The sequence below is a fragment of the Mesorhizobium sp. M7A.F.Ca.US.008.03.1.1 genome (assembly GCF_003997495.1).
Lineage (GTDB): Bacteria > Pseudomonadota > Alphaproteobacteria > Rhizobiales > Rhizobiaceae > Mesorhizobium.
Genome location: NZ_RZRU01000027.1, coordinates 20452 through 76334 on the forward strand (window position 1 = coordinate 20452; position 55883 = coordinate 76334).

The window sequence follows — 55883 nt, forward strand, 5'->3', positions numbered from 1 at the left end:
GAAATCCGCAAGCGCAAGGACAATTTCTAGAGCCCGTGATATCGTCGACGCCATGACCAGCTCCGCCGAAATCATCGCGACGCTCGGGCTGACGCCGCATCCGGAAGGCGGCTGGTATGCCGAGACCTTTCGCGATGGCACCGGCGGCGCGCGCGGCCATTCGACCGCCATCTATTTCCTGCTTGAGGAGCATCAGGTTTCGGCCTGGCACCGGGTCAAGGACGCCGCCGAGGTCTGGCATTTCCATGCCGGCGCCCCGCTGGCGCTGTCGATGTGGGAGGAAGGCAGCGCCGTTGTGGAACAGGTGCTCGGCATCGATCTCGCAGCCGGTGAGCGGCCGCAGATCGTCGTGCCGGCAGGATGGTGGCAATCGGCGCGCAGCCTGGGCGAATGGACGCTGGTCGGCTGCACCGTCGCGCCGGGCTTCGAGTTTGCCGCTTTTGAGCTGGCGGCACCCGGCTGGCAGCCTGGACAGTCCTAACTCAATAAGAAGCTTGATTTAGCAGGAAGCCTAGCGTGATCGCGAGTTGGGCGGCGTAGTAGAGCGCCCAGACGGCGAAGCGCATCCAGGCACGATGCGGCGAGATGGCGGCCACCAGGAATTTTTCCATGGCGAGCAGCCCGTCCGATGCCATGAACAGGATGGCGCCGCAGATCACCCACATATTGCTTGTCGTCAGCGCCGAGATGCCCATTGCCAGGATCGCAGCGACATAGACGGTGATCGGGATACGCAGGCCGGGACCGACGCGCCGCCACAGCGCCGCCAGCATGACGATCGCAAACACCGCCAGGGCGAGCGCGATCGCTCCGCGCCACGACTCGGCGCCAAGCACTCCCAATCCGCCACCGCTGCGCAGGAACAGCGCGACATAGACGATGTGAGCGACAAGAAAACTGGCCAGCCCGCCGAGAAAGGCCCTTTCGCCGTCGCGCGACAGGAAGGCGTCGCCAACGGCGCTGAGTGCGAGTGCTGCGACCAGCAGCTGCGGGCCGCCCTGCAGCCCGGCCAGCACGGCAAGCATCGCCACGGCAAGCGTCTTTGCCGCCGAGCGGGCGAGCGTCGGCGGCATGCCAAGCGTGAAGGCGTAGATCACCGCCGCCGCCAGCGAAAAAATCAGTGTCGCATTGGCATTGGCGTCGATGCCGCCCGCAAACGGCATCGTCATGCCCTGGCGCCGTCTTCGGATGCCCGGGCTCCGTCTTCGGATGCCCTGGCTCCGCCTTCGGATGCCCCGGCCTTGCTTTCGGATGACCCGGCTCGGCTCTCGGTCGCGGCAGGTTTGCGCAGGAACAAGGATTTTGCGGCGAGCACCGCGCCGCCGGTGATGAGCACGCAGGCGGCGAGGATGCGCAGCGACGGCTCGGCGACGCCGGCCGCGATCAGCACCAGCGTCGACAACAGCGGCGCCGCATAGCTTGCAGCACCCAGCACCTGGATGTTGCCGCGCTTGACGCCGATGTCCCAGGCGTAGAAGGCAGCCCCCACCGGCATCAGGCCAAGGCCGAGCACGGCCAGCCACTGGCCGGCGCCGTCTGGCAGCACCGTTTGTTCCAGCGCCAGATGGCAGGCGAGCGACAGCACCGCGGTCGCCGCGCAAAACCAGGTGACGATGCTGGTCGGCACCGACGGGAAGCGCCGCGACAACAGAGAATAGGACGACCACAGCAAAGCGCAGACGGCAGCCATCGCATAGCCGAAGGCATAGCGGGCGTCGAAGGCGAGGCCACCGCCCTTGGTGATGATCAGCACGGTGCCGGCAAGGCCGAGCAGCGCACCGACGACATGGTTCCACGCCAGTTTTTCGCCCGGCATCAGCGCCGAACCAAGCACGATCAGCAGCGGCCACAGATACGCGATCAGGCTCGCCTCCACCGCAGGCGCATTGCGCAGCGCGGTGAAATAGAAAAAATGGTAGCCGAACAGCCCGGCAATGCCGATCAGCCACACCTGCGGCGGTATCTTCTGGCTCTTGTCGGGTGCCGGCATGAACAGCCGCGCGACGAGCCCGACACCGGTGCCGATCGAGAAGGTGATCGCCGACAAGAGGAACGGCGGCACCTGGCCCGACGCATCGGTGAGCAGTGCGAGCAGCGCCCACATGGCGACCGCCGAAAAGCCGATCAGTGTTGCGCGCCCCATTCTGTCTCCAGTGGCGCGCCAATTCTGCGCCTGGCTATTGTACGGCTTCGAAACGCCCGGCGCTGATGGTCAAGGTGCCGATCTGCGTGCCCACCGTGGCATGGATCGGCGCATATACGCCGGTTTGACCGAGCGGTGCAAACGTCACCATCATGCGGCTTTTGTTTTTGAGATAGTTGAGCGCCTTGCGGCCCTTGCGATAGCCCGCCACCGGCTCGAAGCCCATCTGGCAGGTGACGGTGTCGCCCTTGTAGCCCGGCACCGAGATCGTGCCTTTCGACGCGTAGGTCAGCGTCAGGTCGGCACGCATCTCGCCGTCATAGAACTTCACCGTGCGGCCGCAGACCTGGTCGAGACTGTCGGCATGAATGACGGTGGCGGCCATAGGATCGAGCACCGATGCCAGGTCGCCAGCACCGAGCGGCACCCAGCTCTTCGGGTCGCGTTTGCCCGGTGCCGGCACGACCTGCGTCGAGGTGACCCTGCCATTGGCAAAGCGGATATCGACCACCGATGCCTTCTTGCCGGAGGTGTAATCGGCGCGGAATGCCTGCGGCACCATCTTCTTGCCCGCAATCGTGCCTTTGGATGAGATCGTGCCGCGCGTGTCGTCGAACAGCTTGGCGAGACCGGCTGCGGTGACACTGCCTTGGATCGCATAGGCGCCGTTCTCATAGCGGCTGGAAAACGTTGATCTCGCTATCGAAAGACCGAGGAACGACACCGTGTATTCGCCCTTGAACGACTGCGGCGAGGCAGCAGACGCAGCGGACGGCAAGGCTATGGCAAGCATGGCGGCAAGGGCATGTGACGAACGAAGCATGGCGGGATCGGGGCCTTGATTTTCGGCCGGAGGCGGGCAACTCCGGTCTGGCATGTCCCTATGAGACCGCTTATAGGATGAATTCCGGCCTTAATATGGAATGCCGGGCGCGTCCGTGGGCAAGCCGGAGCTTGACGCCTCGGCGAAATGCAACTATGGAACGCCAACTTTTTCCATAAGGCCGCCTGACCAGAACCGCGCGCCACCCGGCGTGGGCTTGAGTGTTTGGCAGACCCCGAGAACTGAAGGTTAGAACAATGTCCCGCACCTGCGAACTCACTGCCAAGGCAGTCATGTCCGGCAACAATGTGAGCCACGCCAACAACAAGACCAAGCGTCGCTTCCTGCCGAACCTCGTCAATGTGACGCTGATTTCGGAAGCGCTGAACCAGAACGTGCGCCTGCGCATCTCGGCCAACGCGCTGCGTTCGGTCGAACATCGCGGCGGCCTCGACGCCTTCCTGGCCAAGGCCGACGTCAAGGAATTGTCGCAGCGCGCTCGTCTCCTGAAGAAGCAGATCGCCAAGAAGACCGCCGAACAGGCTGCCGCTTAATTCGTTCAAAGGCGGGGGACGACCGCCCTGGCCAACCTCTTGTTGGCCTCTGGCCAACATCTTGTTGGCTCGAGCATCGGATCGAAGCCGCAAGGTTTCGGCAATCCGATGCCCACATATGAAGGCGAGCATCGCCCGCATGGGCATGATGCTTGGCTGGTTCCATTACCCAGGATAAAAAAATGCCTTTCTTCTCGCGGTATTTGCCATTCGTGGCCGCCATGGCGCTTGTCGTCGTGGCATCGAACATTCTCGTGCAATTCCCGATGCAGGGCCAGATCAGCGGCCTCTCGCTGGCCGACCTTCTGACCTGGGGTGCTTTCACCTATCCCTTCTCGTTCCTGGTCACCGACCTTGCCAACCGCCGCTACGGACCCACAGTGGCGCGCCGGATCGTCTTTGTCGGCTTCATGACGGCGGTGATCTGCTCGATCCTTGTCCCGCCCTTCCTGTTCCGCCACGGCCTGATCGAATTCGAGACCGCCGCCGACCGGCTGGTGCGCATCGCGGCCGCGTCCGGAGCGGCGTTCCTCAGCGCGCAACTGCTCGATGTCACCGTGTTCAACCGGCTGCGCCGGCAGAGCTGGTGGCGCGCGCCGATCATCGGCACGCTGGTCGGGTCGGTGTTCGACACCGCTGTGTTCTTCACCGTCGCTTTCTCGGCTGCCTTTGCCTTCGCCGGGCCAAACGATGGCTTTGCGTTGGAAAACGCACCCTTGATGGGCGTCTTCCATGTCGAGGCGATGCGCTGGATTTCCTGGGCGCTTGGTGATCTCTCGGTGAAACTGATCATCGCCGTCGTCGCACTCATCCCCTACCGGCTGCTCGCCGCCCGCTGGAGCCAGCCTGCGGTTGCGGCTTAAGCCATGATCTCGAAAAGTGGGACTCGGTTTTCGGAAAAGATCATGGTCGGACAAAGATCATGATCCCGTGGGTCCAACTCGATTCGGCGAAGACCCCGAACGGCGGACAAGAACTTCGCCTCAAGCGGCGCGGCACCGAATTCTCGATCATGCTGGGCACCAACGAGCTGATGAACAGCCGCCTCAGCGGTTCCGAGGAAGCGCTGGCAAAACTGTCCTGCGAGCGGATTGCCGGCCATAGGCAGCCAACAATCCTGATCGGTGGGCTCGGCATGGGTTTTACCTTGCGCGCCGCGCTGACAGAACTGGCCAATGATGCCGGAATCGTCGTCGCCGAACTGGTGCCGGCCGTCGTCGCCTGGGCGCGCGGTCCAATGGCCGAAATCTTTCGCGGCTGTCTCGACGATCCTCGCGTCACGGTCCAGGAGATCGATGTCGGGCAACTGATCCGGTCGCGGCCCGAAGCCTGGGACGCCATCCTGCTCGATGTCGACAACGGCCCGGAAGGCATCGTGCACAAATCCAACGACGCACTCTACAGCGTGCAGGGCCTCGCAGCGGCACGCAGCGCCCTCAAGCCGGGCGGCGTGCTGGCGGTCTGGTCGCAAGGCCCCGACAGCGGCTTCACGCGGCGGCTGAAGCAGGCAGGCTTCGCGGTCGAGGAGGTCAACACGCGCGCCAACGGCAAGCGCGGCGCGCGCCATGTCATCTGGATCGCCGCCAGGACGTAAAGCCGGCGGGCTCAATCCTGGTGGAGAACAAATTCCAGATAGAGGTTGCGCTGCAGGATCGAGTGGTTGTCGTCGGAGATCAGCGACACCATCAGCGCGCCGTCATCGCGGGTCCAGACGTCGAGCCCTTCCATATTGTCGATCTGGTAGCCCATGTCGGCCTCCAGCAGCACCGGCCCGTCGGCGACCGCGCCCTTCTCGACGCTTTCGCCATAGATGCGCCGCAGCCGCATCTTGACGCCGCGGGCCATCGAGAAACTGCGCTCCAGAAGCAATAGGTCGCCATCCGGCAGGAAGGCGCCATCTGTGATGTCGAAATCGCCATTGCGCTTAACAGTAAAGACGCCCTTGTGCGGCCCTTCGATGATGGCGGCATAGATGTTGCCGGCCTTGTCCAGGCTCTTCTCGGAGACCACGACAAGCCCGCCCTCATGCTGGCCGTTGGCATCGGCATGGGTGACCGTCTCGAAGCCGCGATTCTGGCGCAATTCCTGGGCCGGAACCACGAAATCCAGCTGCTTGAAGGGCGCCTTCATGTCGGTCGGGTCGATCTTGAACTGAGCGACATGGTGATCGCGCTCGAAACCGACGGTGGCGATGCCGTCCTTGACCGCGAGGCCTTCCGCATCGACCTCCCATTTCCTGTCGATCGGCCGGCCGGCCTCGTCGACCATCTGCTGCATGCGGAAATTCTGGATGCCGGACGGCCGCTTGTCGGCGTCGCGCACCACCGTGCCGAAGAACCAGAAGCCGGTGTCGGCAACGCCGATGAAGTCACTCCCGGCCTTCAGGAAGCGGAAGGCCGACAGCGCACCGAAATCGCGAGTCGGCGAGGTCATCTCCAGCCCACCGACGAATTCAAGCGGGCCGAACTGCTTGTCGGCATGGCCAATGTGAAATTCAGTGATCGGGCGGGCCGAGATTTCGACCGGTTCGACCGAGCTTGAGCCGGGCGAACCGGCTGCCGCCGAAGCCACGCCGGAAAGCAGGGCGACGGCGGCGAAAAGCGTCTGCTGAAAGCCGCCGCGCCTGGAGATCATCCGGCGCGCCGCATACCACCGCCGCGTCGCGTATCCTTCGCGCTTTCCTCGGCGAACAGCGAAGCCAGCTGCTCGGTCATGGCGCCGGCCAGTTCCTCGGCATCGACAATGGTGACAGCACGGCGGTAATAGCGCGTGACGTCGTGGCCGATGCCGATGGCCAGCAGTTCCACCGGCGAACGCGTCTCGATCAGGTCGATGACGGCGCGCAGATGGCGCTCGAGATAATTGCCCGGATTGACCGACAGCGTCGAATCGTCGACCGGCGCACCGTCCGAGATCATCATCAGGATCTTGCGCTGTTCGGGTCGCGCGATCAGCCGGTTGTGCGCCCACAGCAGCGCCTCGCCGTCGATATTTTCCTTGAGCAGGCCTTCGCGCATCATAAGGCCGAGATTGCGCCGGGCGCGCCGCCACGGATGGTCGGCCGATTTGTAGATGATGTGGCGCAGATCGTTGAGCCGGCCAGGATTCGGCGGCTTGCCGTCCTTCAGCCATTTCTCGCGCGCCTGCCCGCCCTTCCAGGCCCGCGTGGTGAAACCGAGGATCTCGACCGAGACGCCGCAGCGTTCCAGCGTGCGCGCCAGTATGTCGGCGCAGGTGGCGGCGACCGTGATCGGCCGGCCGCGCATCGAACCGGAATTGTCGAGCACCAGCGTCACCACCGTGTCGCGAAATTTGGTGTCGCGCTCCTGCTTGAACGACAATGGCTGCATCGGATCGATGACGACGCGCACCAGCCGGGCCGGGTCGAGGTAACCCTCTTCCAGGTCGAAATCCCAGGAGCGGTTCTGCTGCGCCATCAGCCGGCGCTGCAGCCGGTTCGCCAGCCGCCCGACGACGCCGGACAGATTGGCAAGCTGCTTGTCGAGGAAGGCGCGCAGCCGGTCGAGCTCTTCCTCCTCGCACAGCTCCTCGGCGCCGACCGTCTCGTCGAAAGCGGTGGTGAAGACCTTGTAGTCGATCTCCTTCGGCAGATTGGTGAAGGGATTGTCATTGCGGCGCGCCTCGCCGGGTGTTTCGGCATCGGCGTCGTCATCGTCGGACAGGTCGTCCGCGGTGGCGTCGGAGGCTTCGGTCTCGGCCGACTGCTCATCATCGGCGGAAGCTTCGGCATCCTCGGACTGCGACTGCTCGGAGCCGGAATCCTCTTCGCCGCCCTCCTCGCTCTGCTCCTCGCCTTGCGGCTGGTTGTCGTCATTGTCCTCGGAGTCTTCGGTCTCCTGGTCATCGCCGAGTTCCTCGGCCATCTCCATCGAGGCGAGCATCTCGCGCACGACCCGGGCGAAGGCCTGCTGGTCGCCGAGCTTGGCCGACAATCCGTCGAGATCGGCCTTAGCCTTCTCCTCGACCCAGGGGCGCCAGAGTTCGACCAGCCGCTCGCCGCTCTTCGGGACCGGGCGGCCGGTCAGCTTCTCGCGCACCATCAGCGCGAGCGCTTCCTCGATCGGCGCGTCGGCCTTGTCCTTGACGTCGACGAGGTTGGCCTTGGTGTATTTGTCCTCCAGCATCGAGCCGATATTGTCGGCGACGCCCTGCATGGCGCGGCTGCCGATCGCCTCGACGCGAGCCTGCTCGACCGCGTCATAGATGGCGCGGGCCGCCTTACCTTCCGGCGCCAGCTTGGTGTGGATGCGCGCATCGTGGCAGGCGCGCTTCAGCGCCATGGAGTCGCCGAGGCCGCGGGTAATCGCGATGTCGGTCTTCGATGCCTTCTTCGGCAGTTCGGGCAGACGCGCGCGGCTGCCGGCGAGTGCCGGCCGGTCCTTGGCGAAACCGACTTCAAGCTCCTTGTCGCCGGCAATGGCGCGCATGCAGACGGTGACGGCGCGCTTGAAGCTGTCGGCTTCAGACCCCGTCTTCGACTTGTTGCGCGTGTTGTCGCCCGGACCCGCCATCGTCTATCTCTAATTTGCTGCTGGCTGTTGGCCAAGCTGAGTGCGCAGGATATCGACGATCTCTTTGACAGGAATCGTAAAATATCCCGCTTTTTTGCTGTCGTAAGCCTGTCTCCACCGACTGTATCCGCCGCCGAAGCCTTCCGGCACCGGACCAGCCCCTTCAAGCTCGATCACACTTTCCCTCAGGACGTTGGCCGCAACGGGAAGGTGCGCAACGGTTTGCAGTTCCTTGCCGGCATTCGGAATCGGCGCATTGGTGATCGAGATCGATATGATCGGCTGGTTTTCGCGATCGAAGTTATCGACCGCGCCAATAATTACCCGTGACGAGGCCGGCGACGCTCCGCGAAAAGTCCAGATTTGCCCGGTCTCAAATGATTCGGTTCCGGCCATGGCTGCCTGACAGATAGCAAAGCAGAATACTGAGGAACTCCACAGGAATGTCCGGCGGATTGCTCCCATGGGATCAACGTTATCCCAGCACGACGTTGGCGGCGCTCTCGGGCAGATCCTCGCCGAAGGCGCGCTGGTAGAATTCGGCCACCACGGAGCGCTCGAGCTCGTCGCACTTGTTGAGGAAGGTCAGCCGGAACGCCATGCCGATATTGCCGAATATCTCGGCATTCTCGGCCCAGGTGATCACCGTACGCGGGCTCATCACGGTCGACAGATCGCCATTGATGAAGGCCGAGCGCGTCATGTCGGCGACGCGCACCATCTTGTTGACGATGTCCTTGCCCTTGCCGTCGCGATAGTGCTTGGCCTTGGCCAGCACGATGGCGACTTCATTGTCGTGCGGCAGATAGTTCAGCGTGGTGACGATCGACCAGCGGTCCATCTGCGCCTGGTTGATCTGCTGGGTGCCGTGATAGAGGCCGGTGGTGTCGCCGAGGCCGACCGTGTTGGCGGTCGAGAACAACCGGAAGGCCGGATGCGGGCGGATGACCCGGCTCTGGTCGAGCAGCGTCAGTCGGCCCGACGATTCCAGCACGCGCTGGATGACGAACATCACGTCCGGGCGGCCGGCATCATACTCGTCGAAGCACAGCGCGACATTGTGCTGGTAGGCCCAGGGCAGGATGCCGTCGCGGAATTCGGTGATCTGCAAACCGTCCTTGACGACGATCGCGTCCTTGCCGACGAGGTCGATACGGCTGACATGGCTGTCGAGGTTGACACGCACGCAGGGCCAGTTGAGGCGGGCGGCGACCTGTTCGATATGGGTCGACTTGCCGGTGCCGTGATAGCCCGACACCATGACGCGGCGGTTGTAGGCAAAGCCCGCAAGGATCGCCATCGTCGTGTTCTTGTCGAACAGATAGTCCGGGTCGATGTCGGGCACATGCTCCGATGTCACCGAATAGGCCGGCACCACCATCTTGGATTCGAAGCCGAATTTCTCCTTCACCGACACCGTCGTGTCGGGCAGGTTGGCGATGTCGCGATCGACCTTGTTCATATCTCTCAACGTCTCCACGGGCGAAACGTCTGATTTCGCCGGCAATCGATTTTGTCCGGGGGCGGTCTTAGAGCCTTTTCCAACCTTATGAAAGTTGGAAAACGACACGAACCGTATGGTCGCTCAGCACAGGCCCGCCTGTTTGAGCACGCGATAGGCCTGCAGCACATCGCGGAACCGGTCTTCCGAACCTCTGTCGCCACCATTCGCATCCGGATGGTGCAGTTTCACCAGTTCCTTATAGCGCGCCTTGATCTCCTTGCCAGTCGCCTTTGTATCAAGGCCAAGCGTTTCCAGCGCCTTGGCCTCAAGCGGCTTGGCCTTGCGTTCGCGCGCTTCGCGCGGATCCTTCGGTCCCTTGAACAGGTCGAATGGGTCGCGCATGCGGTTGTAGTAGCCGGCGCGGCCGGAGCGCATTTGCGCCATATCCGGGGACGACCGCGTCGAAGGGCCGGTGGCGCCTATCTTCCAGGTCGGGCGGTGGCCGGTCATGGCTTCCTTCTGGAAGCGCGCGACCTCGGTATCCGGCACGCCGGAAAAATAATTGAAGCCCTTGTTGTACTCGCGCACATGGTCGAAGCAGAAGCGGAAATACTCACCCTCCTTCATGCGCCCGACCGGCGCGCGATGGGTGCCCGCCTCCTTGCAGCCGTCCCACTGGCAGATCGGCGAGTGCGACTTCAGCTCCGCGTCCTTGTCGGGGCGGACGCGAATCTTCTCGAAATATTTGGGGTACGGCTTCATCTTACCCATTTATGGGGCGTTCGCAGATGCGAAACAAGAATTGACATTTTCGCGATCATCGCCCTAACCGCTGAATCGCGGCATAAAGCAGGCGAATGGCGGATTTTGTTGCACGGCAGCGCTTTTGCGAAGACCGATTTGGTTTCAAGGCTGAGGCGCCAGCCATATGTGGTGAAGGAAAACGGCGATGTCCATACAGACGACCATGGAAGACAAGCTCAACAAGGCATTTTCGCCGGAGCGGCTGGTCATCATCAATGAAAGCCATCTCCATGCCGGCCACCACCATCACGGCTCCGACCATCACGGCACTTACGACGGCACCGGCGAGACGCATTTTCGCGTCCGCGTCGTCGCTTCCGCCTTTGCCGGCATGAGCCGCATCGACCGTCACCGCGCCGTCAATGAACTGCTTGCCGACGAATTGCAGGCCGGCGTGCACGCGCTGGCGATCGAACCGGCGGCTCCCGGCGAAAAGACGCGCTGGTAGCTCGGTTCCGCCTACCGTTTTCGCCGCGCTCAGAGCACCGCTTCGATGAGGAACGGGCCGCGCCGTGACAAGGCGCTGTCCAGCAGCGCGTCGAAGCGCTCGCACGTATCGGCGCGAGCCGCTTCCACGCCCATGCCTTTGGCCAGCGACACCCAGTCGAGCGAGGGATGGTCGATGTCGAGCATGCGCCTGGCGTTCTCGCCGATGGCGCCGACGCCGACATTCTTCATCTCGCCATGCAGGATCGCATAGGTTCGGTTGGAAAACACGATCGTCACCACATCGAGCTTTTCCCGCGCCTGCGTCCACAATCCCTGCACCGTGTACATGCCGCTGCCGTCGGCTTCGAGATTGATCACCTTGCGGTCCGGACAGGCGATTGCAGCCCCGGTCGCCATCGGGATGCCGCCGCCGATCGATCCGCCCGTGCCCATCATGTAGTCGTGCGGCGCGGCAAAGGCCGACAGCGCGAAGAAACGCCTGGCTGAGGTGATCGCTTCATCGCAAATGATCGCCTCGGCCGGCAGTTTGCGCGCCACCGAGAGCGCGATGGCATCTTCCGTCAGCTTGCCGTTCGGCGTTGCCTCGTCGGGAAAAGCGGCCGCGAGCACCTGTTGTTGCGACCTCTTGATGCCAAGTTCGTCGCGAAGCGCCTCCAGCGCCGCATGCAGATCGTCGCCATGGGCGGCCAGTGTCAGCACCTCGCAGCCTTCCCGAACGAGCCGTCCCGGTTTTCCCGGATAGGCGAAGAAGGCAACCGGCTCCTTCGCGCCGACCAGGATCAGAACGTCGACATCCCTGAGCACAGCCGTCGCCGCATCGACCGGATAGGGGATCCGGTTCGGCGCGACACGCCCACGCCCGCGTTGCATCCGTGCGATCAGAACCTCGCCGAACAGGCGGACGTCGCTGCCCGTCGAGATCTGCCCGGCGATGGCGAGCGCATCGGCTCGTGCGGCCTTTCCGCGAACGATCATGCCGGCTCGGCCCGGAGCAGCACGGATCGCCGCGGCGATCTTGCGCACGGCGTCCATATCGACGGCCGGCGCTGGCATCAGCTTCACCTTGCCGACCGAAACCGCGTCGACTTCGCCCCAGGCGGCATCCGCCGGCAGGATCAGCGTCGCGACGCCGGGTGGTGTCAGCGAGGCGCGAAAGGCTGCTTCAGCTGCCGGCACGACATCGGCCGGGCCCTTGACGCGCCCGACCCAGTTGGACATCGGCGCCGCAAGGCTCTCGATATCGCTGGTGAGTGGGGCATCAAGCGGCAGATGGTAAGAGGCGTGGTCACCGACGATGTTGATCATCGGGCTGAAGGCGCGCCGGGCATTGTGCATGTTGGCGAGTCCGTTGGCCAGGCCGGGACCGGTATGCAGCAGCGTCGCGGCCGGCCGATCGGTCATCCGCGCATAGCCATCGGCAGCACCAGTCACCACGCCTTCGAACAGCCCGAGCACGCAACGCATTTTCGGCTTGCGATCAAGTGCTGCAACGAAGTGCATTTCGGAGGTGCCGGGATTGGCGAAGCAGACCGTCACATCGTTGGCCAGAAGCACGTCACACAGGACATCGGCGCCGTTCATGCAATTCCCTCCCGCTCACGATCGAAGAGCACTTGCACCCGGGCGCCCGCACAGCAATATCCCGCCGCCACTTTTGATCTGATCCAGCGCCGTAAGGATCAGCCGACCGCCGATTTCAGGAATGCCAGCGCGGCAGCGGTCAGCGCGTCACCGTCCTCGCCGAAATCGCGATTGATCGACATATGCGTGTAGGCGCTGCCGTCGAACAGCGTGACCTGGGTGCCCGTCGCGCGCAGGCGCTCGGCAAAGGCCTTCGAACCCTCGCCACGGCCAGACGCCCGCGAATAGGCAATGAAGGTCGGCGGATGCTTGCGGCCATCGACATAGCTGGCCGGCGAAAGTGCCGTCCATTGCGAGGGGTCGGAAAACACGCGCGCATAGGCCCGCACCATGCCGCCATTTTCGGCAAGAGCTGCAAGGTCATAGGCCCTGGTGTCGTCGAGGATGAGCGCGGCGATGCCAGGCAACCCGCCGCGCATGCCGGTCAGGGCGATCAGATGGCAGCCGGCCGAATGGCCCATGCCGACAATGCGGTTGGGGTCGCCGCCATGCCGGGCGATGTTGGCCCTGATATAGGCGAAGGCCTTTTCGACGTCACCGGCCTGGGTGGCGACATCGGCCTCCGGCAACATGCGGTAGTCGATGGAGACGAAGCAGAAGCCGTTGGCGAGCAGAAAGGCCGGTTTGGCGTCGACCTGGCTGCGTTTGCCGAACTGCCAGGTGCCGCCATGAACGAAAAACACGACCGGCAAGCCGATTGCGCCATCGGGCGCGTAGATGTCGAGCTTGGCCGGCCCGTAGTCGAAGGTTTTTGGCGTGGGTCGGCGTGTTTCCCACGCGGCCGATGCTGCCAATGGCAGCATCGCCGCCATCGAGGCCATGATCAGGCTTCGTCGATCGATCATCACTGTCTCCTGGCGAGGCAAGACTCGCACGCGGCCGCCCCAGCCGTCCAGTCGGGGATTAGCTACACACCCGCTACCCGCAACGAATCCCGCTCCGCAACGAGCGCCTTGATCTCGCGGATGGCCTCAAATCCCCATGATCGCAGCCACCTCTTCACATGAAGGGAACAAACGGTACCCCCCGGCAGTTGAATGCGAGACGAGCCGAATGGAAGCCACACAGCGGCTCCGAGGGCAAAGCATCATGCGAGAGAACCAGTCTGACGTCTTCGATCTGTTTTCGGAAATTTACACCAACGCGGCGCAGGAAGAGATCAGCATCCAGCAGTATCTCCTTGCCTGCCGCGAGGACAAGTCGATGTATGCCTCGGCGCCTGAACGGATGGTCGAGGCGATTGGCGAGCCCAACCTGGTCGACACCAGCAAGGATGAGCGGCTCGGCCGCATTTTCTCCAATCGGACCCTGAAAGTGTACCCTTCCTTCGCCGATTTCTATGGCATGGAGGACACAATCGAGCGCATCGCCGGCTATTTTCGCTATGCGTCCCAGGGGCTCGAGGAGCGCAAGCAAATCCTCTATTTGCTCGGGCCGGTCGGCGGCGGCAAATCCTCCCTTGCCGAGCGGCTGAAGAAGTTGATGGAACAGCGCCCGATCTACACGCTGAAGGTCGGCAACCAGGTCAGCCCGGTTTTCGAATCGCCGCTTGGCCTTTTCCATCCCGATCGCATGGGCGACCTGCTGGAGGATAAATACGGTATTGCCCGACGCCGGTTGAACGGCCTCATTTCGCCATGGGCGGCCAAGCGCCTCGACGAACTTTCCGGCGACATTTCCAAGTTCAGCGTCGTCAAGCTGATGCCTTCGCGACTGCGCCAGATCGGCATCGCCAAGACCGAGCCCGGCGACGAGAACAATCAGGACGTCTCGGCCCTGGTCGGCAAAGTGGACATCCGGCAATTGGAAAACTTCAGTCAGTCCGATCCGGACGCCTATTCCTATAGTGGTGGACTGAACCGGACCACCCAGGGGCTGCTTGAATTCGTCGAAATGTTCAAGGCGCCTATCAAGGTCCTGCATCCGCTGCTCACCGCCACCCAGGAAGGCAGCTACAACGGCACCGAAAATTTCGGCGCCTTTCCCTACCAGGGAATCATCGTGGCCCATTCCAACGAGTCGGAATGGCTGCAGTTCAAGAACAACAAGAACAATGAGGCTTTTCTCGATCGCATCCTCGTGGTCAAGGTGCCGTATTGCCTGCGGATAACCGAAGAGCGGCAGATCTACGAGAAACTGCTGCGGGAGAGCGAATTGGCCGCCAGTCCCTGCGCTCCCGAGGTCCTCGACATCCTCAGCCGGTTTACCGTCTCGACCCGCTTGGCCGAGCACGACAATTCGCCGCTCTACACCAAGATGCGCGCCTATGATGGCGAGAACCTCAAGGAGGTCGACCCCAAGGCCAAGTCGGTTCAGGAATATCGGGACGCCGCCGGCGTCGACGAGGGCATGGCCGGCGTCAGCACGCGCTTTGCCTTCAAGATCCTGTCGCAGACCTTCAACTACGACACCGAAGAGGTGGCCGCCGACCCCGTGCACCTCATGTACATCCTGGAGGAGGCAATCAAACGCGAACAGTTTCCGAAGGAGACGGAAGCCGCCTATCTGGAGTTCATCAAGTCCGAGCTGGCAGCGCGGTATGCCGAATTCATCGGCCATGAAATCCAGAAAGCCTATCTGGAATCGTACAGCGAGTACGGCCAGAATCTTTTCGACCGCTACATCGCCTACGCCGACGCCTGGATCGAGGATCAGGACTACAAGGATCCTGACACAGGCCAGATCCTCAACCGCGAGGTTTTGGACAACGAGCTTTCACAGGTCGAAAAACCGGCCGGCATCGCCAATCCCAAGGACTTCCGCAATGAGGTGGTGAAATTCACGTTGCGCGCCCGTGCAAGAAACCATGGCCGCAACCCGGCGTGGACAAGTTACGAGAAGCTGCGGGAAGTCATCGAGAAACGCATGTTCGGCCAGGTCGAGGACCTCCTGCCGGTGATCAGCTTCGGCTCCAAGCAGGACAGCGTCACGGAAAAGCGGCACAATGAATTCGTGCAGCGGATGGTCGAGCGCGGCTACACCGATCGGCAGGTTCGTCGCCTCGTGGACTGGTACATGCGGGTGAACAGGGCGGGTTAGTGAACCCGGATGGTTCCATGCCGATCTTCATCGACCGCCGCCTGAACCCTAAAGACAAGAGTCTCGGCAATCGCCAGCGCTTCCTCCGACGCGCGCGCGAGGAATTGAAACGGAGCATACGCGATCAGATCCGCACCGGCAGGATCGCCGACGCGGATTCCGAGCACGCCGTGCGCATGCCCGAAAGAGGCACAAGCGAGCCGAGCTTCAACAACGCCCGCGACAGCGGCAGGCGCCAGCACATCTTGCCGGGCAACAGGCATTTCTCCGCTGGAGACCTGATCCCCAAGCCCGGCGGGGGCGGCGGGGGAGCATCGTCCCCGGGAGACAAGGCTTCGGAAGACGACTTCCGTTTCGTGCTGTCGCGCGAGGAAGTGCTCGATCTTTTCTTCGAGGATCTCGAGCTCCCGGACATGGTCAAGCTCAACCTCAAGGAGATCCTTGCCTTCAAGCCGCGCAGGGCCGGCTTCGCCGCCACCGGTTCGCCGACCAACATCGCCGTTGGTCGCACGATGCGCAACAGCCACGGCCGCCGCATTGCGCTGAGACGCCCCAAGCAGGTCGAGCTGGATGCCATCCTCGAGGAAATCGCCTCGCTCGAGGAGGCGCCATCCAGCACCGCGGCGCGCCAGCGTATTGCGGCATTGCGCGAAGAGCTTGATCGGCTGGAACGCCGCCGCCGCCGGATTGCCTATGTCGATCCGGTCGACATCCGCTTCAACCGCTTCGATCCCCGGCCGGTGCCGAACGCCAATGCCGTCATGTTCTGCCTGATGGACGTGTCCGGATCCATGGGCGAGCGCGAGAAGGATCTGGCCAAGCGCTTCTTCGTGCTGCTGCACCTGTTCTTGAAACGACGCTACGACCGCATCGAGATTGTCTTCATCCGCCACACGCACCTGGCTCAGGAGGTCGACGAGGAGACATTTTTCTACAACACCCAAAGCGGCGGCACTGTCGTTTCCACCGCGCTGGAGGAAATGCACCGTATTATCGCCAGCCGCTACCCGGCCCACGACTGGAACATCTATGCCGCCCAGGCCTCGGACGGCGACAATTTCGCCGGCGATTCCGAGCGATGCATTTCGCTGCTCAACGGCGAACTGATGCGGCTGTGCCAATATTTTGCCTATGTCGAGATCATCGACGAGCGTGAAGCCCATATTTTCGGCTCGACCGAAAACGGGACATCGCTGTGGCGTGCCTATAACGCCATCGACCAGAAATGGCCGAACTTCCAGATGAGCCGCATCGCCACGCCCGCCGATATCTACCCGGTCTTTCGCCAGCTCTTCGGCAGGCAGCCGGCCTCCCTCAAGAGAGCGTGAGGGCTCCCGATGGCCAGACAAGCGAGCAAATCCAGCCTGCTTTTCTCAGGGTCCGACTGGGACTTCAAAACATTGTCGCGGGCCTATGACGCGATCGAGGCACTTGCGGTCGAAGAGCTTCATCTGGACACCTATCCCGTTCAGATGGAGATCATCTCGTCGCAACAGATGCTCGACGCCTATTCGTCCATCGGCATGCCACTGATGTATCGTCACTGGTCTTTCGGCAAACATTTCCTCCACCAGGATTTGCTCTATCGCAAGGGCGGGCGAGGGCTTGCCTATGAACTGGTCATCAATTCCAATCCCTGCATCGTCTATCTGATGGAGGAAAACACCATGGCCCTGCAGGCCTTGGTGACGGCCCATGCAGCGCTGGGGCACAATCACTTCTTCAAGAACAATCAGTTGTTCAAACAGTGGACCGATGCGGGTGCGATCCTCAGCTACCTGGACTTCGCCAAGGGCTACATAGTCCGTTGCGAGGAGCGGCACGGCCTCGCCGCCGTAGAGGCTGTTCTCGATTCCGCCCACGCGCTGATGGATCAAGGCGTGTTTCGCTATCACCGACCGCCGAGGCTGTCGTCGGAACGGCAACGCGAAGGAATTCGCGAGCGTCTCGAATACGAGGAGCGCTCCTACAACGACTTATGGCGTACGCTGCCGCCTTCGCAGCAAGCGGCCAACGACAAGGACCAGGACCCGGAGCGGAAGAAATCGCTAAACCTGCCTGAGGAAAACCTGCTCTATTTCCTGGAAAAGAACAGCCCGGTCCTGGAGCCCTGGCAGCGTGAGATCATCAGGATCGTTCGCGTCATCGCGCAATATTTTTACCCGCAACGGCAAACACAGGTGATGAACGAAGGCTGTGCCACTTTCGTGCACTATACGCTGATGAACATGCTGTTCGACCGCGGCCAGATCAGCGAAGGCGCCATGCTCGAAATCCTGCGCAATCATTCCAACGTGGTCTTTCAGCCGGCCTTCGACGATCCGCGTTTTTCCGGCATCAACCCCTATGCTCTCGGCCTCGACATGATGCAGGATATCAAGCGCATCTCCACCAAACCCACGGCCGAGGACCGCGATTGGTTCCCCGACATCGCCGGCCAGGGCAACTGGCGCGAGGTCCTGCTTGACGCCTGGGCCGATCATCGCGACGAATCCTTCATCCGCCAGTACCTCAGTCCGGCCTTGATCCGGAAATGGCGGTTTTTTGTGCTCGGCGACGCTGCCGACCAACCGCATTGTCTGGTCGCGTCCATCCACGACGAGCGCGGCTACGCCAAGATACGCGCCACGCTCGCCAACAGTTATGATCTCGGTGCGAACCGGCCGGACATTCAGGTGGTGGATGTCGATCTGCTCGGCGACCGCCATTTGCGGCTGCAGCACAAGGTCAATGACGGCATCCTTCTCGAGGATGCCAGCCGCGACGCCACGCTTCGTCACATCCGCAGGCTTTGGGGTTATGAAGTCAGCCTGGCCGCCATGGATGCCGAGACCGGCGCGACGATCCACGAACGCTCGACGAGCCAGATCGCGGAATGACGGCACCCGGTCTCCCGGCGCGGATCAGGCGTCGCCGGCTGGCCTGATCCTCAGCCTTGCGATCCGGTTCTTGTCGCGTTTCATGACGATGAAGCGCTTGCCGTGGAACGTAAAAGCCTGCTTCTCCTCGGGGATCGATTGCGTCTCGTGGATGACGAGGCCGGCAATGGTGGTGGCCTCCTCATCCGGCAGGTTCCAGTCGAGAGCCCGGTTGAGGTCACGGATCGGCACCGTGCCGTCGACGACGACGGAGCCGTCGGCCTCCTGCTTGACGCCTTGTATGTCGACATCATGCTCGTCGGCGATCTCGCCGACGATCTCCTCGATAATGTCCTCCAGCGTCACCAGCCCTTCGACCTCGCCATACTCGTCGACGACGACGGCGAAATGCGCCTTGCGGCGCAGGAAGGCGTTGAGCTGTTCCTGCAAGGTCGTGGTGTCGGGCACGAACCAGGGTTTCGAAGCGATCTTCATCACGTCGATTCTGGAGAAATCATTGCCGACTTCGTTCAAGGCGCGCAGCAGATCCTTTGCATGCAGCACGCCGACGATGTTGTCGAGCGAGCCCTTCCACAGCGGCATGCGGGTGTGCGGGCTCTGCAAAATCTCGCGCACCACCGCTTCCGGTGCATTGTCGGCATTGACCGAGCGCATGTTGGTGCGGTGGACCATGATGTCGGAGACTTCGAGCTCGGCGAGATCGAACAGGCCGCCGACGCGGTCGCGATCCTCGCGCACCACCTGGCCGTCGCGGCGGAAATCGTCGACCGCGCCGCGCAATTCGTCCTGGCTGGAACGCTGCGGCTCGATGCGCGAAAGCTCGTATCCGAACATGGCAAGCAGGCGTGTGCGCACGGCAACGAGCAGCACGATGAGGATGGCAAGGACGGCGACGACGATCCAGCCGGGCTCGTTGGTCATCTCGGCCGCATCTTCTGCTGGTCCGGATGGTTTTCTGTCAGAAACGACAGCACTTCCGATGCCGGAACATCCTTGGCAATGAAAGCCTGGCCGATGCCGCGCGTCAGGATGAAGGTCAGCGCGCCGCGTGATACCTTCTTGTCCTGGGTGATGAAGGCCAGCAGCGCCTCGGCATCAGGCAATTCGCCTGGGATGTCGGCCATGCGCCAGGGCAGGCCAACAGCGCGCAGATGCGCCTCGACGCGCGCGGCATCGTCGGGGCTGGCCAGATTGAGCCGTGACGAAAACCGGTGCGCCAGCGCCATGCCGATGGCGACCCCTTCGCCATGGACGAGGCGGGCTCCGTCATACTGGGTGGCGGCTTCCAGCGCGTGGCCGAATGTGTGGCCGAGATTGAGCAGCGCGCGGTCGCCGGTCTCGAATTCGTCGCGCGCAACCACGTCGGCCTTGGCGCGGCAGGCTTCGGCGATGGCCTGCGCCCTCTCCGGCCCGCCGGCAAAAACCTGGACCCAATTCTTTTCCAGCCAGGCGAAAAATTCCGGCCGGTCGATGAGCCCGTATTTGGCGAGCTCGGCATAGCCGGCGCGGAATTCCCGGATCGGCAGCGTGTCGAGCACCCCGGTGTCGGCCAGCACCAGTTTCGGCTGATGGAAGACGCCGACAAGGTTCTTGCCGCGCGGGCTGTTGATGCCGGTCTTGCCGCCGACCGAGGAATCGACCTGCGCCAGCAGCGAGGTCGGGATCTGCACGAAATTCATGCCGCGCCGCACGATGCCGGCGGCAAAGCCGGCAAGGTCGCCAATAACGCCGCCGCCGAAGGCGATGACGATGTCACCGCGCTCCAGTTTCGCAGCCAGCACACCGTCTACCACCTCTTCGAGATGAGCAAAACTCTTGGTCTTCTCGCCGGGCGGCAACGTGATCACGGCGGTCTGGATGCCGCCCGTTTCGAGGCTGGCCTGAAGGGCAGCGAGATGCGCTGCCGCGACATTGGCGTCGGTGACGACCGCGGCGCGCGTGCCCGGCAGCCGGCGCGCAATCTCCGCACCCGCGCGGGCCAGCAACCCCGGGCCGATCAGAATGTCATAGGTCCGGTCGCCAAGGCCGACTTCGACGGCAACGGGTGCATCGATGCTCACGATTCCACCTCGCCCGTCGCAGCCGCCTGATCGATGCCGAAATGCCCGCACAGCGCGTCCACCACCTCGGTCGCGATGACTTCCTTGCGGTCGTCGCGGGTCGGCACTGTGACGTCCGATGTCGCGTAGACCGGATAGCGCTCGCCCATCAGCCGCTCCAGCACGGCGCGGGGGTCGGCGCTTTTCAGGAGCGGCCGGTTCTGTTTCTTGGAGACGCGGTCCATCAGAAGATCGAGCTCTGCCTTCAGCCACACCGACACGCCGTGCGCTGCAATCGCCTCGCGCGTCTGCGCGTTCATGAAGGCGCCGCCGCCGGTCGACAGCACCTGCGGGCCGTTTTCCAGCACGCGCAGGATGACGCGCTGCTCCAGCGCCCTGAATTCGGTCTCGCCGTAGCGCTCGAACAGTTCCGGAACGGTCATGCGCGAGACGCTTTCGATCTCCTGGTCGCTGTCGATGAAGGGCAGCGCCAGCATGGTTGCCACCTTGCGGCCGATCGCCGTCTTGCCGGCACCCATCAATCCGACGAAGACGACGGAACGGCTGCCCAGCCGGCCAAGCAACGCGGCGTGGGTCTCGTCTGGAGGATTTGCTGGCAGCGCGTTCATCGGATGTTTCGAAGGCCCTCTTTGCCGGCGTATCGACATGAAAAGCCCGTTTGCGTCAAGCGTGGCAAGTGCCTTGAACCCGATATGGACCGGCAGGGTCTGCATCAGAAGTTGCTAACAGGCCTCAGCTTCTTCCTTGAATTGGCCGGATTGGCGTCCCATAAGGGGACAGGGTTTGGAAACGCAGAACAAGAAGACGGGCGAAAATTGATGCCGACACTGTTTCGCTTTGTCGTGGTAACAGCGATTCTGGCTGGCATTGCCTATGGTACGATGTTCGCACTGGTGATGTTCGTCGAGCCAAAGAAGGGGGAAATGAGCGTGCGCATCCCTCCGGAAAAGCTCAATCCCAAGAAAAGCTGAATGACAAGAAAAGCTGAATGAACAGCGCCGCCCGCATCGAAGCCTTCCTGGAAATGATGAGCGCCGAGCGGGGCGCGGCCGAAAACACGCTTTCCTCCTACCGCCGCGACCTCGAGGACGCTTCTGAAGCGATCGATGGCGGGCTGGCCGGTGCCGCCGCCGCCGATATTCGAGCCTATCTCGACGACATTGCCGCCCGCGGCTTTGCAGCCACGTCGCAGGCGCGCAAACTGTCGGCGATCCGCCAGTTCTTCAAATTCCTCTACGCCGAAGGCCTGCGCGGCGATGACCCGACCGGCACGCTGGACAGCCCGAAAAAGGGCCGCCCGCTGCCCAAGACGATGAGCGAGGCCGACACCGGCCGGCTGATCGACCGTGCGGCGCTTGAGGCCGGCGATGTCTCTTCGGGCGATGGGGACAGTCTGGCATCCCTGCGCCTGCATGCGCTGGTCGAGGTGCTTTACGCCACCGGCCTGCGCGTTTCCGAGCTGGTCGGCCTGCCGGTGACGGTGGCGCAGCGCGACGACCGTTTCTTCATGGTGCGCGGCAAGGGCGACAAGGAGCGTATGGTGCCGCTCTCCGCCAAGGCGCGCACGGCGATGAAGAGCTGGCTTGCCGCCCGTGCCAGGGTGCCAGCCTTTGCCGACAGTCCGTTCCTGTTTCCGGCCGCCTCCGACAGCGGCTATCTCTCGCGCCAGGTCTTCGCGCGTGACCTGAAAGGGCTGGCGGCAAGGGCCGGCATCGCCTCGGCGAAGATCTCGCCGCACGTGCTGCGCCATGCTTTCGCCAGCCATCTCCTGCAGAACGGCGCCGATCTCCGGGCCGTACAGCAATTGCTTGGCCATGCCGACATATCGACGACACAGATTTACACCCATGTGCTGGAAGAGCGGCTGGTGCGGCTGGTCAACGATCATCATCCGCTTGCCGACTAGGCCTCATATCGCTATGTGAGGACGATATTTCACCGCCCGGAGCCTTGGATTCAAGGGTTCCGTCAGCCACTGCCTTCCGACGTATCGGTCCGCTCACGCATGTACAATTACCTCGATTTCGAAAAGCCGGTGCAGGACCTCGAGGGCAAGATCCTCGAGCTGAAGAAGCTTGCCGAGAATGGCGAGGCGGTCGATGTCGGCGACGAGATCAGCCGCCTCGAGAAGCGCTCCCGCGACGCGCTGCGCGACGCCTACAAGGCGCTGACGCCGTGGCAGAAGGTGCAGGTGGCTCGCCATCCCGACAGGCCGCATTGCGTCGACTACATCAAGGGCCTGTTCACCGATTTCACGCCGCTGGCCGGCGACCGCAATTTCGGTGAGGACCAGGCGATCGTCGGCGGTTTCGCCCGTTTCCGCGGCGAACCCATTGCCATCATCGGCCAGGAAAAAGGTTCCGACACAGCCAGCCGCCTGAAGCACAATTTCGGATCGGTTCGCCCGGAGGGCTACCGCAAGGCGGTACGGCTGATGGAACTGGCCGACCGCTTCAAGATCCCGCTGCTGACGCTGGTCGACACGGCCGGCGCCTATCCCGGTGTCAACGCTGAAGAGCGCGGCCAGGCGGAGGCTATCGCCCGTTCAACCTCGACCTGTCTCGGCCTGAAAGTACCGTCGATCTCGGTGGTCATCGGCGAAGGTGGTTCGGGCGGAGCCATCGCCATCGCCACCGCCAACCGCGTCTACATGCTCGAACACGCCATCTATTCGGTGATTTCGCCGGAAGGCGCCGCCTCTATCCTGTGGCGCGACACGACGCGATCGAAGGATGCGGCGACCAACATGAAGATCACCGCGCAGGATCTTCTGGAACTGAAGATCATCGACGCCATCATCCCCGAGCCGCTCGGCGGTGCGCATCGCGGCGCCGAAACCGTGATCGCCGCGACCGGAGACCTCATCGCCAGGACGATGAAGGACTTTGCCGGCGCCAACACCGATTTCCGCGAGCAGCGCCGCGAAAAATACCTGGCCATGGGCCGCAGTCTCTGACCACAGGCAGCCTTGGCCGCCATAATGTGGTGGGGCGGAGCATTTTTGCCACAAAAATGCCGCTGCATTCGGCTCAATGAGACTGCCGCAGGGGGATGCGTCGGCACTTGCGGTAAGGAATTTATTAGGGTTAACGGGCTTAGGGTCGTCGATGCGCAGTGTAGCAGCCGGGCAGGAAACGTCCGGACGCCAGAGAAAAGACGATATCCGCAGCCATGTTTGTCAAGCTTGCCCGCACCGGAATCCTGATAGCTGCCCTCGGCGTTGCCGGGTGCAACAATTCGTCGATGAAGGATTTTGCCCCGGAGGCGAACAAGCCGCTGCCCGACAAGATCCTCGCCGACATGAGGGCCAAGGGCATGGTCCGCACCTCGTCGGTGATGGCCCGCATCTTCAAGGAAGAAGGCAAGCTCGAGATCTGGAAGGCCAAGACCAACGGCCGCTATGACATGGTCGCGAGCTACGACATCTGCAAATGGTCCGGCAAGCTCGGGCCGAAATACACCGAAGGCGATCGCCAGGCTCCGGAAGGCTTCTACACGGTGCGCCCGGCGCAGATGAATCCGCGCTCGAACTATCATCTGTCCTTCAATATCGGCTATCCCAACGCCTATGACCGCGCCAATGGCCGCACCGGCTCCAATTTGATGGTGCACGGCGCCTGTTCGTCGTCGGGCTGCTATTCGATGACCGATGCGCAGATCGAGCAGATCTATGCGTTCGGCCGCGATGCTTTCCAGGGCGGCCAGACCGAATTCCAGATCCAGGCGTTTCCGTTCCGCATGACCGCCGCCAACATGGCGCGCTACCGCAACGACCCGAATTACGACTTCTGGAAGATGCTGAAGGTCGGCTACGACAATTTCGAGATCACCAAGGTGCCGCCGAAGGTCGATGTCTGCGAGAAGCGTTATGTCTTCAACCAGGTTGCCGCCGACGGTCAGACATTCGATCCGACAGGCGCCTGCCCGGCGACGACGCAGCCTGATTCGCTGAAGAGCGCCTACAATTCCTATATGAGCACCTACGACGCTGCGTTCAGCGGCGCGGTCAAGGCCAGCGTGCCGGCGCCCAAGCCGACCATCGCCGGTATCAAGGAAGCCAGCATCGTCTCCGACTGGTCCAAGCGCCGCGCGCGCGGCGAGCGCGTGCCGATCGACCCGCCGTCGCTCAACAACGATGGCTCGGTGACCGAGACGGCGCGCATGGGCCGTATCGATTCGCCCGCTGGCCGCAAGATGGCCGCTCTCGACGCCGAAAAAGCTGCCAAGCAGAAGGCCGAGCAGCAGAGGCTGGCTGCCATAGAGGCGGCCAAGCAAGCCAAGGAAGCCGCCAAGGCCCAGGCTCTGGCTGAAAAGGAGGCCGAGAAGGCCGCCAAGGAAGCCCCTGTCGCCACCGCGACCATCGCGGCCCCTTCGGAAGCGGCACCGATGGCTGAAACGCAAGCGGCGAGTGCCGACGAAAGCCGGGTGACGAAGCTGAAGAACAAGCTGCTCGGCATGTTCGGCGGTTGATATCGCCCGTGACTGATCGCGCCGCTATTTATGACCTCAAGGGGCTGAACTGCCCCTTGCCCGTGCTCAAGGCCAAGAAGCGCCTGGCCGGGATGCAACCGGGCAGCCGGCTCTGGTTGGAGACCACCGACCCGCTCGCCGTCATCGACATTCCGGCATTCTGTTCCGACAGCGGCCACCAGTTGATTGAAACGGCGGCGGTCTCCGGCGGCCATCGCTTCCTGGTCGAGCGCGGCGAGATCGTCTGAATTCCGCGGTTGTCGTTCGTTCTGCTTGGCGCTACCCCCTTGCCTGGCCGGTCTTGGCTCCTTCCTCTCCCTCCGGAGGGGGGAGAGGTGGCGCCGCGAAGCGGCGACGGAGTGGCGGAAGGCATTCGCCAAACGCGCAGCCGCCGCAAGGCAGGCGCAACCTGGCGAACAAGAAAACTCAGGCGGGCGGCGAAGGTCGACCCCCACTCCGTCGAGCTACGCTCGACACCTCTCCCCCGATCGACGGGGGAGAGGAAGGGGGGCAGCGCGTCGTCATTCCGAATCGAGACGCCTACCGCCCGGCAATCGCCAGCGGGTTGTTTTCCAGCGCCGCGCGGTCGGGCGTGTCGATCGCCGGCCGGTTGGTGAAGGCGGCGAACAGCCTGCGGATATAATCTTCCGGCATATCGAGCGTGATCAGCACCAGCCGGGTGCCGCGCTGGCCATCGGGCCAGGACGGCAATTGCACCGGCGGATGCAGGATTTTCTGCACGCCATGGATCACCAGCGGCCGCGACGGGTCCTCCCTGAGCTCGATGACGCCCTTCATGCGCAGCAGATGCTCGCCATGCGTCGAGCGCAGCAGGTCGAGGAACATCTCGATCGCCGAAAACGGCACCGGGCCGTCATGCACCAGCGAATAGGAACGCACCCGCGAATCGTGGCGATGACCGTGGTCATGGCCATGCGCATGATCATGCCCATCATGACGGTGGTGGTCATGATCGTGCGCCGCTTCCTCGCCCAGCCAGCGCCGCACATCGGCGGATTTGGTTTCCGGGTTGTAGAGGCCGCAGTCGAACAGCGCCGCCACGCCTGTCTCCGTGTCCCCGGCATCGAGCAGTTCGGCACCTGGATTGATCAGCCGCAGGCTCGCCCGCAGCATTTCCAGCTCATTGGAATCAGTGATCAGATCGGCTTTGCTGAACACGATGCGGTCGGCGACGGCAACCTGCTTCACCGCCTCGACATGGGCATCGAGCGTGGCATTGCCGTTGACGGCATCGACCAGTGTGATGACGCCGTCGAGCCGGAAGGCCTGGATCAGCGCCGGATGGGCCATGATCGACTGCAGCACCGGCGCAGGGTCGGCAAGGCCGGTGGTCTCGACGATGACGCGGGCAAGCCGGGCGATGCGGCCGGTCTGCAGCCGGTCGACCAGGTCGGCCAGCGTATCGACCAGTTCACCGCGCACCGTGCAGCACAGGCAGCCGTCCGAAAGCTGGATGATGCCGTCGGAAGACTGCTCGACCAGCAGATGGTCGATCGCCACCTCGCCGAACTCGTTGATGATCACCGCCGTGTCGACCAGTGCCGGATCCTTGAGCAGCCGGTTGAGCAGCGTCGTCTTGCCGGCGCCGAGGAAACCGGTCAGCACCGAGACGGGGATCGGGAAGCCGCTGCCCATCGGCTAGTTCGCAACCTTGGCCGGCTGGTCGCCCTGTGCGGCGGAGCCGGCAATCTTCGGGCCGGTGCCGGCCGGTGCCGGCCTGTCGGGCCGCCAGCTCGGGATCGGCACATCGGCATATTCCTGGCGGCCCTGGTCGAGGATGGCCTTCGGCGCCGGACCGGTGGCGCCGCCGAGGCCGACGGCAACCAGCGTCGGCACATGGTCGAGCTTTTCCTGGTAAGGTGATTTCGGCACGTTCTTGGCGGCAACCGGCGGCGCTTCTGACTGCTCCTGCGGCGTCTTCTTCTTCCTGCAGACCTCGTCCTGCATGTCGTTGGGCGAGACCGTGTCGCCATAAGGCGCCAGCGTGGTGACGGTGGCCGAGCCGGCGGCAGGCGTGTCGAACCCCTGATCGAGCAGTTTTGCCGCCGTCTCGGCGCGGGTGACGGCCGACTTCTCGCCAAGCACAACCGCGACCAGCGTGCGCCCATTGCGCGTCGCCGAACCGATCATGTTGAAGCCCGAGGGGCAGACAAAGCCGGTCTTCATGCCATCGGCGCCGGGATAACGGCCGATCAAGAGATTGTAGTTCGGGATCGCCTTCTTGCCGACGGCAAGACCCTCGATCGAGAACCACGGTACATATTGCGGAAATTCGCGGCGGATCGCCATCACCAGCACGGCGAGGTCGCGCGCCGTCGTGTACTGATCCGGCGAATAGAGCCCGTTCGGATTGACGAAATGCGTGCCGTTCATGCCGAGACGGGTCGCCTCGGCGTTCATCCGGTCGGCAAAGGCCGCCTGCGAACCGCCGACATTTTCGCCCACGGCCATGGCGATGTCGTTGGCCGATTTGACCAGCATCATCTTCAGCGCATTGTCGAGCCGCATCACCGAGCCCGGCTTGAAACCCATCTTGCTTGGCGGCTCGGCGGCGGAGTGTTTGGTCACCTTGATCGGCGAATCAAGCTGCACCTCGCCGGCGGCGATCGCCCGAAAGGTGACATAAGCGGTCATCAGCTTGCTCAGCGATGCCGGATACCAGCGCTTGAACGCATCCTGATGTTGCAGGATCTTGCCGCTGTTCAAGTCGAACACGACCACCGGATTGGCCAGCGCCGGCCCGGCCACGACCGATAGCGCGATTGTGCCAACCGAGAATAGTTTGAGGAAATGCCTGTACCGCATGATCAAATCCGAAATCGCCTCTTGCCGTAGTCGCCCCTGGCTCCGTAAGATTTCGTTACGCGATCGCCAGCATATGGTCCGACCCTCAAAAACCGGACCCATTGTTGCGGTGCTATTTACTCTATGTGACGCCAAGATGGCAAAGTGCCTGGCGATCACAATTGCAAGGCAGCGGCCAACACCCGCCGTCCCAACAGCGAGATGGAACCATCATGCCAATCCTGAACCGTGCCGCCGAAATGCAGGACGAAGTTGCCGGCTGGCGCCAGCATCTGCACCAGACGCCAGAACTGAACTTCGACGTCTTCAAGACCGCCGCCTTCGTCACCGAGAAGCTGAAGGCTTTCGGCTGTGACGATGTGGTCACCGGCCTCGGCAAGACCGGCGTCGTTGGCATCATCCGCGGCCGCCAGGGCGAAGGCCCGACCATCGGCCTGCGCGCCGACATGGACGCGCTGCCGCTCAACGAGATATCAGGCAAGCCCTACGCCTCGACCATCCCCGGCAAGATGCACGCCTGTGGCCATGACGGCCACACGGCGATGCTGCTGGGCGCGGCGAAATACCTAGCCGAGACGCGCAACTTCACCGGCTCGGTGGCGGTGATCTTCCAGCCGGCCGAAGAGGGCGGCGGTGGCGGCAACGAGATGGTCAAGGACGGCATGATGGAGCGTTTCGACATCTCCAGGGTGTTCGGCATGCACAACATGCCGGGCCTGCCTGTCGGGCAGTTCGCCATTCGCCCGGGCCCGATCATGGCAGCGACCGCCGAGTTCACCATCACTGTGCGCGGCAAGGGCGGCCACGCGGCGATGCCGCACGGCACGATCGACCCGATCGTCATCACCAGCCAGCTGGTCGGCGCCTTGCAGACGATCGCCTCGCGCAGCACCGATCCGGTCGAGGCCGTGGTGGTGTCAGTGACCAAATTCCACGCCGGTGACGCCTACAACATCATCCCGGAAACGGCCGAAATCGCCGGCACCGTGCGCACCTTGCGCAAGGAAATCGCCAAAAAGTCCGAAGAGCGCATCCGCAGCATTTGCGACGGGCTGGCGACCGCGTTCGGCGCCAGGGTCGAGGTCGACTACCAGGCGAATTACCCCGTGACCTTCAACCACGCGGAAGAGACGGTGTTTGCCGGCGATATCGCGATGAGTGTCGCCGGCGACGCCCATGTCCACCGTGGCATTCAGCCGGTGATGGGCGGCGAGGATTTCTCCTACATGCTCGAAGCCCGCCCCGGCGCCTTCATCTTCATCGGCAATGGCGACACCGCCGGCCTCCACCACCCTGCCTACGACTTCAACGACGAGGTAATCCCGCACGGCATGAGCTACTGGGTGAAACTGGCGGAAACCGCGCTGGCCGCCTGACGGCGGCAGCGCAAAGCCGGCCGAATTGCCTTCGGCCGGCCTCTTGGCGAAACGATCCGAAGCGGCTATGTGTCTGGCCGCGTGGTCCCGTAGCTCAGTAGGATAGAGCGGCAGATTCCTAATCTGTAGGTCACAAGTTCGATTCTTGTCGGGATCACCACTCGCAAACCCATACAGCGCAAGGCTTTGCGGAGATTGAACAAGCTTCAAATCTGACCATTTCATGTTGCATCCATCCGCAACACGGAACAAGCAAACACAAGGGGTTACAAGGCAGCGCAAGCGCACGCCCGCAACATGATCGCAACATGGCGATATCCACGTTGTGCTGCTTTGCGGGCCATTGTGGAACGCTTGCGGGCGTGCAAACATGCCCTTTCTAGACAGGTCCGGACACGGGGACAGAATCATATCGGCCCAGCCTTGATGGCTCAGGCCCGCGCCGAAAGCGCCTGACGCGTACAACCGCGCCGCCCTGTCTCAGTCCCCATATCGGAATCATGATGCTCGTCGGCGCAAGCCGGAGCTATCCGATGGACGAAAACACTACTGCGAATGAATTGGGCCTCATCTGGGGTGCTGACAACATTGCCCGAGCAATTGGCCGGAAGCCTGGCATTACGCTGCACATGCTTCAGAACGACCATATTCCTGGCGCGAAGCAAGTCTGCGGGCGCTGGGTCATTGCGCGCACCAAGCTGTGTGAGGCCTTCGGGCTGACGGAAGCGGCGTGATGGAAGCCACCTGCGTATATGAGCATTGGCGGCCCGACACCAATGTCTGCTTTTACGTCGGCAAGGGGCCGCTACGCCGCTCTCGCGACATGGGCGTCTCCGCTGGGTGCCGCACTGCTGCGCACGGCGCTGTCCAGCAAGAGCCAAAGGCCAAAGGGCTGTCGGTTGAAGTGCGCATCGTTGCGGTCGGACTAGACGAGATCGAATCCCTGCGCTTTGAAATGGACCGCATCTCCCTGTACGGGCGCGCTGACCTTGGAACGGGGACGCTCGTCAACCGAACGAACGGTGGCTCGGGGACATCAGGAATGCGTCACACGGATGCATCGCGAGCCAAGCTGTCCGCGCACTTCAACCCCTTGGGCAAGCCTCCCCGCAACACTCGCCTCGAACCGAGGACCGAGTATCAAGCGAAGCTAGCCGCCAAGCGACGCAGGGATCAACTTTCAGCGAAAAGGCAGACTCGGTGGATTAAGCCATGCTGACTGAGGCATAAAACGTGACCAGCCTGCGCGCCTACTTCATTTTCCTCAACAAGCGTCGTGAGCGGATACGGGAGGGGCTGCGGAGCGGCACCGTCTCGCTACCAAACGAGAACGATTTCTACGTCGCTCAGTTGTTGCGGCACAAGAACAGCGCTGGTCGTTCAAGGTCGGCGACAAGACGGTGTCGTTGACCACGTCGGAGCTTAAAGACCAATCCACTTTCCGCTATGCGGTGGCAGATGCGATAGGCGTGCTGCCGCCAATGCGCGCTCCCATCAACCATGAGTTCTGGGTTCGGAACCTGATGGAGAACGCTGTCGAAAAAGAAACCGCCGATCCCTCTTGAGAAGGACCGGCGGTAGATATGGCACACAGAAGGAGCCGGGGATGTACTGCGGTAGTCGACCCCCGGACCAACTCCCACATTACCCGCAAAAACTTGATAAAACAAGGAGTTGCGGCTTATGGGCCAGATCACCGAAGACCACATCATTGCCCTCTCAAAACGCTTTGAGGGTTACGAATTCGCACACGGCAAATACGACATCAAGCGCGTCAGTGAGAAAGGCAAGAACGAGGGCAAGGCCGTCACGTACAGCACGCCGCCAACGCTTTCCCTCTGGGAAGCTCACGTCAAAGGCGAGGGTGCAGGACTTGGGATTATCCCGCTGCGCTCAGACAACACGCTTCTATTTGGCTGCATCGACATCGACGTGTTCGGAATCGACCACAAGGCACTTGAGGCGAAGTGCAAGGAGCTTGGACTGCCGCTCGTTATCTGCCGCTCAAAGTCCGGCGGCGCACACTGCTATCTGTTTTTGAAGGAGCCAGTTCAAGCCTCCATAGTTGTCGATGCCCTGTCAGCATGGGCGGCGGCACTTGGATATGGCGGGTGCGAGATCTTCCCAAAGCAAACCGTACGCTATGACGGTGGCGATGGTGCACAGAAGGACATCGGCAACTGGCTGAACATGCCCTACCAATATGCGCTTCGGACGACGCGATACTGCGTCAAGGACGGTGAGCCGATCGACCTCGCCCAGTTCCTCGACCACGCTGACGCTATGTCGGTGACAGAAGAGGAGCTTGATGCCCTCAGTATTGCTCAAGCCAATGATGACGACATGTTCGACGAGGGGCCGCCCTGCCTTCAATATCTGAGGGGGCATGGTGGCTTGCCTGACGGGAGCCGAAATGAAGGCATGTACAATGTCGCCGTCTATCTGAAGAAGCGCTTCCCGGACGATTGGCAGGACAAGCTTCAAACGTACAACGTCGCGATGTGCGATCCGCCTATCGGACTAGCCGAGGTCAACACCGTTCAGAAAAGCGTCGACAAGAAGGACTATGATTATCGATGCACGAAGGCACCCATCCAACCGCATTGCATGCGACGGAAGTGTCTTGGACAGAAGCACGGCGTTGGTGGCGGCAGTGTAGGTGGTGGTGACCTTGAGATTTCGCATCTGGCCAAACACGAGGGAAATCCGGTCCTTTGGTTCGCCACTATCGGCGGCAAGCGCATGATGCTTACGACCGACGAATTGACCAATCAGCTCAAATTCAGGTCGAAGGTGTTCGCCACCATCCAGCGCATGCCTAGGAGCGTGCCCGCGCCGCGATGGGAGCGGTATCTTGATGACCTTGGCAAGGATTGCGAGGTGATCGAAGTGGCTGAAGAGATGCTTGATATCGGGCGCTTCCGTAATCTGCTTGATGTGTATCTCCTTGGACAGGCGCGCACGACGACCAAGGAGCAGCTGGCGGATAGTCTCTCACCGTTCATTACGGGCGACGGCGAGGTCTGGTTCCGAGTGGAGGGCCTGTTGCGGCATCTCGACCGGCATGGGTTCAAGCATCCCTCCACCCTCATCTGTAAGTGGTTGAGAGACGAATGCGGGGCGCGGGATAGCCAGCTTCACGTGAAGGGTAAGAACCTGCGCATATGGAAGATAAGAGAGCCTGTGTCGAGCAAGGAGCCTGACCCTGAGAACCACTTTGGCTCGGAGGTCTTCTGAGCCGGGTAGCAGCAGTAATGCGCGCACGGGGCGTAATTTTTTTTTTTTTATTTTAAAGGGAAAAGTGGGGCTACGGGGCTACGTCGCAGTTAGTGCTCTGTAATTGCTGGACTGTTCAGGTAGCATCCGAGTAGCAGTTCCGAGGAACAGGGTGCTACCTGCTACTTTCCAAGGTGGATTGCACATCCAACGTGTACGGGAATGTTTTCTGAAAACACTTCCCATGTGTGCGCATTATGGGAGCGGCGTAGCGCAGCGCCTAGGTGTCCCCTGGAATGCTGGCGGCCTGCCGGCTAGGCGGGCGCTGTAGCGGCGGAACGCCCTCTGCCCGAGTAGTGCCTGCCCCGCAGGGAACCGCGCTGTAGGGCGGCGGTATTGCCGAGACGCAAAGCAAGTAATTAGCTGCGCACCCCCGTAAAAGCCATCAGATCACGAATTCAGAGCCAAGGCCCGCGTTTTAGTGCGCGCGCCGCTCGATACCTGCTCGGCTCGATCCCAGTTTTAAGCAACAGATTTTGTATCTGTCCCTCACCAGCTAAGTGATTGTAACAAATCCCGAAAATAGTTCATGTTGCATGCATGTTGCAGGCCACCATACGCTGCAAACTACTTCATCAAGCCGCAAACTACACAACAGATACATAGTGGATGCACAATGGACGCCTCCTATCCAGTCCGTAGAAAGCTTAAGGGCAGAAGCGGGGTCACGAATGGCAAGACGCTGCTGGCCGGCATGGACGGGCGTTCCAAGTGGGCGCGGCGGTTGCATGACCTAGTCGCCAATCACGTTGCGGACCTCGGTGGGCCTGAGCACGTCACCCAAAGCCAGTACATCTTGGTCAAGAGCGCCGCCAACGCGACAATCGTGATGGAGCAATGGGAGATTGAGTTTGCGAAGGAAGGCACTGCCAGCCTGCCAGCGCTGCTCGCTTACCAGAGTATCTCAAACAGCTTGCGACGCATCTTCGAGACGCTGGGGCTTGGCCGCGTTGATCCTCCGCGTGATGGCAAGGTGACTTACGACATCAGCAAGCTGAGCGACGCTGAGCAGCACCGTCTCAAGATACTGAACCACAGGGTAGACCAGCACGGGCTGAGTGCCATGTCGGAGAAGGATGCGACAGAGATGAAGATGCTGATGGAGAAGTGCGTGGGCAGGGGATACGGCCCTTCAGCCACAGAGCCAGGTGCCCGTGACCGCCCCTTCCACGAGATCGATTGGACAAGACGATGACAGGCCATGCGCCAACGCTTCTACGTCCGGGCGACTACATAAGAGCAAACGGACACATCTGGGTCATCGTCTTCTTGCTGGACGCCAAAGACGTGGCGGGACTCCCCGACTGGCCGCACTACTTCGTGGTGCGCTCCGTCCGTGACGGGCAACGCACGGTGATTCTCTATCACTTGTTTCCTGCTGACGACCGTCTGCATCACAGCGCGAGCCAACTGGACGGCATCTACACGCTGCACGAGGACAATCGCAAAATGGCGTTCCTATGCCGCGACGAACCCGAAGGCATGTTTGCAAAGCTTCTTCGAGCGACGGGCGGCGTTGAATGGTCCGCCCGCTGGCGCATCTCTTTCAACAAGTTGACAGGGTCCGACGTTCCCCCGCGTGCGAACTGGCGGCAAGCCCTGCCGGGAGAAGTCTGATGACCGTATCAGTCGACGTTGGCGATATCGTCGTGGCGGGATCAGGGTTGCGATGGTGCGTGCTGGCGTTTGTCGGCAATCCCAGCGGCGGTCAGGATGCGAAGCTGATCCGCAAAAACGGCGATGGCAGCTACAGCGGATTCCAGAAGGATGCCGAAATGCTGATCGCGGTGGAGACGCCTGTCTTCCAGCCCGGCGAACAGGTGACGATTGACGGCTTCAAGGGCACGTTCCTGAGCCGCGAGGCAGAGAGCGACGTGGCGCGCATCATGCTCGCACCACGCCAACGGCAGTTGTCGAGCGGCGGCTTTGTCCAGATCGAGGCCGGTGTGGCTCGCGCCAGCTACGCCCTATTCGTCGTCCAAAACCGAAAACTGTAGGAGAAGACACATGGCCACCAATGCTGATTTTGAACAAAAACTGCACGTCTCACCCTCTATCAATGAATTGGCAATCGACCACTTTGCCGAGCGGCCGAAGGGCAACGACAAGCAGCCCGAACCCGACCTGGAGCATGTCGGCCTATCAGCAGCGATGAAGGTGGCGCGGGAGGAGGCCCACGCGCTCGTCGCCCTGGTCAACACTGTTTATGCAGACGGAACGCAGACGCCTGCTGCAGCGGTGATCCAAGTCGCTGCCGCCGCGAAGAAGACCGGCGAGCGCGTCGCGGCGCGGCTCCTTGCTGCTCAAGCGACGGTGGATGCCACAATTTCCTCGCTGGAAAAAGCGACGTTCGCTCCGCTGCCGGATGCCGACATTGGGGAGAAGTTCGACAAGCAAATCCTTTATGCGATCAAGACCATGACACCTGGCGAACGCAGCGAAGCTTTCGCTGAAGCATTCGAGACCGGCGATATGACGATCATCGGTTCGGTACTCCGCGCGCCAGCCCTGTTGTCAGGCATGAAGGCAGCCGAGATCGCCGCGCTTCGGCATCGCTTCCAGCAAAAGCACCACCCGGCAGAGATGGCCCGTCTGGAGCGCTTGAAGAAGATGCGCGTGGCGTCAGACACCGGTGGCAAGGCCTTCGTCGCACTCATCAAGCAAGCAGGCGACACTACTTTCGCCAATGGCGCAATCGCTGCTCGCACGAAGCGGGAAGCGGTGCTGGCGGCACAGCAGGAGGCATCAGCATGAGCAAGCGAAACAGCCACACCACAAGTGAAGGCGTTGTCCTGCGCAAGAAGATCACCACGGCGGACCTTGCGTCGGTGCCGGAGGAATATCGCGTTGCTTACCGGGCGGTTGACGAAGACGATGACGATTGCGAGGGCTATGACTTCATCCTGGCTGTCAGCGCTGCGAACTACGTCACGGAGGCAAAGGCTGAGATCGCGTCCCTCACTGCCAAGCTGGAGACGCTCAAAGTTGAAGGCCCCGCGCGTGTGGCAGCTGAAAAGCTTGCGTCACGCGACTATGCAGTCGCTACAACCCTTCGTCATTCGCTTGTGAAAGCTGGCGTTAAATCCGGCTTGGTCGAAGGTGTCATCGCGTTGCTGAAGGACGAAAACGATTTCGAGGTCGAGGAGTCCAGCGACCGCAAAAAGAGGCCTGTCGTCAATGCCCGGACCGAGCGTGGGCTACTGACTGTCGATGCCCTCGTCGAGCAGTTCGTCACGACACAAGGGGCAGCTTATCTGGAAAGGCGCGCTGCCCCCGCTGGTGGCCACTTCAGTCAGCTACAGTCGGGGTTGAAGGCGCGTCGCTGACGACAGGACCCTTGCCAAAAGCGAGGGTCTTGGCCTTTGCACGCTTTGGCTGAACGACGCTGTAGCGCATTGCCCCGTCTTTCATGACGCCACTGATGGCTGCGCCCCCGCGCTTCACATCGCCGATTAGCGAGTATGCGGCCTGCTTGCTGATCGACAGCTTGTCGGCGATTTCCATGACGCTGACGGCACCGCCATTCAGCATTTCCAATACCTGGGATTTTTTGGTCTGCCGAATGGCGACGGGGGTCCCGGCTTTGACTTCAACTTTTCTCTTGGACATTTGATGTACTCCTGTCTGACACGTCCTTAATGGACGAAGCAGACATAGGACATCATTCCTATGTGAAACGAGCGACTGATAGTTGTCATCTGATTTCAGTTTGCGACTGATGGCGCTGCTAGGGTGTAGTCGAACCAGGGCCCGTATCGGGGGCCAACTCGCCGGGGCCGACGCATCCATTGTAGAAATCGGGCTCCTTGATCGCCGAGCATCGGTCAGAGTTCGCGCGCATCAACTCGAACATTTTGTCAGCATCCAACGACAACCGGCTGACTCGCAGTTCGCCGTCGGAATCCCCGAATACAAATACAATGTCCGTTTTTGGTACCTCTTTATTCCCTTCAACAAGCATAAGCATTTCAAGTGAATTTCTATAAGATTGCTCTCCGCTGAGAAGCGGGACCACGTCGAACATCAGCAGATTGCTTCCGGGCGCAATGATTGCTTTCTGATCATCGCGCAATCGGATCTTCGTTGCGGGGGCGAGATACTCACTTTCTGTATCCGCGCGAACAAACACCCCTGGAGCATCGCCATTGTTGACCACCAGCAGTCGGATAGTGGTTCCCTCCAGGGAGATCATGGGGGCAGACATATCCGAATGTGGTTTATGGAGGAGGGTGATGAAGCTCGGCACGGCGAAACTGAGCACGGATATCAGTGCCGTAAGCAGCGCCAATACTGTGCTTGAAACGGCAAACCAGCGCCGCCAATCCTGATAGGATTGACAGTGAGTGCAAACTTGAGCGCCCTCGGGGATAGATAAACGACACTGTTGGCAGTGTGTTATCCGCTGCTCTTCGTCTGGCATGATTTCGACTCGTCCCCAAGTTCTTCCACCATTTGACCAAGTACCATAGCAAAAGGGCACCCCGTTGCCAGGATGCCCTTCTGTTCAGAACAATCGGGTCATGAGTAGGAGAACCGAAGCCCACCTAGGATGCATGAAGCATCCCAACTCAAGTCGGTAGCGTGAGCTACCGCCCGACTGGCTGGCCTCGATCGCGAAGAAAATGCTCACGGCATTCTCCGTTGCTATCGTGTGCGAGGACCCTTGTAGTAGCCGCCATCGCACATTTGACCATCGTCTTGAGGGTTCACTCTGTAAGCCACCTAAGGAACCCACAACCCGTGCGGCTATTTCGTAGTTGATGATGAAGTGGCTATGCTGTCAGCGAACGTCAAGGTCGGCTACGTAACTTTCCACATCGGCCAAAGTGTCCGTATATTCGCGCCCATGGCAGCCCCTCACCACGGTATTGTTTTCGGTGATCATATAGCCGGGACCGTAGTAGGCGCGGAGCCACGAACGAGCGGGTGTCTTGCGAAGCCGGAAGCCATGCTTGCTAAGGCGTCGGCGGGCATTATCTTCTCTGGATTTTTCAGTCCGCATAAAAGCATCCTCATGTTGTGAGAACGTCCTTTGCGTTGCTCCGGGGGTCGGCTGGGACGGTGGTTGCCGAGGCCCGTGGGCTGAACTCGCCCTGCACGTCACTTCTAGCCCACCTGCACAGCCTGAGGAAGCGGCCTTTGCAGGGCTGGTTAACGCCACCCGTGCACTTGGGGCGGCGCGCGTGCTCGTCGCGCGACAGGCGGCGGCTTTGGCCGCTACTCATCGTCTTCTTCCTTCTCGCCTTCCAACTTCTTGGCCAGCACAAAGCCAATTCGATTTGGCTTGTCCGTCGTCACCTTGATGGCAACCAGTAGAACATTCACTTGGGAAATATGCTGGATCAACTCAACAGGATTGCCGTCCAGATTCTTGCCATTAAAGATCACAAAGTCTGGCCCCCAATACCCAACATCGTCAATGTGAATTGGTTCACGCGCACTAAAGTTGACTAATCTTGCGCCAATCTCCTGATCGGCTTCCAGCTCTTCTTCAAAGGCGATGATCGACCTAACAATGCGCTCGTGTGCCCACTTGGCTGGGTTCGCCTCTTCGAACTTGGGCAGATTAAGTTCTGGGAGACGGGGGAGGCGAAGAAATGGCATCTCGAAGGAATCGTTCGACACGTACGGATCTCCTCAAACTGATTCCTTATATTACCCCTCAGCGCCACGCTTGGATACGGAAGCACGAGCCCCTCATCGTTGCTGACCAACAGATTTTATGCAACATAGTGCCTCTAGACAGGAGACACAGTCATGTCAGTTCGTAAGCGTAAATGGACCACCGCTAAGGGCATCCAGAGGGAAGCTTGGTTGGTCGACTACACAGACCAGCACGGCAAGCGTCACGCCAAGACGTTCGACAGGAAGAAGGATGCTGACGCCTATGCCAGCGCCACCGACGTTGAGGTGCGGGGCAACAGCCACGTGGCAGACTCCGACACCATCACGGTCGAGGAAGCGGGCAAGCTATGGGTGAAACGAGCGGTCGATGAGTTGGAGCGAGGCACGGCTGACCAGTACGGCCAGCACCTGAACCTGCATATCATCCCGTTCATCGGTAAGCTGAAGCTGTCCAAAATCACAGTGCCAGCCGTACGCAAGTTCATGGATGACCTGACAGCTGCGGGCCGTTCCACGCCCATGGTCAAGGGCGTCCGCACAAGCTTGGGGAGCATCATCGCGGAAGCCCAGGAACGCGGCTACGTCGTGCGCAACGCGGTGCGGGATATGAGCAACAACCGCAAAGGCAAGACCGATGGCGCCAAGCGCCGAAAGGCGAAGCTGATCGTCGGCGAACACATTCCAACGCGCGAGGAGATCCAGTTGTTTCTGGGGGAGCTTTCCAAGTCGACCAGCAACTATCGCGTCATGATCATCACGGCCATCTTCACTGGAATGCGGGCGTCTGAATTGCGGGGGCTGCGTTGGGCTGACGTTGACCTCGAGGGGCGGCGCATTCGCATCACCCAGCGGGCCGACAAGTACAACAAGATTGGCATGCCAAAGTCGGAAGCTGGTCAGCGGACCATTCCCATGTTCCCGATGGTGTTCAACACCCTCACGGAGTGGAAAGAAAAATGCCCGAGAAAGAAGGAAAAGGGCACCGGCAAGCTGTTGCCACTTGAGTTCGTCTTTCCAAATGGACAGGGCAATGTCGAGTCGCATTCCAACATCCTGCAGCGGGGCCTTTGGGCGCCACAGATTGCTGCTGGCGTGGTGCGGGAGGAGAGGCCGGTCGATGCGGCGGGCAAACCCCAGCTAGACGATCATGGCTACGAGATCGTCATCATCAAAGCCAAGTACCCCGGCCTTCATGCGCTGCGCCACTGGTTCGCTAGCTGGTGCATCAACTCAAAAGCGCGCGGCGGCAGGGGCATGACCCCAAAGGAAGTGCAGGACATCCTCGGCCATTCGACCATCGGACTGACGCTGGACACCTATGGCCACCTGTTCAAAGACCATAGTGACAACGACGCACTTGCTGAGGCTGAGGCAGCGCTGTTAACCCCTGTTTCCGCAACACAGACGCAACATGCCGTCTAATTACGCAACAAAAACAACGGAATTGATAAAATTCCTAATCTGTAGGTCACAGGTTCGATTCCTGTCGGGATCACCACGCTTTTCAAAGACTTGGTGAGCCGCCATACTTCTTGCGAAAATTGGTTCGCTGCAGTGGATGGAAATCTCACGCCCTCCATCTTGCATTTGACAACGGTCGGGCTTCAGATGTGAAGGAGAATCCTCGCCTGCGCTGGAATTTCGGCATTCGTCTGTTGCATTGGCTGACCGTGATCGCGCTCGCGGCGCAAATCGCCATTGCCTTTGGGCCGATGGACGGGCCGGGCATGGCGACGATGAACTGGCTTCCGCTTCACATGTCGATCGGCGTGACGATCCTTGCCATCATCGTCCTCAGACTTTGCTGGCGCCTCTTCACCCGGGCCCCTGTCAGGCAAACCTCACGGCCCGTACGATTTGCGACCTCATTCTTCCACATGCTTCTCTACATCACGATTCTCGCCGTCCTTATAACGGGATGGCTGGGCTACCGGCCAATGCCTTTCATGCCTCCCGCACGGCTTTTCGGAAACTTGCCTGTTCCGCTGGCGCCGTCCGTCAGCGCGCTGTCGGCAAGGGGGTTCGCACTCATCCATGCAAAGCTGGTCTGGGTATTGCTTGGACTTGCCGGCGTTCACATCCTGGCTGCCCTGGTGCATTTCGTGCTGTTGCGCGATGGTGTTATGCGAAGCATGTTCTTCAGCCGGTCGAACACCGCCTCGCGGGAATAGAAAATGCCGCTTGCGGATGAGGACGGCTGCTCACGGCATCGCCCACGATCCTCCCGCCACGATCCTCCCGCCACGATAACCGCATAGCGCGCGGCCTGGCTATTGCGACAGAGCAACGGACACGCCAGGTTCAGGCGTGCCGCGCCGCTCCAGAATGCGCAGTGATACATGCGCGGCCCTGCCGGTCCCGCCGTGACAGCAACCGCACCGTTTTTCCGTGCTCGACGTAGACGATCCGCTTCAGCCAATCCTGACGACAAAATGCTTCGTCACCGGCTCGATGATCTTCCAGGTTCCCTTGAAATCCGCTTCCACCACGAAGGCATCGCCGGGGCCGACCTCGACCGGCGTGCCGCCGTCCGGCGTGATGATGATGCGGCCGGCGATCATGTGCACGAACTCGTAGTCGGTGTAAGTGGCGTGATAGGTGCCGGGCGTCGCGCGCCAGGTGCCCGACAACACCTTGCCGTCCTCGGTCGTATGCTGGACCGCGGTTTGCATGGTCGGCTTGCCCTCGACGACGATCCAGCCAGCCAGATCGCCGGCGTCCGCGTGTTCGACCGTGCCGAATTTGAGGATTGTCTCGCGTGTCATGTGCTGGGCTCCGTTTGGTGGATTGCGTGGCGTTGTCAGATAACCGATGCACCTGCCGCGAGCAATGCCGGCGCCATACGGCGCAGGCCAACGAACTCGGGTTAACGGGTTCCTTCGGAGCCTTCGCCGGCACGTTGGCTGACGGTGCATCAAACGAAAAACCCGCCGTGGGGCGGGTCACTGGCGCAAATCAGCACCATGAACGAATATGTACCTTAGCTGAGGGCACCGAGTCAAGAAAAAATTCCTATCGCGAAAAGCTGCCGGCACAAAAGCTGCCAACACTGGCTGCCACGAGGCCTTTTGTTAATCTGAAGTCATAGCCCTGCCATGCGACGCACGACACGCTCGCACCCTTCGGCTCTCGACGGGCGGGTCAGGGCTTGTGGCGCGCCGAGACGAGTTCCGCCTTGCGCCTTGCCGTCTCCAGCCCGAGCCCGATGAAGGCGCGCGCGTGCTTGGCCAGCGCCATGTTGTCCGTCCAGAGATTGCGCCAGATCGCGGTCTTCTTCGACAGGTTCTCATCGACGATTTCCGAAGAGAAGGATTCGAAGCTGAGGTCGTCGCTGTAGCCGATAGCCGTCAGCGCATCGAAGATCGCGGCGAAGTCGATATTGCCGGTGCCGAGGAAGCCGCGATGGCTTTCGCCGATATGGACATAGCCGATCTTATCTGCGGCCTGACGGATGGCCAGCCCGACATCGGCCTCCTCGATGTTCATGTGGAACGTGTCGAGATGCAGGAGGATGTTGTCCGAGCCGCTGTCCTCGATGAAGGCCAGTCCTTGCGCGGCGGTGTTGAGCAGATTGCTTTCGAAGCGGTTGACGATCTCGAGGTTGAGCGTGACGCCGGCCGCCTTGGCTGTCTCGGCAACCTTGGCCAGCGTGCCGGCACTGCGCTGCCATTGATCGCGCGTCGGCGCCTCGACCTGCAATCCGTGGCTGGTCGAGAGAATGCCGGCGACCTTCCGGCCGCCGAGATCGCGCGTCAGCGCGATGGTGTCGTTGAGGATTTCGACGCCGCGCGCGGCAATCGCCTTGTCTGCGCTCGAAATATCGCCATCACCAGGCAATCCGATGCTGATCGCCACGCCGAGGCCAAGATCGGCAATGCGCCTGGCGAGCCCGCCGATGTCGACATTGGCGGGGTCGAGATAGGAGAATTCGATGAGGTCGAAGCCGGCCTCCCTGGTGTTGGCCAGCGTGCGCTCGAGATCGGCCTGAGCCGAGCTCGCCGACCAGACGAAAGAATGGATTCCAATACGCGACATCATCGTCTCCGGCTTCTGCGCATCGGACCCGGAGGCGGGCCGATGCCTGGACAAGACGTGCGGCCGGGTGATCCCGGTCGCACGTTGTTGGTGAAGGTTAGAGACTGTTTCGAAATTCGCTCTGGCGAGTCATATGGTGGTGGTTTCGAGAACCGTGGCGCAGCGGACATTTGGTCCGTGAGCTCAGTTCTACTGCGCGCCGACGCAGTAGAACGGGGAAGCGCAGAAAACGCCATCAGATGGCCGCCAGAGTAGAATTTCCAAACAGGCTCTTAGCGGGCCGCGGTCCAGCCCTTGTAGTCCTTCAGGTTCTCGGCCGTGATCAGCTTCGGGTCGAGCAGAACGGTCGGCTCCGCCGGCTTCTTGCCGGCCAGCAGTTCGGCCGCCATCGTCAGCGACTGGCCCGCCATCACATAGGGATCCTGCGATGCCGAAGCCTTGATCATCGAGGTGCCGGAGGAGAGTTCCTTCTCGATATCGGGCGCGCCGTCGACGGCGGTGAAGATGAACTCCGAGCGGTTGAGCTGCTTGGCCGCAAGCTGGGCGCCGATCGCCGTCGGGTCATTGATGGCAAACACCGCATCGATCTTGTCGAAGCGGGTGAGCAGCGACTGGAACACCTTCAGGCCGCCGTCGCGCGAGCCTTCGGCATTCTGGTCGTCGGAGAGGATCTTGATGTCGGGATGCTGCGCCAGCACGTTCTTGCAGCCCTTCACCCGCTCCAGGATCGACGACGATGCCGGCCCATTGAGGATGACGTAGTCGCCCTTGCCGCCGGTGTGGTCGACCAGGTACTGGCAGGCCTCTTCGCCGGCCTTGACGTTGTTGGTCATCACGGTCACGTCGGCGCCCGGCGCCGAAACGTCGAAGGCGGCAACGACGATACCCGCGGCTTGCGCCTTCTTCACCGCCGGCGCGATCGCCTTGGCGTCGACGGCATTGAGCATGATCACGTCGACACCGGCGGCGATGAACGAATCGACCTGCGAGACCTGCTTGTTGAGGTCATAGTCGGCCGATACCGAGGTCACCTCGACCTTCGGGTTGATCTTCTTGGCCGCGTCCTCGATGCCCTTGATGGTGGCGACGAAGAAGGGATTGCCGAGCAGGCCGACCGAGATACCGACCTTGTTGAGGTCCTTGGCCGAAGCAGGCGCGATGGCGAGCGACGCGAGTGCGACGCCGCAGAGCAGTTTGGCGATGGTCTTCATTGCTTTCCTCCTGATACCCCGCGCCTCTCACGGTGCGTTACTTGAAACCGGTCGTTGACGCCGGCGACTAAGGTCAATCACGTTCTTGCTCCTGCCTGGAGCCTGTAACGGTCGAGGGCGACCGCCACGATGATGACCAATCCCTTGATGATGTACTGCCAGATGTCCGAGACACCGGCCAAGATGAGCCCGTTGGAGAGCACCGCAATGATCAGGCCGCCGATCAGCGTGCCCCAGATCGAGCCGACGCCGCCGACGAAGCTGGTGCCGCCGAGGATGACCGCGGCAATGGCGTCGAGCTCGTAGGACTGCCCCAGCTGCAGGCCGTTGGCGGCGTAGAGCCGGGCCGCCGACATGGCACCGCCAAGACCGGCCAGCAGGCCGGAAACGCCATAGACGAAGAGCAGCACCAGCGGCACCTTGATGCCGGTCAGCCGCGCCGCTTCGGCATTGCCGCCGACGGCGTAGATCCAGGTGCCGAGCACGGTGCGCTTCAGCACCAGCCAGGACAGCACGACCACCGACAGCGCGATGATGACCAGCCACGGAATGCCGAACAGCGAACCGTTGCCGATGAAATCGAACGGCAGGTCCGAGTTGAACACCGTGGTGTCCTGGCCGAGCAGGCGGGCGACGCCGCGCACCGCGGTCAGCGAACCCAGCGTGACGATGAAGGGCGGCAGCTTGATGTAGGCGATGAGCAGCCCGTTGATGAGGCCGAAGCCGAGCCCGACCAGAATGGCCGCCGGCACGCCGAGCAAACCCCAGTCCGGCACCAGCGACACCATCACCGCCACCATCGCCGATGCGGCGAGGATGGCGCCGACGGACAGGTCGATACCGCCGGTCAGGATGACGAAGGTCATACCGGCCGCCAGCACGATGTTGATCGACGACTGCTGGGTGACGATCAAGAGGTTGGTCTCGGTCAGGAAACGCGGGTTCAGGAACTGGAAGCCGGCCGCCAGCAGGACCAGCACCGGCAGCATGCCAAGGGCAGCGAAAGCGGTGCGCAACCGTCGGCTCGTGCCGGTGGCCTGGCCGCCTGCGCTGATCTCGGTCGCCTTGTCGGTCATTGCTGAGCCGCTCCCGTTGCAAGTTCCATGATCTTCTCCTGGCTTAGCGGTTCGCCTTGCGATGCCGTCACCTCGCCCGATATCGTACCGTCGCGCATCACCAGCACGCGATCGGCGACGCCGATCACCTCGGGCAGTTCGCTGGAGATCATCAGGATGGCGATGCCCTGCTTGGCGAGATTGTCGATCAGCCGGTAGATTTCCGATTTCGCTCCGACATCGACGCCACGGGTCGGCTCGTCGAGGATGACGACCTTCGGCTCGGTTTCGAGCAGGCGGGCGAGCAGCACCTTCTGCTGGTTGCCGCCCGACAGCGAGCCGGCATTGGCCTGCACCGAACCGGTGCGGATGGAGAGATCGGCAACGGCTTTGGAAGCGCGCCTTTCAGCGGCCGCGAAGTCGCGCAAGCCGCCAGCGCGCGAATCCCGCGCCAGCACGCCCATGCTGATGTTGTCGGAAATCGACATGTCGAGGAACAGGCCGAGTTCCTTGCGGTCCTCGGTCAGATAGGCGATGCCAGCATCGAGCGCCTCGCGCGGCGAGCCGATGGTTACAGGTTTGCCGTCGAGTTCCAGCGTGCCTGAAATGTGCCTGTCGGCGCCGAAGATCAGCCGCGCGAGCTCGGTACGGCCGGAACCGACCAGACCCGCCAGCGCCAGCACCTCGCCCTTGTGCAGGTCGAACGAACAGTTTTTCAGGAGACGGCCGTCGGACATGCCGCGCACCGAGAGCGCCACCGCGCGCTTTTCGTCCGGCGGCCGATGATCCTTCTTGTAGAAAGCCGACAGATCGCGGCCGACCATCATCGACACGAGGCGCGAGGCGCTGAGGTCGGCACGCTCGAGCGTGCCGACATAACCGCTGTCGCGCAGCACGCTGACGCGGTCGGCAAGCTGGTAGACCTCTTCCATGCGGTGGCTGATGTAGATGATGGCGATGCCTTGCGATTTCAGCGTCGCGATGACCTCGAACAGCCGGTCGGTCTCGCGCGAGGTCAGCGACGTGGTCGGCTCGTCCATGACGATGATGCGCGCATTGGTCGACAGCGCGCGGGCGATCTCGACCAGCTGGCGCTCGCCGAGCGACAGGCTGGAGACCATGTCGCGGGCCGAAAAGGAGACGCCCAGACGCGCGATGATCTCTCTGGCGCGCCGGGTGCACTGGTCGCGATCGACGATGCCGAAGCGTCGCGGCTCGTTGCCGAGGAAAATGTTCTGCGCCACTGTCAGGTTGGGCGCCAGCGACAGCTCCTGGTAGATCACCGCGACGCCGCTGGCGCGCGCCTTGATCGGATCGCCGGTCGCGGCCGGCATGCCGTCGATCAGGATCTCGCCACCGGCATCCGGCCGATAGGCGCCTGAAAGCACCTTCATCAATGTCGACTTGCCGGCGCCGTTCTCGCCCATCAAGGCGTGCAGCTCGCCGGCATGGACGCTGAGCGAGACATCGTGCAAGGCACGGATCGCGCCGAACGTCTTGGAGATGTGCCGCATCTCCAGCACCGGCTGGCGCGCCGTCTCGGCCCTGGCAATCGCACTCATCGCGCGCCTCCCACTGCCGCACCAGCGACGCCCCGGTCCATGGTGGCGTCACGCCAATTGCTGCGATAGCCTGCCAACCCGGTGAAACGCGACGCGCGCACCGGCTCCGGAACTTCGACGGCGAATTCGCGCCGGACGCTCTCAAAGACGAGCGCCGCGGCACCGGTGGCGCTGCCCTCCAGCGTGGCGCCCTGCAGGAAAGCCTGGCCGGGACGCAACTGCGCCAGCAGCCCGGCGAGCAGGCCGCCTGTGTTCAGCCCGCCATCGACGATCACGGTGTTGTTCGAATGGATGAGGTCGAGCGACAGATCGACCATCAGTGCGACGTAGAGCAGCGCCGTGGCCGCGCGTTCCTCGGCGTCGGGCGTGCGCCCCGCCAGCCGGCCGGAATGGCCGGACATCGGCCCGCCCGGTGCGAAACTCGGCAGCGCCATGATACCGGCATCGATCACCCGCTGCACCACCGGGCCGGCAATCTCGCCTTGCCAGCCGGCGCTGATGGTTGCGAATTCGCGCCCGCCCATGAAACGGATGGTCGGCACCGGACCGCCGTCGACGTCGACATTGACCAACATGTCGCGGTCCCGGTCGAGCGCGTCCAGCGGGCAGTCCGGATTGAGCACGATGACCCAGGTGCCGGTCGAAACGACGGTGACCGGGCCAAGCTCCTGCCGGCGATAGGCATGCAGCGCAGCATTCGAGTCATGGACGCCGTTGTGGATGGCGATCGGTCGCGCCGCAGCGCCGAGGCGGTGCTCGCCGATAACAGCGCCGGCGCGCTCGAAGGCAGGCATCCGGTCACGCCAGCCCTGCGCGTCGACCAGCGAGGAAAAGTCTTGGCGGCGCGGCGCCCACAAATGCGAGTGGCAGCCAAGATAGGATACTTCCGAGACCGCACGCCCGCCAAGGCGCCAGCTCCAGTATTGCGGATAGCCGAGGATCGATTTCGACGCAGCGAACGCGTCGGGATCGACCTCCTGCAGCCACAGCATGTGGCGGCCGTAGTTGAAGCCCAGCGGCAGCCGCGGCGAGAAGGTCTCGGCAAAGTCCGGAATGCGGCGATCGATCCGCGCGGCAATCTCGGCCGGCGGCTCTTGCTCGTAGTCGAGGATCGGATGCGTCAGCGCCGCTTCGTCGACCAACGCAAAGGTGCAGCCATGGCCCGACACCATGACCCCTTCCACTCCATGACTGTCGGCCGCATCGGCGACGGCACTGAGTGCCCAGTCGTGGAGCGCTGCCTCGTCGAGCACGCTGAAGCCGCCCTGGCGTATCCATTTCGGCTGTGTCCGACGCTCGTCGAGAATACGCCCGTCCTGGCCGAAGACGAACAGCTTCGAATTGGTCTTGCCGAAATCGAGGACAGCCACCTTCACTGGATGGCTCCCGAGGCTATCCGCACCATGACGCCGGCATCTTCCAGCATGCGCGCATCGGTGTCGGAGAGGCCGTCGTCGGTGACCAGCGTCCCGATGCGGGAAAGCGGCAGCGCGACGTTGCGCGCGTGGATCGACAGTTTGCGGCTGTCGGCCAGCACCACGATCTGGTCGGCGCAGAGGCTGAGATCGACGATCGAGCGTACCAGCAGCGGGTGCGATTCCATCACGCCTTCCTGGCCAAGGCCTTGCGCGCCGAGAAAGAATTTGGAGGCGTAGAAGGGCACGGCCTGGGTGAGCGAATGGATGATGCCGGGTTCGCGATGCAGATCGCCGCCCGCAACCGTCAGGCTGCAATGGCCGTGGTCGCTGAGATAGGCCGCCAGCGGCATCGAGTTGGTGTAGAGGCGGATGTTGCGCTCGGCGAGCTTGACCCCGAGATGGAAGCAGGTCGAGCCGCCATGCACGATGACGGCGTCGCCGTCGCGCACCATGGTCGCCGCGAGAGCGGCGATCTGCCGCTTGGCCTCGACCGCGAGGTCGCGGTTCTCGTCGTAGGGCCTGGCGTAGGCAATACCGGCCTGGGAAGCGCCGTCGAGCGCCGAGATGCCGCCATAGACCTTCCGCGCTTCGCCAGCTTCGTCGATCCTGTCGATGTCGCGCCTGACCGTCGCGGCTGAAACGCCAAGCCGTTCCTGCAGCTCGCGCACCGAAGCGAACGGACGATCCCGCAGCAGTTCGACGATCTGACGCTGGCGGCCGGAGTCGCTCAATTCTTTCCTCCCGGATGCCATTTTCCATGACAGTTGGCGCAACTTACTCAACATTAGTCAGATTGCAAGCGGGTTTTGATGATAGTAGATCACTATTGACGTAGATCACTCGCATCTGCGATATCAGCGCCAATTCGACCCCGGCAACGGGATTTCGCGCAGGACACGGCCGAGCCGTTGGAGGAAAAGCGCCATGGCGACCCAAGCTGACGCGCAGGAACTGGCGGCCTTGCGGGCGCTCTCGGCCAGCATCGGGCGGAGTCCGCACCTGACCCAGGCGGCAGGCGGCAACACCTCGCTGAAAGCCGGCGACACGCTGTGGATCAAGGCCTCCGGCACCTGGCTGAAGGACGCGCTCGTCGATGACATCATGGTGCCGGTGGCGATGGCGCCGCTGCTGAAAGCCGTCGAACAGCGCGATCGCGCCGCCGACCAGCCGCAGGGTTTCACCATTGCAGCGCTCAACCCGCGCGGCCTGCGGCCGTCGATCGAGACCACGGTGCACGCCCTGATGCCGCAACGCGTCGTTCTGCATGTCCATTGCGTCGACACCATCTCGCTTGCCGTGCAGACCGATGGCGAGGCCGAGGTCGCCAGGCGGCTCGATGGCATCGAATGGGCCTATGTGCCCTATTTCCGGCCGGGCCTGCCGCTTGCACGCGGCATTGCCGAAAAACTGCGGCCTGGTGTCGACGTGCTGATCCTTGGCAATCACGGGCTGGTCGTCGCCGCCGAAACCGTCGCCGGGGCGGAGCTTCTGCTGCGCCGCGTCCGGTCATTGCTGGCCCGGCCGGCGCGCGCGACCGCCGCACCCGACCTCGCCGCCTTGGCGGCGCTTGCCGGCGACAGCGGCTACAGATTGCCGGCCGATGTCGAAGCGCATGCGGTTGCGCTCGACCCTGAGAGCCGCCGCATGGCGCAGGCTGGCAGCCTCTATCCGGACCACGTCATCTTCCTCGGCCAGGGCTCCGTCGTGGCGAAACCAGGCGAGGCCGTGGCCGATGTCATTGCACGACTGGGCACGTCGCCTGCGGCGATCCTGTTTCCCGGCGCAGGCGTGCTGATGCGCGGCGACGCAAGTGCCGGCGCCGACGCCATGCAACGCTGCCTCGCCGACGTGACGGCGCGCATAGACATCGCAGCGCGGCTGAACTATCTCACCGCTTCCGAGAATGACGAGCTGATCAACTGGGACGCCGAGCAATATCGCCAGAAACTCAACGCGGCTGGCGGCTAGCATGGACATGATGCCACTTGTCATCGGCATCGACATCGGCACATCAGGTGCGCGCGCCGTCGCCATGCGCCCGGATTTTTCCATAGCCGGGCATTCGGCCGTTCCACTCGACAGGTTTGGCCGCGATGGCCTAGCCCCCACGGCGTGGTGGCAAGCGGTCAAGGCGGTTCTGACGGAGCTGCTTTCCGGCATCGACCGCACGGCGGTCCGCGCCATCGCCGTCGACGGCACCTCCGGCACGCTGCTGCCGGTCGACGCCGCCGGGCGGCCGCTGGCCGAACCGCTGATGTACAACGACAAGGCCGATGACGACGACATCCTGGCCGCGATCGCCCGCACCGCACCGACTGCAAGTGCCGCGCACGGAGCGACATCCGGCCTCGCCAAGGCCCTGCGCTTCCAGCATCTGCCGGGCATTGCAATGGTGCTGCATCAGGCCGACTGGATTGCCGGAAACTTCTCCGGCCGCTTCGACGTCAGCGACGAGAACAATGCCCTGAAGACAGGCTATGATGTCGAGGCCCGCCGCTGGCCGGAATGGATCGCGGCGACCGGAATGCGCGTGGAGTTGCTGCCGTGCGTGGTCGAACCGGGCAAAGTCACCGGTGCCCTCACCGCGGAAGCCGGGGCATTGTTCGGCTTGCCGCGCGATGTGGCCGTTGTCGCCGGCACCACGGATGGCTGCGCCTCGTTCCTGGCGACCGGTGCTACCGCGATCGGCGACGGCGTCACTGCGCTGGGATCCTCGCTGACCATCAAGATCCTGTCCGACCGGCCGATTTCGGCGCCGCGCTTCGGCATCTACAGCCACCGGCTCGGCAACGCCTGGCTGGCTGGCGGTGCGTCGAATTCCGGCGGCAAGGTGCTGGCTCAGTATTTTCCGCTCGCCCGTATCATCGAACTCAGCGCGACAATCGACCCGGAGACCGACACCGGCCTCGATTACTATCCGCTTCCCGCCATGGGCGAACGATTTCCGATCGCCGATCCGGCGCTGCCGCCTCGCCTTGCGTCCCGGCCGCCGGACGACGCCGATTATCTGAAAGCGATGTTCGAAGGCATCGCCGCGATCGAAGCGCTCGGCTATGACAGGCTTGCCGAACTCGGCGCGCCCGCGCTGACATCGGTCAGGAGCGTCGGAGGCGGGGCAGCGAACCCAGCCTGGACGGCAATCCGACGGCGCAGGCTCGGGGTCGATTTCCTGCCCGCGCTTTCCGACGAGGCCGCCGCCGGCACGGCGCGGCTGGCGCTGATGGGTGCAAGCCGGGCAGGACTCCTATGAGCGCGAAAACAATCGAACGTCTCGACGGCATCGGGCCGCTGGCGGAGCGCTATAATGTGTTCCTGCTCGACCAGTTCGGCGTGCTGCATGACGGCACGCGGCCCTATCCAGGCGCGGTGGCGGCGTTATCGGCGCTGAAGCGCGCCGGCAAGACGGTGGTGCTGGTTTCGAACTCCGGCAGGCGGGCACAACCCAATGAAAGCCGGCTCATAAAACTCGGCTTCGAACCGGGAAGCTGGGATCATTTCGTTTCTTCCGGCGAGGTGGCGTGGCGATCCTTCAGGGACATGGCGGCGTCGGGGAAGTTGCGCCCAGGGACAAAATGCCTGCTGGTCAGCCGTGAAGGCGACCGCTCCGCGATCGAAGGCCTGCCATTTGTGCTGACCGGGTCCGGCGATGAGGCCGAGCTGGTGCTGATCGCGGCCAGCGAGGGTGATCGCTACGAACTCGACCATTATCACAGGCTGTTTGCCCCGGCGGCAGCGCGGCGAGTGCCGTGCTTCTGCACCAATCCCGACACCATCATGCTGACGGCCAAAGGCCCTCGCTTCGGCGCCGGCCGTCTTGCCGATCTCTACGAAAGCCTGGGCGGCAGCGTTACCCGCATCGGCAAGCCCGACAAGGCGATTTTCAAAGCCGCGCTGGCGCTGGCCGGCGAGCCGGGCCGTGGCGCCGTGGTCTGCATCGGCGACAGCGTCGAGCATGACATATCGGGAGGAAACAGGGCAGGCATCCCCACGGCGTTGGTGCTGAGCGGAATACTGGCGGGCACACCGGATCTCGCCGCTGTCTTCGACGAACAGCAGGCCTGGCCGGACTACCTCATGGACAGCTTCAGCTTCCTCTGACCGCCTCCAGCATGCGCCGCGCGCTCTCCTCGTCGGTGATCAGGATGGTTGGGGCGATGAGGGTCATGGCGCCGAGCAGCGCTTCGGTTTTCTCCTCGCCACCGGAGGTGAGGATACGGATCGGCGCCTTGCGCAGACGGTCGACATCCACCGACATCACGTGGCTGTTGACGGGATGGTCGACCAGATCGCCGTTGCGGTCAAAGAAATGGAACAGGAGGTCACCCACGGCGCCACGCGCAAGCAGGGCCTCCCGATCCGCCTCCTTGAGGAAACCGCCACGAGAGAAGGTGGTAGCCGAGGCGATCCCGCCGACGCTCAGCAGAACGGCATCGAGCACGTCGGCCATTTCGAAAATCTCCTGCAGGCCGCAGCGCTCGATCAGTGCGATCTTGGTCTCGACGCTGTCGACGACCGCTGGTGTCGGCATCAGATAGCCGTCGCCCTGGAATATCTGAGCAAACCGCCAGGCGAACTCGGCTGGGTTGACCCGGCGCACGACGCCGACACCGCCAAGCAGCGAAATCACCTTGAAGTCGGTGAGCGACTTGGCGCTGATGAAGGGCAGGCTCGAGAACAGCGTCTGCCCCCAGCCGACGCCGACCCGCATGCCGGACTTCATCGTGTCCGACAGGAAACTGCCGGTCTTGGCGCTGATCGCTGGTATGGGATCGGCATTGGGTGCCGAAAGCGGCGCCACCAGCGCCTGCTGCAGCCCGAACGTCTTCTCCAGCGCGCGCTCAAGCCGCACAATTTCCGACAATTCGCTCTCGATGGTGATCTTGACTTCGTTGCGCGCCCGGGCATCCGCCAGCATGCGCACGATGGTGACGCGACCGACGCCGAGTACGTCGGCGATCTCGTTCTGCGTCATCTGTTCGACGAAATACATCCAGGCGGCGCGAATCCGGAGACGATCCGTCCGGCTTTCGCTGGCGACCTGCTCGGTTGCCGCGCTTCCGCCTAGACCGTCTTCGCTTTCGCCCTGTCGTCGCCTGCCCAAGTCTGTCTCTCCCCCTGCGGCGACGGACGAGCGCGCCGCCGCCGATTCTGCATGCTGGTCTAGTATCGCCTATTGATCTACCAATCGATAGGAACAATGTAGAGAGTGGCGGCTGCCCCGGTTGGCGGCTATCCGCAGCAAATTTCAAGGCGACCCGCGATGCTCCGACAAATCTCCGAAGATGTCCGCGTCAATCTGAAAGACCGGCTGCGGGAAGTCCGCGAAATCATCCGCCAGAGCCGCCATGACGGCAGCGGCGATGCCAGCATCCTGCGCGAAGCAACCAGCCATCTGCCGCCGTTTCCAGGCAAGGGCATCGAAGGCCTGCTCAGCCATGCCGCGAGTGCCGTCGACGAAGCGCTGTCGATCGCTGAAGCTTTCGTCCCGCATGAGCGCCCGATCAAGGTGGACGGCACGACGGTAAAGGGCCTCGGCACCTATTTCCCGATCGGCAATGAGGATCGCCAACTGAGCGCGGAGCGCTTGTTCCGGCGCGATATGTATTATCTGACCAAGGCGGTGCTTGCCGGCCTGAACATCGACAATGCCCGCATCCACGAAGCCGATTTCGCGGCCGTCCATGCCACGATGCGCAAGCGGCATGGCGACCTGCTGGCCGCGTTGGCCACGCCAGGTGCCGGGCTGCAGGCTATCGCGGCCACCTGTTCGGCGCTGCTGGTCGAATGCCTCGGCCAGCGTCCGGTCCGCTTTGCCGAAACCGTGCCGGAAACGCCGGCGGTGGTGGGCGGCCGGGCGCTTGACATAAGCTGCCTGGCACCGCTCGCTTTGGCCTGCGGCCTGGCGACCACCGGCAGGGACGGCGCGCCGGAGCCGGATATGCTGGAGATCGCGATCCTGGCGGCGGATATCCGCCACGACCGCATCGTTCAGGCCTGCGCCAAGGCAAACCCGATCGCTGAATTGACACCGGTGTTCGCCACCCTGCTTGCCCATCTGCCGTAGTTAGCCGGCCTGGGCTAGCCTTCAGCGGCCATGGCCATGATCGCTTTCTTGGCGCGCTGGATGGAAGCCGGGCTCATCGAGAGTTCGGTCAGCCCCATCTTCACGAAGGTCGCAATGAGATCCGGACGGCCGGCCGCCTCGCCGCACATGCCGACCATGATACCGGCGGCGACGCCGGCTTTTGCCGTCATTTCGATCGCCGACATGACGGCTGGATTGGTGACGTCGTTGAGCTTGGCGACGGTCGGATTGAGCCGGTCGGCGGCCATGATGTACTGGGTCAGATCGTTGGTGCCGATCGAGAAGAAAGCGACCTCCTTGGCCAGCGCGGGGGCGATCAGCACGGCGGCCGGGGTTTCGATCATGACGCCGAGATCGAATGACGCGTGCGGCACGCCTTCGGCTCTCAGCTCGGCCGTGCATTCGTCAACCAGCACGCGCGTCTGCCTGACCTCCGAGATGTCGGACACCATCGGCAGCATCACCTTAATGTTGCCGTGCACGGCTGCGCGCAGCAGCGCCCGCAGTTGGCGCTTGAAAATGTCGGGCCGGTCGAGACACATGCGGACGCCGCGCCAGCCGAGGAAGGGGTTTTCCTCGTCGGGAAATTCGATGCCGGCGATCGGCTTGTCGCCGCCGATGTCGAGCGTGCGCACAATGACCGGATAAGGCGCAAAAGCCTTGGCCAGCGCCGCATAGGTCTCGGCCTGCATGTCTTCCGAGGGCAGATGCATATGGCGCATGAACAGAAGCTCGGTGCGGAACAGGCCGATGCCCATGGCACCAGCCTCCAGTGCTGCCTCGATTTCCTCAAGTGAGCCGATATTGGCCGCGACCTCGATGATCCTGCCGTCGGCGAGCTTCGGCGTCACCGTCTTGAAGATGGTCAAGCCGGCGCGCTCCTTTGCCGCCGCTTCGACGCGGCCGGCGAAATCGGCACGGGTCGCCTCGTCGGGGTCGATGATCACATGGCCGGCATTGCCGTCGAGCGCGACGTCTCGCGCGGTACGCAAGGCATCGACCTGGCCGCCGAGGCCGAGCACTGCCGGAATGCCGTGCGAGCGCGCGATGATGGCGATGTGCGAGGTGGCGCCGCCATGGCCGCACACCACGCCGCCGATACGCTTCAGCGGTGCGCGTGCCAGATCCCAGGCGCCGATGTCGTCGGCGATCAGGATAGCGCCTTCGGGGATGTTTTCGAGGCTGACATCGTCTTGGCCCAGCAACACCAGGCAAATCTGCCGCCCAACGGCGTGGACATCGTCCGCCCGCGCGTTGAGATAGTGATCGTCGACCGCGCTGAATTCGGCGGCAATGGTGGAGGCGGCGGTGATGACGGCGGAGACCGCGTCATTGCCGCCCTTGATCAGGCCCTCGGCCTCACCAGTCAGGGTGTCGTCGGCGGCGATATCGCGCAGGGCGGCGACGATGCCGCGGTCTCCAGCCGACAGGCTGTCCTGCGCCAACGCATGATCCATGCGGGCCTGGACCGCGCCGACAGCCATGCGGAACCTGTCGATCTCGCCTTCTATCTCCTCGGCCTGCAACATGCGGCCCTGTCCGGCGATATCGGGTGGGAAATGCGCAAAGGCCGGGCCGATGGCGAAACCTTCGCTGGCGGCCACGCCACGCAGGCGGTTTGCCCCGTCAGGTGCCGCTGGCGCCGATCCGGGCGCGGGTGCCGCTTCCTGCCCGGCATCGTTCGCCGGGCTCTGCGCTTCCGCTTCATCATCGAGGCCAGCCCGCGGATTCTCGAGATAGCCGATCAGCGCCTCGAGCGCCTCGATGGCATCGGCGCCATTCGCCCGCACCGTGACTTCCTGGTTCTCCTTGACCGCCAGCAGCATCAGCTTGACCGAACTCTTGGCGCTGACCGCCTTGCCGTCCTTGACCAGTTCGACGTCGGATTCGAAGCCCTTGGCGAGCTTCACGAACCGCGTCGCGGGGCGGGCGTGCAAACCTTCATGCACTCTGACGATGGTCGAGCGTTCCATGGCAAATACTCTGGTTTTGGGCGCCGCTCCCAACATAGGCCGCGGCGCGAATGCTGTCAGGCGGCGATGGTGATGATCGCGCCGGTCTTCAGGGCGGCCACGAGCGCTTGCGGGTCGACTTGCGATGCACAGATCTCGCCCGGCCTCTCGGCCTCGGTACCGCCGTTGAACGAAATGACGACATGACCCATTTCCAGCACCTTGCTCCACGCGCTGGAGCCGACCGCTGTGATAACAGCGGCAACCGGGCCGAGGGTGATCGAAGCGCCCTTGGCGGGCGCTCCGTCACTTGGTCCCTGCTCCGCCTTGTGGAGCACCGAAACCTCGGCAAGCTCCGGCGGCGAGCCATCCGCAAACAGGATGACCACGCCCCCTTCAGCAAGGTCCGCCACTTCGGGGCCGATGGCAGTGACCCGTGTTCTCAGCAGAACCGTCATATGGCGAACCTCATTTTCTCAACTTTGCCTAGAGCGGTGAACCGCTCTATCTCTTTGTTTTGACGCAATTTCCAAGGGAAAGCATTATGCGCTTTTCCCGGAATTGCCTTAGAACACGATCAGGCTGACGACCCAGGCGATCAGCACCGAGACCGGGCCCATGAT

Annotated in this window: 58 protein-coding genes and 1 tRNA gene (1 of these 59 running past the window's edge); 30 read left to right on the forward strand and 29 right to left on the reverse strand. The window is 62.5% G+C overall.

Going from position 1 to position 55883, the window contains the following annotated elements:
* Nucleotides 1-52: 52 nt before the first annotated feature.
* A complete protein-coding gene (locus EOA16_RS27835; RefSeq protein WP_127261005.1) occupies nt 53-481 on the forward strand; it encodes a cupin domain-containing protein in 429 nt (142 codons plus the stop codon).
* Nucleotide 482: 1 nt separating this feature from the next.
* On the opposite strand, the gene EOA16_RS27840 is transcribed toward EOA16_RS27835, so the two are convergent.
* From EOA16_RS27840 to EOA16_RS27850, 3 genes are read right to left on the reverse strand one after another with little or no spacing between them, the layout of a single operon-like run.
* Nucleotides 483-1169, reverse strand: coding sequence for a lysoplasmalogenase (locus tag EOA16_RS27840; RefSeq protein WP_127261006.1), 687 nt, complete (start codon nt 1167-1169; stop codon nt 483-485).
* On the reverse strand, nt 1166-2143 hold the full coding sequence (locus tag EOA16_RS27845; RefSeq protein ID WP_127261007.1) for an EamA family transporter: 978 nt from the start codon (nt 2141-2143) through the stop codon (nt 1166-1168). The genes EOA16_RS27840 and EOA16_RS27845 overlap by 4 nt, the downstream gene beginning before the upstream one ends.
* A 34-nt stretch (nt 2144-2177) precedes the next feature.
* Nucleotides 2178-2966, reverse strand: coding sequence for a DUF3108 domain-containing protein (locus tag EOA16_RS27850; RefSeq protein ID WP_127261008.1), 789 nt, complete (start codon nt 2964-2966; stop codon nt 2178-2180).
* A 257-nt stretch (nt 2967-3223) separates the two neighbouring features.
* On the opposite strand from EOA16_RS27850, the gene rpmB reads away from it, so the two are divergent.
* The 3 genes from rpmB to EOA16_RS27865 all read left to right on the forward strand — a co-directional run bounded on the left by rpmB (nt 3224) and on the right by EOA16_RS27865 (nt 5114).
* Nucleotides 3224-3520: a 50S ribosomal protein L28 gene (gene rpmB / locus EOA16_RS27855; protein ID WP_013529373.1), complete on the forward strand. Its 297-nt coding sequence runs from the start codon at nt 3224-3226 to the stop codon at nt 3518-3520.
* A gap of 182 nt (nt 3521-3702) precedes the next feature.
* Nucleotides 3703-4383, forward strand: a complete 681-nt coding sequence (locus EOA16_RS27860; RefSeq protein WP_127261009.1) for a queuosine precursor transporter — start codon at nt 3703-3705, stop codon at nt 4381-4383.
* Nucleotides 4384-4442: 59 nt separating this feature from the next.
* The gene (locus tag EOA16_RS27865; RefSeq protein WP_127261010.1) at nt 4443-5114 is read left to right on the forward strand and encodes a hypothetical protein; all 672 of its coding nucleotides are present in this window, start codon (nt 4443-4445) and stop codon (nt 5112-5114) included.
* Between the two features lie 11 nt (nt 5115-5125).
* Here EOA16_RS27865 and EOA16_RS27870 read toward each other — a convergent pair whose 3' ends face one another.
* The 5 genes from EOA16_RS27870 to EOA16_RS27890 all read right to left on the reverse strand — a co-directional run bounded on the left by EOA16_RS27870 (nt 5126) and on the right by EOA16_RS27890 (nt 10267).
* The gene (locus EOA16_RS27870) at nt 5126-6154 is read right to left on the reverse strand and encodes an esterase-like activity of phytase family protein (RefSeq protein ID WP_127261011.1); all 1029 of its coding nucleotides are present in this window, start codon (nt 6152-6154) and stop codon (nt 5126-5128) included.
* Nucleotides 6151-8052 (reverse strand): cobaltochelatase subunit CobT, encoded by a 1902-nt coding sequence (gene cobT, locus EOA16_RS27875; protein ID WP_127261012.1) that lies wholly within the window; start codon nt 8050-8052, stop codon nt 6151-6153. Before cobT ends, EOA16_RS27870 begins: the two co-directional genes overlap by 4 nt.
* Nucleotides 8053-8061: 9 nt before the next feature.
* Nucleotides 8062-8517 (reverse strand): hypothetical protein, encoded by a 456-nt coding sequence (locus EOA16_RS27880; protein WP_127261013.1) that lies wholly within the window; start codon nt 8515-8517, stop codon nt 8062-8064.
* A gap of 10 nt (nt 8518-8527) precedes the next feature.
* Entirely contained in the window at nt 8528-9514 is a 987-nt protein-coding gene (gene cobS, locus EOA16_RS27885) for a cobaltochelatase subunit CobS (RefSeq protein WP_013529367.1), read from the reverse strand.
* A gap of 123 nt (nt 9515-9637) precedes the next feature.
* Nucleotides 9638-10267, reverse strand: coding sequence for a J domain-containing protein (locus tag EOA16_RS27890; RefSeq protein WP_127261014.1), 630 nt, complete (start codon nt 10265-10267; stop codon nt 9638-9640).
* A gap of 178 nt (nt 10268-10445) precedes the next feature.
* Between EOA16_RS27890 and EOA16_RS27895 the strand changes: the two genes are divergently transcribed.
* A complete protein-coding gene (locus EOA16_RS27895; protein WP_127261015.1) occupies nt 10446-10748 on the forward strand; it encodes a BolA family transcriptional regulator in 303 nt (100 codons plus the stop codon).
* 29 nt (nt 10749-10777) lie between these two features.
* Here the strand turns inward: EOA16_RS27895 and EOA16_RS27900 are convergent, their stop codons facing one another.
* On the reverse strand, nt 10778-12331 hold the full coding sequence (locus tag EOA16_RS27900) for an acetolactate synthase large subunit (protein ID WP_127261016.1): 1554 nt from the start codon (nt 12329-12331) through the stop codon (nt 10778-10780).
* Between the two features lie 98 nt (nt 12332-12429).
* Nucleotides 12430-13236: an alpha/beta hydrolase gene (locus EOA16_RS27905; protein ID WP_127261017.1), complete on the reverse strand. Its 807-nt coding sequence runs from the start codon at nt 13234-13236 to the stop codon at nt 12430-12432.
* 244 nt (nt 13237-13480) lie between these two features.
* Between EOA16_RS27905 and EOA16_RS27910 the strand changes: the two genes are divergently transcribed.
* From EOA16_RS27910 to EOA16_RS27920, 3 genes are read left to right on the forward strand one after another with little or no spacing between them, the layout of a single operon-like run.
* Complete coding sequence (locus EOA16_RS27910) at nt 13481-15430, forward strand: PrkA family serine protein kinase (protein WP_127261018.1); 1950 nt, start codon at nt 13481-13483, stop codon at nt 15428-15430.
* 17 nt (nt 15431-15447) lie between these two features.
* The gene (locus tag EOA16_RS27915) at nt 15448-16758 is read left to right on the forward strand and encodes a YeaH/YhbH family protein (protein ID WP_127261019.1); all 1311 of its coding nucleotides are present in this window, start codon (nt 15448-15450) and stop codon (nt 16756-16758) included.
* A 9-nt stretch (nt 16759-16767) separates the two neighbouring features.
* Complete coding sequence (locus EOA16_RS27920; RefSeq protein WP_127261020.1) at nt 16768-18309, forward strand: SpoVR family protein; 1542 nt, start codon at nt 16768-16770, stop codon at nt 18307-18309.
* A 24-nt stretch (nt 18310-18333) separates the two neighbouring features.
* Here EOA16_RS27920 and EOA16_RS27925 read toward each other — a convergent pair whose 3' ends face one another.
* From EOA16_RS27925 to EOA16_RS27935, 3 genes are read right to left on the reverse strand one after another with little or no spacing between them, the layout of a single operon-like run.
* Nucleotides 18334-19230: an HlyC/CorC family transporter gene (locus EOA16_RS27925; protein WP_127261021.1), complete on the reverse strand. Its 897-nt coding sequence runs from the start codon at nt 19228-19230 to the stop codon at nt 18334-18336.
* Nucleotides 19227-20369: a 3-dehydroquinate synthase gene (aroB, locus tag EOA16_RS27930; protein ID WP_127261022.1), complete on the reverse strand. Its 1143-nt coding sequence runs from the start codon at nt 20367-20369 to the stop codon at nt 19227-19229. The genes EOA16_RS27925 and aroB overlap by 4 nt, the downstream gene beginning before the upstream one ends.
* A complete protein-coding gene (locus EOA16_RS27935; RefSeq protein ID WP_127261023.1) occupies nt 20366-20977 on the reverse strand; it encodes a shikimate kinase in 612 nt (203 codons plus the stop codon). The genes aroB and EOA16_RS27935 overlap by 4 nt, the downstream gene beginning before the upstream one ends.
* Before the next feature lie 210 nt (nt 20978-21187).
* On the opposite strand from EOA16_RS27935, the gene EOA16_RS27940 reads away from it, so the two are divergent.
* The 5 genes from EOA16_RS27940 (at nt 21188) to EOA16_RS27960 (ending at nt 25087) form a co-directional block, all read left to right on the forward strand.
* Nucleotides 21188-21340, forward strand: coding sequence for a hypothetical protein (locus EOA16_RS27940; RefSeq protein WP_013529356.1), 153 nt, complete (start codon nt 21188-21190; stop codon nt 21338-21340).
* Between the two features lie 17 nt (nt 21341-21357).
* Nucleotides 21358-22275, forward strand: a complete 918-nt coding sequence (locus tag EOA16_RS27945; protein WP_127261024.1) for a site-specific tyrosine recombinase XerD — start codon at nt 21358-21360, stop codon at nt 22273-22275.
* Nucleotides 22276-22374: 99 nt separating this feature from the next.
* On the forward strand, nt 22375-23325 hold the full coding sequence (locus EOA16_RS27950; RefSeq protein ID WP_063173172.1) for an acetyl-CoA carboxylase carboxyltransferase subunit alpha: 951 nt from the start codon (nt 22375-22377) through the stop codon (nt 23323-23325).
* Nucleotides 23326-23540: 215 nt separating this feature from the next.
* Nucleotides 23541-24839 (forward strand): murein L,D-transpeptidase family protein, encoded by a 1299-nt coding sequence (locus EOA16_RS27955; RefSeq protein WP_127261025.1) that lies wholly within the window; start codon nt 23541-23543, stop codon nt 24837-24839.
* Between the two features lie 8 nt (nt 24840-24847).
* Nucleotides 24848-25087 (forward strand): sulfurtransferase TusA family protein, encoded by a 240-nt coding sequence (locus EOA16_RS27960; protein ID WP_164754415.1) that lies wholly within the window; start codon nt 24848-24850, stop codon nt 25085-25087.
* A 292-nt stretch (nt 25088-25379) separates the two neighbouring features.
* Here EOA16_RS27960 and EOA16_RS27970 read toward each other — a convergent pair whose 3' ends face one another.
* Nucleotides 25380-26495, reverse strand: coding sequence for a GTP-binding protein (locus EOA16_RS27970; protein WP_127261027.1), 1116 nt, complete (start codon nt 26493-26495; stop codon nt 25380-25382).
* 3 nt (nt 26496-26498) lie between these two features.
* Complete coding sequence (locus EOA16_RS27975) at nt 26499-27665, reverse strand: D-alanyl-D-alanine carboxypeptidase family protein (RefSeq protein WP_127261028.1); 1167 nt, start codon at nt 27663-27665, stop codon at nt 26499-26501.
* Between the two features lie 212 nt (nt 27666-27877).
* Here EOA16_RS27975 and EOA16_RS27980 point away from each other — a divergent pair, with 212 nt between their 5' ends.
* The 11 genes from EOA16_RS27980 (at nt 27878) to EOA16_RS28025 (ending at nt 35643) form a co-directional block, all read left to right on the forward strand.
* Nucleotides 27878-29041, forward strand: coding sequence for a M20 aminoacylase family protein (locus tag EOA16_RS27980; RefSeq protein ID WP_127261029.1), 1164 nt, complete (start codon nt 27878-27880; stop codon nt 29039-29041).
* 83 nt (nt 29042-29124) lie between these two features.
* A tRNA-Arg gene (locus EOA16_RS27985) sits at nt 29125-29201 on the forward strand.
* A 373-nt stretch (nt 29202-29574) separates the two neighbouring features.
* A complete protein-coding gene (locus EOA16_RS27990; protein ID WP_127261030.1) occupies nt 29575-29775 on the forward strand; it encodes a DNA-binding protein in 201 nt (66 codons plus the stop codon).
* Nucleotides 29772-30260: a hypothetical protein gene (locus EOA16_RS27995; protein WP_127261031.1), complete on the forward strand. Its 489-nt coding sequence runs from the start codon at nt 29772-29774 to the stop codon at nt 30258-30260. Before EOA16_RS27990 ends, EOA16_RS27995 begins: the two co-directional genes overlap by 4 nt.
* Nucleotides 30261-30447: 187 nt before the next feature.
* Nucleotides 30448-30606, forward strand: a complete 159-nt coding sequence (locus tag EOA16_RS32775) for a hypothetical protein (RefSeq protein WP_164754416.1) — start codon at nt 30448-30450, stop codon at nt 30604-30606.
* A gap of 118 nt (nt 30607-30724) precedes the next feature.
* The gene (locus EOA16_RS28000) at nt 30725-32278 is read left to right on the forward strand and encodes a hypothetical protein (RefSeq protein ID WP_127261032.1); all 1554 of its coding nucleotides are present in this window, start codon (nt 30725-30727) and stop codon (nt 32276-32278) included.
* 655 nt (nt 32279-32933) lie between these two features.
* On the forward strand, nt 32934-33512 hold the full coding sequence (locus tag EOA16_RS28005) for a hypothetical protein (RefSeq protein ID WP_127261033.1): 579 nt from the start codon (nt 32934-32936) through the stop codon (nt 33510-33512).
* On the forward strand, nt 33497-33934 hold the full coding sequence (locus tag EOA16_RS28010) for a hypothetical protein (RefSeq protein ID WP_127261034.1): 438 nt from the start codon (nt 33497-33499) through the stop codon (nt 33932-33934). The genes EOA16_RS28005 and EOA16_RS28010 overlap by 16 nt, the downstream gene beginning before the upstream one ends.
* A complete protein-coding gene (locus tag EOA16_RS28015; RefSeq protein ID WP_127261035.1) occupies nt 33934-34314 on the forward strand; it encodes a hypothetical protein in 381 nt (126 codons plus the stop codon). Before EOA16_RS28010 ends, EOA16_RS28015 begins: the two co-directional genes overlap by 1 nt.
* Nucleotides 34315-34324: 10 nt before the next feature.
* Complete coding sequence (locus tag EOA16_RS28020) at nt 34325-35071, forward strand: hypothetical protein (RefSeq protein ID WP_127261036.1); 747 nt, start codon at nt 34325-34327, stop codon at nt 35069-35071.
* The gene (locus EOA16_RS28025; RefSeq protein WP_127261037.1) at nt 35068-35643 is read left to right on the forward strand and encodes a hypothetical protein; all 576 of its coding nucleotides are present in this window, start codon (nt 35068-35070) and stop codon (nt 35641-35643) included. The genes EOA16_RS28020 and EOA16_RS28025 overlap by 4 nt, the downstream gene beginning before the upstream one ends.
* Here EOA16_RS28025 and EOA16_RS28030 read toward each other — a convergent pair.
* The 3 genes from EOA16_RS28030 to EOA16_RS28045 form a co-directional block, all read right to left on the reverse strand.
* Nucleotides 35606-35926: an HTH domain-containing protein gene (locus tag EOA16_RS28030; RefSeq protein ID WP_127261038.1), complete on the reverse strand. Its 321-nt coding sequence runs from the start codon at nt 35924-35926 to the stop codon at nt 35606-35608. The genes EOA16_RS28025 and EOA16_RS28030 overlap by 38 nt on opposite strands.
* 118 nt (nt 35927-36044) lie before the next feature.
* Nucleotides 36045-36737, reverse strand: coding sequence for a hypothetical protein (locus tag EOA16_RS28035; protein WP_127261039.1), 693 nt, complete (start codon nt 36735-36737; stop codon nt 36045-36047).
* Nucleotides 36738-37534: 797 nt separating this feature from the next.
* Nucleotides 37535-37942, reverse strand: a complete 408-nt coding sequence (locus EOA16_RS28045) for a DUF6173 family protein (RefSeq protein ID WP_127261041.1) — start codon at nt 37940-37942, stop codon at nt 37535-37537.
* 132 nt (nt 37943-38074) lie between these two features.
* Between EOA16_RS28045 and EOA16_RS28050 the strand changes: the two genes are divergently transcribed.
* Nucleotides 38075-39364: a tyrosine-type recombinase/integrase gene (locus tag EOA16_RS28050; protein ID WP_127261042.1), complete on the forward strand. Its 1290-nt coding sequence runs from the start codon at nt 38075-38077 to the stop codon at nt 39362-39364.
* Nucleotides 39365-39474: 110 nt separating this feature from the next.
* Nucleotides 39475-40113 (forward strand): cytochrome b, encoded by a 639-nt coding sequence (locus EOA16_RS28055; RefSeq protein ID WP_245456043.1) that lies wholly within the window; start codon nt 39475-39477, stop codon nt 40111-40113.
* A 240-nt stretch (nt 40114-40353) separates the two neighbouring features.
* Here the strand turns inward: EOA16_RS28055 and EOA16_RS28060 are convergent, their stop codons facing one another.
* The 7 genes from EOA16_RS28060 to EOA16_RS28095 form a co-directional block, all read right to left on the reverse strand.
* Complete coding sequence (locus EOA16_RS28060) at nt 40354-40707, reverse strand: cupin domain-containing protein (RefSeq protein WP_127261043.1); 354 nt, start codon at nt 40705-40707, stop codon at nt 40354-40356.
* 376 nt (nt 40708-41083) lie between these two features.
* Nucleotides 41084-41977, reverse strand: a complete 894-nt coding sequence (locus EOA16_RS28065; protein WP_127261044.1) for a sugar phosphate isomerase/epimerase — start codon at nt 41975-41977, stop codon at nt 41084-41086.
* A 272-nt stretch (nt 41978-42249) separates the two neighbouring features.
* Nucleotides 42250-43188 carry an ABC transporter substrate-binding protein gene (locus EOA16_RS28075; protein ID WP_027038073.1) on the reverse strand — a complete coding sequence of 313 codons (939 nt, stop codon included), beginning with the start codon at nt 43186-43188 and terminating at the stop codon, nt 42250-42252.
* A gap of 77 nt (nt 43189-43265) precedes the next feature.
* Complete coding sequence (locus tag EOA16_RS28080; protein WP_127261045.1) at nt 43266-44264, reverse strand: ribose ABC transporter permease; 999 nt, start codon at nt 44262-44264, stop codon at nt 43266-43268.
* Nucleotides 44261-45805, reverse strand: coding sequence for a sugar ABC transporter ATP-binding protein (locus tag EOA16_RS28085; protein ID WP_127261046.1), 1545 nt, complete (start codon nt 45803-45805; stop codon nt 44261-44263). The genes EOA16_RS28080 and EOA16_RS28085 overlap by 4 nt, the downstream gene beginning before the upstream one ends.
* A complete protein-coding gene (locus EOA16_RS28090; RefSeq protein ID WP_127261047.1) occupies nt 45802-47181 on the reverse strand; it encodes an FGGY-family carbohydrate kinase in 1380 nt (459 codons plus the stop codon). Before EOA16_RS28090 ends, EOA16_RS28085 begins: the two co-directional genes overlap by 4 nt.
* Nucleotides 47178-47954 carry a DeoR/GlpR family DNA-binding transcription regulator gene (locus EOA16_RS28095; protein WP_127261048.1) on the reverse strand — a complete coding sequence of 259 codons (777 nt, stop codon included), beginning with the start codon at nt 47952-47954 and terminating at the stop codon, nt 47178-47180. The genes EOA16_RS28090 and EOA16_RS28095 overlap by 4 nt, the downstream gene beginning before the upstream one ends.
* A 193-nt stretch (nt 47955-48147) precedes the next feature.
* On the opposite strand from EOA16_RS28095, the gene EOA16_RS28100 reads away from it, so the two are divergent.
* From EOA16_RS28100 to EOA16_RS28110, 3 genes are read left to right on the forward strand one after another with little or no spacing between them, the layout of a single operon-like run.
* A complete protein-coding gene (locus tag EOA16_RS28100) occupies nt 48148-49191 on the forward strand; it encodes a class II aldolase/adducin family protein (protein WP_127261049.1) in 1044 nt (347 codons plus the stop codon).
* Nucleotides 49192-49198: 7 nt separating this feature from the next.
* The gene (locus EOA16_RS28105) at nt 49199-50473 is read left to right on the forward strand and encodes an FGGY-family carbohydrate kinase (protein ID WP_164754417.1); all 1275 of its coding nucleotides are present in this window, start codon (nt 49199-49201) and stop codon (nt 50471-50473) included.
* Entirely contained in the window at nt 50470-51321 is an 852-nt protein-coding gene (locus EOA16_RS28110; protein WP_127261051.1) for a TIGR01459 family HAD-type hydrolase, read from the forward strand. Before EOA16_RS28105 ends, EOA16_RS28110 begins: the two co-directional genes overlap by 4 nt.
* Here EOA16_RS28110 and EOA16_RS28115 read toward each other — a convergent pair.
* Nucleotides 51308-52324: a sugar-binding transcriptional regulator gene (locus EOA16_RS28115; RefSeq protein ID WP_127261052.1), complete on the reverse strand. Its 1017-nt coding sequence runs from the start codon at nt 52322-52324 to the stop codon at nt 51308-51310. The two genes, EOA16_RS28110 and EOA16_RS28115, sit on opposite strands and share 14 nt — an antisense overlap.
* Before the next feature lie 159 nt (nt 52325-52483).
* On the opposite strand from EOA16_RS28115, the gene EOA16_RS28120 reads away from it, so the two are divergent.
* Nucleotides 52484-53287, forward strand: coding sequence for a hypothetical protein (locus tag EOA16_RS28120; protein WP_127261053.1), 804 nt, complete (start codon nt 52484-52486; stop codon nt 53285-53287).
* A gap of 14 nt (nt 53288-53301) precedes the next feature.
* On the opposite strand, the gene ptsP is transcribed toward EOA16_RS28120, so the two are convergent.
* From ptsP to EOA16_RS28135, 3 genes are all read right to left on the reverse strand, one after another.
* Complete coding sequence (ptsP, locus tag EOA16_RS28125; RefSeq protein ID WP_127261054.1) at nt 53302-55281, reverse strand: phosphoenolpyruvate--protein phosphotransferase; 1980 nt, start codon at nt 55279-55281, stop codon at nt 53302-53304.
* 56 nt (nt 55282-55337) lie between these two features.
* Nucleotides 55338-55718: a PTS glucitol/sorbitol transporter subunit IIA gene (locus EOA16_RS28130; RefSeq protein WP_127261055.1), complete on the reverse strand. Its 381-nt coding sequence runs from the start codon at nt 55716-55718 to the stop codon at nt 55338-55340.
* 108 nt (nt 55719-55826) lie between these two features.
* Nucleotides 55827-55883 carry the end of a PTS glucitol/sorbitol transporter subunit IIB gene (locus EOA16_RS28135; protein WP_127261056.1) on the reverse strand. Its footprint extends 945 nt past the window's final position, so only the last 57 of its 1002 coding nucleotides appear in the window; the start codon falls outside the window, past its right edge; its stop codon occupies nt 55827-55829.

Excerpts from the sequence above, each read along its gene's own strand:
- EOA16_RS27840 (WP_127261006.1), bottom strand. The coding sequence starts at position 1,169 with ATGACGATGCCGTTTGCGGGCGGCATCGACGCCAATGCCAATGCGACA.
- EOA16_RS28065 (WP_127261044.1), bottom strand. The coding sequence starts at position 41,977 with ATGTCGCGTATTGGAATCCATTCTTTCGTCTGGTCGGCGAGCTCGGCT.
- EOA16_RS28105 (WP_164754417.1), top strand. The coding sequence starts at position 49,199 with ATGATGCCACTTGTCATCGGCATCGACATCGGCACATCAGGTGCGCGC.
- EOA16_RS27935 (WP_127261023.1), bottom strand. The coding sequence starts at position 20,977 with ATGAACGCGCTGCCAGCAAATCCTCCAGACGAGACCCACGCCGCGTTG.
- EOA16_RS27955 (WP_127261025.1), top strand. The coding sequence starts at position 23,541 with ATGTTTGTCAAGCTTGCCCGCACCGGAATCCTGATAGCTGCCCTCGGC.
- EOA16_RS27880 (WP_127261013.1), bottom strand. The coding sequence starts at position 8,517 with ATGGGAGCAATCCGCCGGACATTCCTGTGGAGTTCCTCAGTATTCTGC.
- EOA16_RS27910 (WP_127261018.1), top strand. The coding sequence starts at position 13,481 with ATGCGAGAGAACCAGTCTGACGTCTTCGATCTGTTTTCGGAAATTTAC.
- EOA16_RS27860 (WP_127261009.1), top strand. The coding sequence starts at position 3,703 with ATGCCTTTCTTCTCGCGGTATTTGCCATTCGTGGCCGCCATGGCGCTT.
- EOA16_RS27915 (WP_127261019.1), top strand. The coding sequence starts at position 15,448 with ATGCCGATCTTCATCGACCGCCGCCTGAACCCTAAAGACAAGAGTCTC.
- EOA16_RS28130 (WP_127261055.1), bottom strand. The coding sequence starts at position 55,718 with ATGACGGTTCTGCTGAGAACACGGGTCACTGCCATCGGCCCCGAAGTG.
- EOA16_RS27870 (WP_127261011.1), bottom strand. The coding sequence starts at position 6,154 with ATGATCTCCAGGCGCGGCGGCTTTCAGCAGACGCTTTTCGCCGCCGTC.
- EOA16_RS27980 (WP_127261029.1), top strand. The coding sequence starts at position 27,878 with ATGCCAATCCTGAACCGTGCCGCCGAAATGCAGGACGAAGTTGCCGGC.
- EOA16_RS27975 (WP_127261028.1), bottom strand. The coding sequence starts at position 27,665 with ATGCGGTACAGGCATTTCCTCAAACTATTCTCGGTTGGCACAATCGCG.
- EOA16_RS28080 (WP_127261045.1), bottom strand. The coding sequence starts at position 44,264 with ATGACCGACAAGGCGACCGAGATCAGCGCAGGCGGCCAGGCCACCGGC.
- EOA16_RS27835 (WP_127261005.1), top strand. The coding sequence starts at position 53 with ATGACCAGCTCCGCCGAAATCATCGCGACGCTCGGGCTGACGCCGCAT.
- EOA16_RS27900 (WP_127261016.1), bottom strand. The coding sequence starts at position 12,331 with ATGAACGGCGCCGATGTCCTGTGTGACGTGCTTCTGGCCAACGATGTG.
- EOA16_RS28100 (WP_127261049.1), top strand. The coding sequence starts at position 48,148 with ATGGCGACCCAAGCTGACGCGCAGGAACTGGCGGCCTTGCGGGCGCTC.
- EOA16_RS28110 (WP_127261051.1), top strand. The coding sequence starts at position 50,470 with ATGAGCGCGAAAACAATCGAACGTCTCGACGGCATCGGGCCGCTGGCG.
- EOA16_RS28030 (WP_127261038.1), bottom strand. The coding sequence starts at position 35,926 with ATGTCCAAGAGAAAAGTTGAAGTCAAAGCCGGGACCCCCGTCGCCATT.
- EOA16_RS27990 (WP_127261030.1), top strand. The coding sequence starts at position 29,575 with ATGGACGAAAACACTACTGCGAATGAATTGGGCCTCATCTGGGGTGCT.
- EOA16_RS28075 (WP_027038073.1), bottom strand. The coding sequence starts at position 43,188 with ATGAAGACCATCGCCAAACTGCTCTGCGGCGTCGCACTCGCGTCGCTC.
- EOA16_RS27850 (WP_127261008.1), bottom strand. The coding sequence starts at position 2,966 with ATGCTTCGTTCGTCACATGCCCTTGCCGCCATGCTTGCCATAGCCTTG.
- cobS (WP_013529367.1), bottom strand. The coding sequence starts at position 9,514 with ATGAACAAGGTCGATCGCGACATCGCCAACCTGCCCGACACGACGGTG.
- EOA16_RS27890 (WP_127261014.1), bottom strand. The coding sequence starts at position 10,267 with ATGGGTAAGATGAAGCCGTACCCCAAATATTTCGAGAAGATTCGCGTC.
- EOA16_RS27970 (WP_127261027.1), bottom strand. The coding sequence starts at position 26,495 with ATGGGCAGCGGCTTCCCGATCCCCGTCTCGGTGCTGACCGGTTTCCTC.
- EOA16_RS28120 (WP_127261053.1), top strand. The coding sequence starts at position 52,484 with ATGCTCCGACAAATCTCCGAAGATGTCCGCGTCAATCTGAAAGACCGG.
- ptsP (WP_127261054.1), bottom strand. The coding sequence starts at position 55,281 with ATGGAACGCTCGACCATCGTCAGAGTGCATGAAGGTTTGCACGCCCGC.
- EOA16_RS28020 (WP_127261036.1), top strand. The coding sequence starts at position 34,325 with ATGGCCACCAATGCTGATTTTGAACAAAAACTGCACGTCTCACCCTCT.
- EOA16_RS27950 (WP_063173172.1), top strand. The coding sequence starts at position 22,375 with ATGTACAATTACCTCGATTTCGAAAAGCCGGTGCAGGACCTCGAGGGC.
- EOA16_RS27865 (WP_127261010.1), top strand. The coding sequence starts at position 4,443 with ATGATCCCGTGGGTCCAACTCGATTCGGCGAAGACCCCGAACGGCGGA.
- EOA16_RS28015 (WP_127261035.1), top strand. The coding sequence starts at position 33,934 with ATGACCGTATCAGTCGACGTTGGCGATATCGTCGTGGCGGGATCAGGG.
- EOA16_RS27920 (WP_127261020.1), top strand. The coding sequence starts at position 16,768 with ATGGCCAGACAAGCGAGCAAATCCAGCCTGCTTTTCTCAGGGTCCGAC.
- EOA16_RS28035 (WP_127261039.1), bottom strand. The coding sequence starts at position 36,737 with ATGCCAGACGAAGAGCAGCGGATAACACACTGCCAACAGTGTCGTTTA.
- EOA16_RS28085 (WP_127261046.1), bottom strand. The coding sequence starts at position 45,805 with ATGAGTGCGATTGCCAGGGCCGAGACGGCGCGCCAGCCGGTGCTGGAG.
- EOA16_RS28050 (WP_127261042.1), top strand. The coding sequence starts at position 38,075 with ATGTCAGTTCGTAAGCGTAAATGGACCACCGCTAAGGGCATCCAGAGG.
- EOA16_RS27945 (WP_127261024.1), top strand. The coding sequence starts at position 21,358 with ATGAACAGCGCCGCCCGCATCGAAGCCTTCCTGGAAATGATGAGCGCC.
- EOA16_RS27925 (WP_127261021.1), bottom strand. The coding sequence starts at position 19,230 with ATGACCAACGAGCCCGGCTGGATCGTCGTCGCCGTCCTTGCCATCCTC.
- cobT (WP_127261012.1), bottom strand. The coding sequence starts at position 8,052 with ATGGCGGGTCCGGGCGACAACACGCGCAACAAGTCGAAGACGGGGTCT.
- EOA16_RS27845 (WP_127261007.1), bottom strand. The coding sequence starts at position 2,143 with ATGGGGCGCGCAACACTGATCGGCTTTTCGGCGGTCGCCATGTGGGCG.
- EOA16_RS27895 (WP_127261015.1), top strand. The coding sequence starts at position 10,446 with ATGTCCATACAGACGACCATGGAAGACAAGCTCAACAAGGCATTTTCG.
- EOA16_RS27905 (WP_127261017.1), bottom strand. The coding sequence starts at position 13,236 with ATGATCGATCGACGAAGCCTGATCATGGCCTCGATGGCGGCGATGCTG.
- EOA16_RS28005 (WP_127261033.1), top strand. The coding sequence starts at position 32,934 with ATGGACGCCTCCTATCCAGTCCGTAGAAAGCTTAAGGGCAGAAGCGGG.
- EOA16_RS27940 (WP_013529356.1), top strand. The coding sequence starts at position 21,188 with ATGCCGACACTGTTTCGCTTTGTCGTGGTAACAGCGATTCTGGCTGGC.
- EOA16_RS28060 (WP_127261043.1), bottom strand. The coding sequence starts at position 40,707 with ATGACACGCGAGACAATCCTCAAATTCGGCACGGTCGAACACGCGGAC.
- rpmB (WP_013529373.1), top strand. The coding sequence starts at position 3,224 with ATGTCCCGCACCTGCGAACTCACTGCCAAGGCAGTCATGTCCGGCAAC.
- EOA16_RS28000 (WP_127261032.1), top strand. The coding sequence starts at position 30,725 with ATGGGCCAGATCACCGAAGACCACATCATTGCCCTCTCAAAACGCTTT.
- EOA16_RS28025 (WP_127261037.1), top strand. The coding sequence starts at position 35,068 with ATGAGCAAGCGAAACAGCCACACCACAAGTGAAGGCGTTGTCCTGCGC.